Source organism: Pseudomonas sp. SDO524_S393, from assembly GCF_054071875.1.
This window is the reverse complement of the sequence record NZ_JBSVVZ010000037.1, coordinates 1-56172: the sequence shown is the minus strand read 5'-3', so window position 1 is coordinate 56172 and position 56172 is coordinate 1. Positions and strand designations below refer to the sequence as shown.

The window sequence follows — 56172 nt, the reverse complement described above, 5'->3', positions numbered from 1 at the left end:
CTCGAGATTGATACTGCCGTCGGTGTTGATCGGCTGGTGTGCTCTCACCTGTACCATCTTGCTTACCTTCCCTACGACGCACCTTCGATGCGCCAGAAATCATCGCTGACCTGCTTTACCTATTAAAGCTTACGCACGCTCCCTGGCAGGTCACGGCCCTGGAGAATGCAGGCCAGTCGGATTGAACGGACGTCCTAGCCCGCTTCAAATAACGCCATGGCCTCGACATGCGCTGTCTGCGGGAACATGTCGAGGATCCCGGCACGTTTTAGCCGGTAGCCTTGCTTGACCAACTCAACCGTGTCCCGCGCCAGCGTTGCCGGGTTGCAGGACACATACACCAGACGCTTGGCCCCCAGGGTGGCGAGCTTGCGCACAACTTCCAGGGCACCATCGCGGGGTGGGTCCAAGAGTACCGCAGAAAAGCCCTGTTTGGCCCATTCCGCGTCAGTCAAAGGCTGGGACAAATCGGCCTGAAAAAACTGCGCATTATGCAAATGGTTGCTGGCGGCATTCAGCGCAGCCCGGTCCACCATGGTTTGCACGCCTTCCACAGCCACCACTTCATTCACTTGCCGGGCCAGCGGCAAGGCAAAATTACCCAGGCCGCAAAACAGGTCCAGCACCCGTTCATCGGGTTGCGGTGCCAGCCACTCCAGGGCCTGGGCAACCATCGCTTCGTTGACCCCGGCGTTGACTTGCACAAAGTCTCCCGGTTTGTAGGCCAACTCCAGATCCCAAGGTTCCAGCCGGAAGCCCAGAACAGCATCGGCATTCACCGGCTCCGGCTGCCCCTCGCCATGCAGCCACAATTGGGCGTCGTGGAAGGCACAGAATTCGTTCAACACCTGCAGGTCGGCACCGGACAACGGCGCCATATGCCGCAGCAACACGGCGATGGACGTGCCGCTGAACAACTCCACATGCCCGAGGGCCTGGGGTTTGCTCAAACGGCGCAGCATGTCAGGCAGGCGCTGCATGATCGGCTGCAAGGCCTGTACCAGCACCGGGCAATCGTCGATGGCGACGATGTCCTGGCTGGCCACGGCGCGAAAGCCCACTTCCAGCTGTCTCGCCTTGGCATCCCAACGCACGGCCACACGGGCGCGGCGTCGGTAGCCAAATTCCGGCCCGCTCAGCGGGGCCGCCCAGGTTTGCGGTTCGACACCCGCCACGCGGGACAGTTGCTCGGCAAGCATGCGCTGTTTGAGGGCAAGTTGTTCGGCATGGGGCAAATGCTGCACGCTGCAACCGCCGCAACGGCCCACATGGGCGCAGGGTGCCGGGCGACGCAACGCGCTGGCCTTGAACACACGCTCGGTGCGCGCCTCGACCACTTTGCCGTGGGCGCCCAATACACGAGCCTCCACCTCTTCGCCGGCCAATGCGCCATTGACGAACCAGGTACGCCCTTCAAAGAACACGATGCCCCGGCCATCATTGGCCAGGCGCTCGATGGTCAGACGCTGTTTCTTGCCCACAGGAATCTGCGGGGCCCGGCTGCCGCCCGTCGGTTGGAAGCGCAGGCCTCTCTCGTGCTTTGCCATCAGTTGGGTTCGTCGAAGATGCCGGTCGACAGGTAGCGGTCGCCGCGGTCACAGATGATCGCGACGATCACCGCGTTCTCGACTTCCCTGGACAAACGCAACATGCCCGCCACCGCACCGCCCGAGGACACGCCGCAGAAGATGCCTTCTTCACGCGCCAGACGGCGGGTGGTGTCTTCGGCCTCACGCTGGGCCATGTCGATGATGCGGTCCACGCGGGCCGCGTTGTAGATCTTCGGCAGGTACTCTTCGGGCCAGCGGCGGATACCGGGGATGGCCGCCCCTTCCATCGGCTGCAGGCCGACGATCTGGATGTCCGGGTTCTGCTCCTTGAGGTAGCGCGAGTTACCCATGATGGTGCCGGTGGTACCCATCGAGCTGACGAAGTGCGTGATGGTTCCGCCGGTCTGGCGCCAGATTTCCGGACCGGTGCTGGCGTAATGCGCTTCGGGGTTGTCGCCGTTGGCGAACTGATCCAGCACCAGACCGCGGCCTTCGGCGGCCATGCGTTCGGCCAGGTCGCGGGCGCCTTCCATGCCTTCTTCCTGGGTGACCAGAATCAACTGGGCGCCATAGGCCGTCATTGCGGCCTTGCGCTCGGCGGTGCCGTTGTCGGGCATGATCAGCACCATCTTGTAACCCTTGATCGCCGCCGCCATGGCCAGCGCGATCCCGGTATTACCCGAAGTGGCTTCGATCAGGGTGTCGCCGGGTTTGATCTGGCCGCGCAGCTCGGCGCGGGTGATCATCGACAGCGCGGGGCGGTCTTTGACCGAACCGGCGGGGTTGTTCCCCTCGAGCTTGAGCAACAGGGTGTTGCTGGTTTCGCCCGCCATGCGTTGCAAGCGGACCAGGGGCGTGTTGCCGACGCAATCGGCGATTGTGGGGTACTGCAAGGTCATGGCGTATTCGCAATCCAGACTGCGGGGGCGAACATCATACCGGGAAAGGTCGGCGGGCCATATCACGCAAAGTGCGGTGCTTATGGCTTAAAGGAATAAGACACCCAAGACTCATCGATCACCATGGTTACGCTGGAACACTGTTTCACCCATCGCCGCAATCTGCCCCTCGATCAAGGCTTCGAAAGGTTTGAGCAGCGCCTCGAACGAGGCTGGCGCTTCCAGCACCTGCAAGGCCTGCGTGATCGCTTCTACCGTCGACAACGCTCCCGGGCCCGGTGCCTTGCGCAACCGGTAGCGCGAAACGCCACCGTCGGCCAGCGTCACGCGGGGCAAGGTTGCCAGTAATGGATTGAGGTGCAGCAATTTGCGCGCCTTGCGCCAGGTGCCATCGGGCACCACCAGCAGCAGCGCGTCATCGGACGGTCCATAGGCCTGCAAGGGTTGAGCGTCGTCCGCTGGAAACAACAGCCGCGCCCGATAGCCCGGCACGTTCAACAACGCCGGCAGATCATCGAACACCTCCCCCACCACCAACTGCGCATTGTTCAGGCCCAGCGCCGCCAGCCGTGCGGTGTTGAGCGCATGGTTGACCTCGCTCGGATGCTGCAACAGCAACACCCGGGTGCGGCTGTCGAGGCTGGGGATCAGCGGGCACAGACAATGGGTGACAGGCCTGAAGCAGCGGGGACATTGGGGTCTGGACATGGTTTCAGGCCTGATTGAGCTGGGCTTTGAGCAAATCGCGGAAGGTCTGGATCAACGGCTCGCGGCTGCGGCCCCGGCGCATGATCATGGAAAACGGCGCCTGGTAGCCGAAGGTCGCCGGCAGCAGTACGCGCAAGTCGCCCCTGTCGGCCCAGGCCTGGGCATAGTGTTCGGGCAAATAACCGATGTAAGCGCCGGACAGCACCAGGATCAATTGGGCCTCCATACTTTCCACCGTGGCCGCGCTGTGCTTGAAGCCGTGACGCGCCAGTTCGGCCTGGCTCCAGTAACCGCGACCGACCATGCGTTGCTGGGTGATCACGGGCTCTGGAATGCGCCGCTCGTTGAACAGCGGGTGCCGCGTGCTGCAATACAGCCAGTGTTGTTCACGGTAGAGCGGCATATAGATCAAGCCGCTCATGCGATTGGAAAACGCGCCGATGGCCAGGTCCAGGCGGTTGTCCTGCACCCCCAACTGCAATTCGTAGGGGCTCATCACCGACAAATGCAGGTGCACCGCCGGGTGCTCCAGGCTGTAGGCGCCGATCACTTCGGCAAACGGCAGCGCCTTGTCACTCACGGTGGAGTCCAGCACGCCCAGCTTGAGGGTGCCGCGCAATTCGCCTTTCAACGCGGCGGCGTATTGCTCGAAGCCTTCCAGTTCGCCCAGCAGGCGCAGGGTTTCCTGGTGGAACAACTCACCTTTGCTGGTCAGGCTGAAACCGCCGCGCCCACGATGGCACAGCACCAGGCCCAACGCCGACTCCAGCTGGCTCATATAGGTACTGATCGCCGATGTGGACAGGTTGAGTTCGTGCTGAGCATTGGCGAACCCCTGGTGACGCACGACGCTGACGAAGATGCGCAGGAGTTTCAGGTCGGGCAAGGCGTTGGCCATGGGGTCTCCGAAGGCACACACATAATCCTGTGGGAGCGGGCTTGCCCGCGATGGCGGTGTATCAGCAATACAGGTGCAAGATGACCCACCGCCATCGCAGGCAAGCCAGCTCCCACATTTGAACGGAGTTTACCTCAGGCATTAGTTTAGAAAAATCTGAACTAAGTATTTGCCCCTGCCGATTCTTTCGTTTCGACGTATTTCGCAGAATCGACCCCTAATAAACAAAACAACGATGAGGCACTCCCGTGGACAAGATTTTCCACCAACCACTGGGCGGCAACGAAATGCCGCGCTTCGCCGGCATCGCCACCATGATGCGTCTTCCCCACCTTCAGACCGCAGCCGGTCTGGATGCCGCCTTTATCGGCGTGCCCCTGGACATCGGCACTTCCTTGCGCGCCGGCACCCGCTTCGGGCCGCGTGAAATCCGCGCCGAATCGGTGATGATCCGTCCGTACAACATGGCCACCGGCGCGGCGCCGTTCGATTCGCTGTCGGTTGCCGATATCGGCGACGTGGCGATCAATACCTTCAACCTGCTCGACGCCGTACGCATCATCGAAGAAGCCTACGACGGGATCCTCGAACACAACGTGATCCCCCTGACCCTGGGCGGCGACCACACCATCACCCTGCCGATCCTGCGGGCGATCCACAAGAAACACGGCAAGGTCGGGCTGGTGCACATCGATGCCCATGCCGACGTGAACGACCATATGTTCGGCGAGAAGATCGCCCACGGCACCACCTTCCGCCGCGCGGTAGAAGAAGGCTTGCTGGATTGCGACCGCGTGGTACAGATCGGCCTGCGCGCCCAGGGCTATACCGCCGAAGACTTCAACTGGAGTCGCAAGCAGGGCTTCCGCGTGGTCCAGGCTGAAGAATGCTGGCACCAGTCGCTGGCGCCGCTGATGGCCGAAGTGCGTGAGAAAGTCGGCGGCGGCCCGGTGTACCTGAGTTTCGATATCGACGGCATCGACCCGGCCTGGGCACCCGGCACCGGCACCCCGGAAATCGGCGGACTGACCACCATCCAGGCTATCGAGATCATCCGTGGCTGCCAGGGCCTCGACCTGATTGGTTGTGATCTGGTAGAAGTTTCGCCGCCTTACGACACCACCGGCAACACCTCGCTGCTAGGCGCCAACCTGCTGTACGAGATGCTCTGCGTACTGCCCGGCGTGGCACACCGCTGATGAGCGCCCAAGCCGTGCTGAAAGCCGCGGCCGACCTGGTGTCGGCCTTCGCCCGCAATGACCGTGCTGCGTATTTTGGCGCGTTCACGGCCGATGCCAGTTTCGTGTTCTACACCCTCCCCCAGCCACTGCTCAGTCGCGATGCCTACCAGGCCTTGTGGGACAGCTGGCGCGCGGACGAGGGGTTCGAGGTGCTGTCGTGCACCTCGAGCAATGCCTTCGTCAGCCTGCAGGGCGACGTGGCGATTTTTATTCATGACGTGGCCACCGAGTTGCGCATGAACGGGGAGCAATTCATTAGCCAGGAGCGCGAGACCATCGTCTTCAAACGACAAGGGTCTGGCACACAACAACAAGAAGGCCTGTGGCTGGCCTGTCACGAACATTTGTCCGCAATGCCGGAAGGGCTGCCGCCCCCTTAGCCAATGTGATCGGAGCTGATCATGAATAATAAAAACAACGAAAACAGTATTCGCAAAATAGAAACCAACGGGGTCGAACAGATCCCGGACCACGAACGTACCGCCGGCCCCAAGGATCTGTTTCGACTGATCTTCGGCGGTGCCAATACCTTTGCCACCGCCGTGCTGGGCTCGTTCCCGGTGCTGTTCGGCTTGTCGTTCCAGGCCGGGGTCTGGGCGATTGTGCTGGGCGTGCTGGTGGGCGCGCTGATCCTGGCGCCCATGGGCCTGTTCGGGCCGATCAACGGGACCAACAACGCCGTGTCTTCCGGTGCGCATTTTGGCGTGCACGGGCGGATCGTTGGCTCGTTTCTGTCATTGCTGACGGCGATTGCCTTCTTCTCACTCTCGGTGTGGAGTTCGGGCGATGCGCTGGTTGGAGGTGCGAAACGTCTGATTGGCTTGCCGGAAACCGACCTGACCCTGGGCCTGGCCTACGGTGTATTCGCCATTCTCGTGCTGACCGTATGCATCTACGGCTTCCGCTTCATGCTGTGGGTCAACCGCATTGCGGTGTGGGCGGCGAGCCTGCTGTTCCTGCTGGGCATCTTCGCCTTTGCACCGGCGTTCGACAGCCACTTCGCCGGTACCGTCGCCCTCGGCCAGGCCGGCTTCTGGGCCGCGTTCATCGGTGCCGCACTGGTGGCCATGAGCAACCCAATCTCCTTCGGGGCGTTCCTCGGCGACTGGTCGCGCTACATCCCGCGTGAAACGCCGAAAGTGCGCATTATGCTGGCGGTGGTGCTGGCGCAGGTCGCCACCCTCATCCCGTTCCTGTTCGGCCTGGCCACCGCAACCATCGTAGCGATCAAGGCGCCGGACTATATTGCGGCCAACAACTATGTCGGCGGTTTGCTGGCGGTGGCGCCGAGCTGGTTCTTCCTGCCGGTGTGCCTGATTGCGGTGATTGGCGGTATGTCTACCGGTACTACTTCGCTGTATGGCACCGGGTTGGACATGTCCAGCGTATTCCCGCGCGTGCTGTCGCGGGTCAAGGCCACGCTGCTGATCGGGGTGATGTCGATTGCCTTCATCTTCATCGGACGTTTCGCCGCCAACCTGGTGCAGAGCGTGTCGACTTTCGCCGTGCTGATCATCACCTGCACCACGCCGTGGATGGTGATGATGATCATCGGCCTGATCGTGCGCCGAGGCTTCTACTGCCCGGATGACCTGCAGGTGTTCACCCGCGGTGAAACCGGCGGCCGCTATTGGTTCAGCCACGGCTGGAACTGGCGCGGGCTGGGGGCCTGGATTCCAAGCGCGCTGGTGGGCCTGTGCTTTGTCAACCTGCCGGGGCAGTTCGTCGGACCGCTGGGCAACCTGGCCGACGGCATCGATATCAGCCTGCCCGTGACGCTGGGGTTGGCGTCGCTGGTGTACCTCACGCTGCTTCGTCTGTTTCCGGAGCCGGCGGCCGTTTATGGCCCGACGGATCCGCGCAGCAAGAGCAAGGATTCGCTCGCTAAACCGGCGATGCAACACGCCGCCTGATCGCCCATAAAAACGATAATCGGAGACCCGCCGTCATGGCTTTGGATTTATTCGTCGTACTCATCTACGCCGCCGGCATGCTCGTGCTCGGCTATTACGGCATGCGCCGCGCCAAGACCCACGAAGACTACCTGGTGGCCGGGCGCAACCTGGGCCCATCGCTGTACATGGGCACCATGGCCGCCACGGTATTGGGCGGTGCGTCCACCGTCGGCACCGTGCGCCTGGGTTATGTGCACGGTATCTCCGGTTTCTGGCTATGTGCCGCGCTGGGCATGGGGATCATTGCGCTGAACCTGTTCCTGGCCAAGCCGCTGCTGAAACTGAAGATTTTCACCGTGACCCAGGTCCTGGAAAAACGCTATAACCCCATGGCCCGCCAGGCCAGTGCGGTGATCATGCTGGCCTATGCGCTGATGATCGGCGTGACCTCGATCCTGGCCATCGGCACCGTGCTGCAAGTGCTGTTCGGCCTGCCGTTCTGGCTCTCGGTACTGCTGGGCGGTGGCGTAGTGGTGGTGTATTCCACGGTCGGCGGCATGTGGTCGCTGACCCTGACCGACATCGTGCAGTTCATCATCAAGACCGTGGGCCTGATGTTTATCCTGCTGCCGATCTGCCTGTACCGCGTCGGCGGCTGGGACGAACTGGTGGCCAAGCTGCCGACGTCGAGCTTCAGCTTCACCGCCATCGGCTGGGACACGATCGTCACCTACTTCATGATCTACTTCTTCGGCATCCTGATCGGCCAGGACATCTGGCAGCGGGTATTCACCGCCCGTGACGAAAAAGTCGCCAAGTACGCAGGCACGTTCGCCGGTTTCTACTGCATCCTCTACGGCCTGGCCTGTGCCTTGATCGGCATGGCCGCCCACGTGCTCATCCCGAACCTGGACAACGTCAACAACGCCTTTGCCGCCATCGTCAAACTGTCGCTGCCGGACGGCATTCGTGGCCTGGTGATCGCCGCCGCGCTCGCGGCGATGATGTCCACCGCCAGTGCCGGCCTGCTGGCCGCCTCCACCGTACTGACCGAAGACCTGCTGCCGCGCCTGCGTGGCGGCAAACAGTCGAGCCTGGCGGTCAACCGCCTGTTCACGCTGCTCACCGGTATCGCCGTGCTGGGTATCGCCCTTGTGGTGAACGACGTGATCAGCGCCCTGACGCTGGCGTACAACCTGTTGGTGGGCGGCATGCTTATCCCGCTGATCGGCGCGATCTTCTGGAAACGCGCCACCACCTCGGGGGCCATCAGCTCCATGACCCTGGGCTTCGTGACCGCGCTGGTGTTCATGTTCAAGGATGGTTTGGATGCAAACACGCCGATCTACTACAGCCTGGGGGTCGGGCTGGTGAGTTTCGTGCTGGTAAGCCTGCTGTCACGCAAACCGGAAGCGATGACGGCTCGGGCGGTTTGATGCGTAACAGGATTTAAAATGGTTTCTTCAGCGGGCACGACGTCGGATGTCGTGCCCGTTTTTTTGCCCCGTCGACACGTTTCAATTCGCCTGGATGATTTCCTGGACCAACAAGGCCCAAACCAATCCCAGGGTTGTGCCTGCGGCGTAGGTTCCGCCAGCTGCGATGCGATGGTAGGCAGAGCAATAGACTATCGATAACCCAGCCCCTACATCCCCAAGCACCATTACGAAGTGCTGCCTGCTCAGTTCATCAATTTGAGCCGAACTCAGATGTGCAGGCTTGAACTGAACGCCAGAATCCTGCAAAAGCACCTCTATCTCACTCTTTAGATGGATAGGCTCTGCATCAGTGTCCGCCAGAAGCTTTTCAAACAACTCGATGCCCGCACGATTGCACTCAATGGCCAAACACTGATTACCAGGCAATAAATAGTCGTTTTCCAGGGGTTTTGCGGTGGTCTCCGTGGCTGACATATGGCGCATGTTTATACGCTTGTGACTGGCTCCATCGCCCTGCTGATGCCCGCCATACACCGTGACCTGATAATTCGCGATGCGCAGCATGACCGCTTGGAGCAACCCGTTGATGCCTCTACCGATGATGGCCACGTGCGGCGCATCGGTATCGGCGGGCTGTGAGGGGATCGTCAGTGATTGTGCGAGCTTGCGCCTGACCAAGCCGCGCAGGGCCATCAAACTCAGTTGAACGGAGACAGCATAGTCGAGGTCGCAATGACAGCCTTCGGTGGTTGCCGCCTGAATCGTAAGTGTCGCAGGCGTGCACCATGTGCAGAGACTGCAGCCCAGTGCTTGTGTGCGAATCCGAAATGCCTCCAATGTTGCAGGCCCATAGTCCAGCACCAGTTGGATACCTTGGGCCACTACAGAAATGCACTTAAGCGTTTCCAGGCCTTTAAATGGAGTCAGGGCGGACCTTTCCTGGCAGAGTTCAACCTATGCGCATCGGTGGGATTAAATAAGCGCCCTGCTTCTGACAATGAGGTAGTCCGTTTCTGACGCTAAAACGTCAAGTCCGAGCGGGCCCGCGCTAAGGCATGGGCCCTCCAAACAGGTCGTAGCAGGTCTTGCAGCCAAAGTACTGCTGTACCCCCGGGCATTCGATTTCGCCTGTATGTCCCGCGCGCACGTGCCAGGTACAGGCCTTTCCCTGATACGTCAGGGTGCCCTCAAGGTGACACGGTGCCCATTCGTAGTCGTCATGCAGTGTGCGCCCATCAATGCGCTCGGCACGCTTGAAGAAAGAGGTGATTTGCCGCTCATCGAGTGCAACGTCCGATGCTCGGCACGACTCAGGCTCCTGGGATTCAAAACCTGTAATCGACACGTCGCTGACAGGCGAACAGCCCACGAGTAACACCGCAAACGTCCCTGGCCAAAACCTCATTGCCACACCGCACTGCCGGCTTCACCCAGATGTTTATACGAAATTTGCGGGTGGGTGTAGACATCCTTGGAAGTCAGACTGAAATGACCGTATAACTCAGCGACCAACCATTGCAGCGATTGATTTTGCAACGCCGTCACCGTCTCATATTGCTTTTTATCCAAGTGTTTTCCGACAAGCTCGATACCTAATGAATCGGCATTCAAGGGGTAGCGCTCAGGGTAGTTCTTGGTGCGTTCATACCGATCCAACGCGCGGAGCTGCAACGTCCAGGTGAGTGATTCAATGGCCTTGATCTGAGCGGCGTCACATGTTGACTTGTCCACCGCCTGGCACTTGGAACGCAGCAATCTCCCGACGTGATAACAGCGCTTTTTCAGGCTGGCCGTCTGGTAGATCACACCGTCCTTTTCGATGAGAAAGTGCGCGCCGTTGCCTTTATTCCGGTAACCATTGAAGGTGTGCTGCGCCGTCGGGGCGTCAGTCTGGTGGATCACCAGAGCACGCACGCTGAGCAAATCCCCATGCTCTATCGAGGGAAACCGGCGGAGTTCGACCCTGCTGGAAATCAACATGCCTTCATTATCAATGCTCGTCATCCCAATGCCTTCTCATCCTTGTGAAGGCAAAAATATAGAGGCTGAAAGCGGGATTAGGCGTGGATGACGAAATAAGCAGAAGAGTCTGACGACGGCGGCTGCCTCGTCAGACGATAAGAGGGAGATGGACAGGCATCGCTCAAGCACAGGGAGTTGGGAATGCCCTGAAAAGTGACCTGCCACGTAAGCGCCCGCACGATCAACATCCGATCACTTGAGCGCCTCACGCTTACCGGCGACGTGGCCGACGCTGCTCGTCATCCGTACGGATCGGCACCGGTTGCAGCGGAGGCTCGATCAAGCCCAGTGCAACACCGAGGTCATGGAGCCAGTTTTGAATTTTCTCTTTCATGGTTGCCCCCTTTGAGGGTAATGCCGGTAGGCGTCAGTTCTGTCGCCTTTTCCTACAGTGATAGTAGCCCCAAGTCCTACAAAATGCTTGAACGAAACCACAACGAACTATTACTGAATTCATCAAAATCCTGACGGATCGTTCAAGCAATGGCCCGGGTGTCTTGCACCCACTCCACCATGCCCTCTCGTTGCAGGTCGATCCATGCGTTGAGGTTAGCGCCGAGCATACCCTTTCGCCACATCAGCCAGGTGGTCGCAGTGGCAAAAGGCCCGGTCAATGGATGAACGGACACGCTGTCCTTGCCCGGCAGGCTGGCCAGCATGGACTCGGACATCAACGCCACTCCGGAACCGGCGATGACACAGGCGAGCATGCCTTGATAGGACTCGATCTCGATGGCCCGCCCCATGGCCACTCGTTCATGGGAAAACCAGGTTTCCAGCCGCGTGCGATAGGCGCAACTGCGACGAAAGGTGAACACTGAACGCCCCGCGACATCCTGCGGGCCAAGCACCGGCGGGTGATCGGCTTCGCAGATCAGCACCAGGCGTTCTTCGCACAGGGCAACACCATCCAGCGTGGCAATGGTGACGGGGCCGTCGACGAAAGCGGCGTCCAGGCGGCCGGTAATCAAGCCTTCGAGCAGTTCGCCGCTGGGCGCCGATTGCACCTGAAGGTTCACCATCGGATAAGCCTTGTGATAACGCGCCAGCAGCTTGGGCAAATGCACCGCCGCCGTGCTGTACATGCTGCCCAGCACAAAATCGCCCGCCGGTTGCCCGCCTTGCACCGCACCATGGGCTTCGTCATGCAACGCCAGCAGGCGGGTGCTGTAATCCAGCAGCACCTTGCCTGCCGGAGAAAGCTGCAAACGCTGGCGTTCCCGCACGAACAGCTCCACGCCCAGTTGCTCTTCCATCTGCTTGAGTCGGGTCGACAGGTTCGATGGCACACGGTGCAGGCGGTCCGCCGCTCGGGTGATGGAGCCCTCTTCCGCCACGGCCTGGAAGATGCGCAATTGACTGAACTCCATACCTTTCTCCAAAACTGAACAAGTTACTCACTATTATTCATTTTTACAGAAAGTCAATCCGCTTTAGCCTGAGGGTCATTCGCTGACTTGCAGGAACCTTGACCATGTCACCCCTGACCCGCTTACTCGCCAGCTTTATCGCCCTGATGATGGCCATGGGCATTGGCCGTTTCGCCCTCACCCCGCAAATGCCGCACCTGCTCAATGAGGGCCAGATTGACCTGACCGGCGCCGGCCTGATCGCCGCCGCCAACTACCTGGGTTACTTCGTGGGTGCCGTGGACTCGATCTTCGCCCGCAGCCATCACCATGTGCGCGGGCGCCTGTATGGCGGCTTGTGGTTATGCGTGCTGCTGACCCTGGCGTCGTACTGGGCCCATGGGTTCTGGCCGCACCTGCTACTGCGCTTCGGCACAGGGGTAGCCAGCGCCTGGGCCCTGGTAATGATCACCAGCCTGAGCCAGCCGCTGGCGATCGCCGCCGGGCGCCCGCGGTTGGGGGCCTTGGTTTTCGCGGGTCCAGGGCTGGGCATCCTGTTGACCGGTTTGCTCGCGCTGGGCTCCAACCTGCTGGGGCAAAGCTCCGCCACGTTATGGCTGGTGTATGGCGTGGTGGCCCTGGTGATGCTGCTGGCGATCCTGCCGTTTCTGCCACGGCCCTCCACCGCCGGCGCACCGGTGGCAAACTCGCCCGAGGCCGGCAATAACGGCAGCATCGCGCATTTGTGCTGGATTTATGTGCTTTACGGCCTCGGTTACATCATTCCCGCGACCTTTCTATCGCAGATGGCCAGCGCACAGTTCAAGGGCGCCTGGCAGGCCGATTTGTTCTGGCCGTGCTTTGGCCTGGCCGCCGCGATCGGGGTGGTGGTCGCCAGCCTGCGCCGCAAGGACCCGGACACCACCCGTCGCTGGTTGATGACCACCCTGTGGCTGCAAGCCGCCGGCGTGTTCGCTTGCCTGCTGGGCAACGGCTGGGGGCTGGCGCTGGGTGTGTTGCTGTGCGGTGCGCCATTCCTGGCGTGCATGCAATTGGTGATGGCGCGCCTGCGGGACGTCGCACCCCACGGCTACCAGCGCAGCACCGGACTGCTGACCGCCAGTTTTGCCATCGGTCAATTGAGCGGCCCGTTGCTGGCGTCGATCAGCAGCCACCTCAGCGGTGGCCTGCAACCAGCATTGGTGATTGCAGGCTGCGGGCTGTTGCTGGCGGGCACGCTGTTGCTGCGTCCCGCCACACTGCCGGGGTTGTCAGCCGGCAACCAGAGGGGTTGAAACACGCACTTGTTCACGGAGCGCCAACACCAGGAAAAACACGCCACCCAGGAAGCAACCGGTAAACCAGGCAAAGTTGGCCATGCCTTGCAACGCCGGGGTGAAAGTGATCGCGATGCCCACCAGCGTCGCGGGCACCAGGGCCTTGACCGCCGTCCAGTTCACACCGCCGTCGAAATAGTAACGCCCGCTCGGGCTGTCATCGAACAGCGCATCCACGTCGATCCGCTGTTTTTTGATCAGGTAGAAATCCACCAGCAGGATGCCGAACAGTGGGCCGATGAACGCGGCAAGGATATCCAGGGTGTAGTGAATCATCAGCGGGTTGTTGAACAGATTCCACGGCGTGATGAAAATCGACGCCACAGCGGCAATCATCCCACCGGCGCGCCAGCTGATTTTGCTGGGCGCCACGTTGGCGAAGTCAAACGCCGGCGAGACGAAATTGGCGACGATGTTGATGCCGATGGTGGCCGTCACAAAGGCAAAGGCGCCCAGCAGCACGGCCATGCTGTTGTCGATGCGCGAGACGGTGGCGATAGGGTCATGCAGCATTTCGCCGAACACCGGCAAGGTGCCCGACACAATCACCACGGTCACCAGGGAAAACGCCAGAAAATTCACCGGCAGCCCCCAGAAGTTGCCCCGCCGGACATCCTGCATGCTGCGGCAGTAACGGCTGAAGTCGCCGAAATTCAGGGTCGGACCGGAAAAATACGACACCACCAGCGCCGTCGCCACGATGACCTGGCCAAACGCCTGCCAACCCGACAGGGACTTTTCCGCAAGGGTGAAGCTGATATTCGACCAACCGGCCTTCCACACAATCCAGCCGGCCAGGGCAAACATCACGGCATAGACCACCGGCCCCGCCCAATCGATGAAACGGCGAATGGACTCCATGCCAGCCCAGAACACCGCTGCCTGCACTACCCACAAGCCGAGGAAGCCCATCCACCCCAAGTAGGACAGACCGGCGAAATGCGGCTCTGCATACGCCGCCATCTGTGGGAAAAAGCGCAATACCACAATGATCAAGGCGCTCGATGCCAGGTAGGTCTGAATCCCGTACCACGCCACCGCGATCAGCCCGCGAATCACTGCCGGTATGTTCGCGCCGAACACACCGAACGCCAGTCGACAGATCACCGGGTAAGGCACAGCGGCCTGTTGGCTGGGTTTGGCCACCAGGTTGGCGATCAGTTGCACAATGCAAATGCCCGCGAGCAGGGCAATCAGCACCTGCCAACTGGCCAGCCCAAGGGCGAACAGGCTGGCAGCGAACACATAGCCGCCAACGCTGTGCACGTCGCTCATCCAGAAGGCAAAGATGTTGTACCAGTTCCATTTCTGCGGCAGCGGCCCCAGGTCCTGGTTATACAGGCGTGGGCTGTAGCCTTTGGGCAATTGCTCGGTCATCGCTGGGCTCCTCGAAATACCCGCCTGCGCTTCCGATACAGGGTGCATACGGGAGGCGGCGAAGTTTGTATACGAGATAGTCAGCAGAATGCATGCCAATGGCACACAATCCCTCTACAACAGGGGTTCCAAAGGCATTTCAGGAAGACTCGAAGCAAGGCCTGCGCTCAGCAACGGTGCACAATAATCCTGTACACAATCACGGTTGCACCCGATGTGCACACAGATAGCCCACCGTGCAGCAAATGGCCGTGAGGCAGGCGCCCCAAGCCATGTCCATCGCGGCCAGGCCGGGAGTCCAACCTTTCAGCGTGGCCCAATTGCTCAGGTCATAGGTGCCGTAGGCCACCAGCCCCAGCAAGGCGCCCATGCCCGCAGCGTGCTGCCAGCTGTTGCTGGGCAGAACCACGAAGACCACACAGCCGAGGACATATAGAAGGTAGAACAACGCGGCGGGCCAAAGGCGCGGCTGATCGAGCAGCAATGGGCCCAGCAGGGATTTGTAGGTGGGGCCCATGAAGACCCCGAGCCAGAGGCCGTCCAGGATCAGAAAGGTGACCAAGGTACCAAGATAGGCGTAGATAACGCTTTTAGACATGACCGCAACCTCTGTAGGAGCCCCGCTCCTACAGGAGAGCGATGCACGATCAGCTTAGTTCAATACGGTCCGCGTGAATCACGATCTGACCTTGCTTGTAGAGCGCGCCAATGGCCTTCTTGAAGTTGCCCTTGCTCACACCGAACAAGTTGCTGATCACCGCCGGATCGCTTTTATCGCTGACCGGCAAGGTACCGTTGTTCTCGCGCAACTTGGCCAGGATCTTCGAGTTCAGACTGGACGCCGCTTCCTGACCGACCGGTTGCAGGCTCAGGCTGATGTTGCCGTCAGCGCGGATCTCTTTGATAAAGCCTTTCTCCTCCTTGCCCGGGCGCAGGAACTTGAACACTTCATTCTTGTGGATCAGGCCCCAATGCTTGTTGTTGATGATCGCCTTGAAGCCCATGTCGGTGGCTTCGGCTACCAGCAGGTCGACTTCCTGGCCCACCTTGTAGTTGGCGGGGGTCTTGTCCAGGTAGCGGTCCAGCCGCGCAGTGGCGGTGATGCGCTTGGTGTGCTTGTCGAGGTAGACATGCACCACGCAGTATTCACCCGCGCTCAACTGGCGTTTTTCTTCCGAATACGGCAGCAACAGATCCTTGGGCAGCCCCCAATCGAGAAACACGCCAATACTATTGACTTCCACGACTTTCAAACTGGCAAATTCGCCCACTTGAACTTTGGGCTTTTCAGTCGTGGCGATAAGTTTGTCATCGCTGTCCAGATAAATGAAAACGTTAAGCCAGTCTTCATCCTCACTGGGAATATCTTTGGGGATATACCGATTGGGCAAGAGGATTTCACCGTCTTGCGCACCGTCCAGGTACAAACCAAAGTTAGTATGTTTAACCACTTGCAAACTGTTGTAGCGCCCGACTAAAGCCATTTCCAATACCCTCGTAACGTGGGCGGCATTCTACCCGAGTTGCGCTCGCCACGCGCGCGTACCTGAAAAATCACGGGGTTGCGTGGCTTTTCACTGGCACCGCCCCGCTCGTCTGATCGCTCGGCTGAATCCAGACCGGGTACAAACCGCCCGATGCCCCTAGGGTTTCGAGTTAAAACAGTAAGTTAGGGGATTATTTCAAAGATGAACTTGTGTTATTTCAAGGCCCGCCACTTATTCCCGCGGGATATTTGCCAAGCAATTGTCAAGTATTTCCTGTACGATGCCTGGCCAAGTTAATTTTTACAGGTTAGTGGCCGCCATGCGCGTAAAAGCATCCAACAGCAAAGCAAAGCCAGCTCCCGCCGTTGAAACCAGCGAATCGATCAACAGCCAGATTGCCGCATTCCTCAAGTCCGGTGGCGAAATCCAGCAGATCGCCAAGGGCGTAAGCGGCCAGACTTTCGGCCCGTCCAAGCAGATCAGCTTGGGCAAGAAGTAATCCCCCGCAATACACCATGTCCCCAAGCGTCTTGCCTTCCAGGGCGCTAGGACTGGATCCCGCCCCCCTTCCCACACGAATCATCGCGTCAATCGACGAACGGGGCTCAACGCCTGACATTCGCCGGTATGCTTGCACGCGTCTAGCACGGGCTTCTGCCCGATTTCCTCGTTACTGCTCCTCGCTTTTTCATGGAGTGAAGCATGCTCAAAGCCAGCATTTTCCTGATCGGCGCCCTGATGGCGAGCCCCCTGGCCGAAGCGCAGATTTTCCAGCGTGAATTGGGCGACTTCGATCTCAAGCTGGGCACCACACCCAGTCGCAGCATGGCCCAGGGCCTGGTCAAACCCACCGCGCCCGGTAGCGATTCGTTTCACGGCGGGCTCGACCTGAGCCATGACAGTGGCCTGTATTTCGGCCAGTTCTCGCCGAACATGGGCCTGTCTTCGACCAGCAACCTCGAAGTCGACTCTTACATGGGGTTCAAGCGCCCGTTCGACCAGACACTGGGCTACGAAGTGGGCCTGATCCACTACAGCTACCCCAAGCTCAGCCCGCTCGACAGCCAGGAGTTCTACGGCGGCCTGAACCTGCTGGGCAACCGGTTCGGCGTGTCCTTCAGCAATGATCCGGACCGCCAGGACAGCACGCTCTTCGCCGACCTCGGCGGCACACAACCATTCGGCATTGGTGTGAGCGTGAAGTACACCACCCATCAGTTGGGCACACCGGTGTCGGTAGACGGCGGCTCGATTCGCAGCTTCAGCGACTGGTCGCTGCAGTTCTCCCGCGCCTGGATGGGGATTGACCTGAACCTGATCTATAGCGACTCCAGCCTCAGCGGCAGCGACTGCTCCGCCTACTCCGGACACAATTCGCAATGTGACGGGCTGTTGACCTTGAAGGCCGCACGGTCGTTTTATTGATGGGCTGAACTGTCGCGCCCCGCGCGGGTTCCCATGCATTAATCCCTCTGCGCAAGGAATCGCCCATGTTGCGTCGGCTGAAACTCCTGGTGGTCGTGTTGAGCCTGAGCCTGGTATTCGCCGGCTGCAGTCGAGTGGGCCTGGCGTACCGCAACCTGGACGTGATCATTCCCTGGACCCTCAACGATTACCTGGACATGAACGCCGGGCAGAAGAGCTGGTTCAACGATACCCTCAAGGAACACCTGGCCTGGCACTGCACCACCCAGTTACCCGGTTATCTGGATTGGCTCGACCGCCTGCAACAGATGGTCGACAGCGGCCAGATTACCGACGCGGCCCTGCAAGCCCGTACGGCAGAAGCCAAACAGGCGATTGCCGAAATCGCACGGGAAATCACGCCCTCGGCCATTCAGTTGCTGCAAGGGTTGGACGAGCGTCAGGTCAAGGAGATGAACGAGGCGCTGGCCAAGGACCTGCGCAAGCGCCAGGATGAATACCTCAAACCGCCGCTTGCCCAGCAGATCAAAGAGCGCGCCGAACGCATGAGCAAGCGCCTGGACGCCTGGATCGGCCCGCTCGGCGCCAGTCAGCAAGCGCGGGTGACGGCCTGGTCCACCGCGCTGGGCGAGCAGAATCAGGAATGGATCGGTAACCGGGCAAGGTGGCAGGCGCAGTTCAGCGCCGCCGTTGCCCAGCGGCAGAGCGCGGATTTTGCGCAGAAAATGCGGCAATTACTGGTGGAGCGGGAAAGCCTGTGGACAACGGAATACAAGGTCGCCTATGCACGCACCGAAGCCGAGGCACGCAGTTTGATCGTCGACCTGATGGCCCAGAGCACACCCCAGCAGCGCATGAAACTGACGCAAAAGATCGATAGCGTGCGTAACGACTTCAAGGCGCTCAAGTGCCTGAAGGCTGCCGGGGTCTAAACGGGTAGGCTGTCAAGCAATCTGAGCTTTGGAGGCCACCTCGGCAAAAGTCGCCGGGTCCAGCGCATCGGCCTGTTCATCCAGCACCTGGCGCGGATGGTCATTGCCCGGGATCGAACTGTCGATCAACGCCAGCAATTGAGCGCCCAGCGGAGTGAGGATGAAATTCTCGCCATTGCCGCCCTGCTCTTCGGGGCGCGACTCGATGAAACCGCGCTTGAACAGCAGCGCTTCGTAATCCGCCGCCGTCTTCTTCAGCGCATCCAGATTGCCAGTGGGCTCGCCCGCCGTAGCCTTCTCGGCGGCTTCCTGCTCGGCATATTTGCGCGGCGCAAAGCTGCCTTCGCCGTTCTGCACCTCGTGCAGCAACCGTTCGACCAGATCCCAGTTGTAAGTCGTCATCCTGATTCTCCTGCAGGCCGTGGAAAGTAGCCTGTCAAAGGTGGGACACGCCCCATGCGTAGCCGTTCAGCCGACCGGACCAGCGTCACACGGGTGAACTTTCGCCAGTCAGGCGACCTCAACTGAACACGACTGCCAAGGAGGTCCGATCATGAAAACCGCGATAAATCTGGTCATGGCTGCCACGCTGTTGAGCGCCCTGCCCGCATGGGCCTGTACGCCCGATGAAGCCACCGCCAAGCGCGAGCAACTGGCCCAGGCAGTATCGAAGCTGACTGAACAGAATCCCGCCAAGGCCAAGGAGATGAATGACGAACTGCAAAAGATGGATCTGGACACCGAGAGTGCGGATTTCCCCGATAAGTGCCAGTTGATCGATGCGCGTCTGAAGGAACTGAAGGAAGCAGCGGCCAAGGCTCAAAACTGACGGCATAAAAAAACCGGACAATCGTCCGGTTTTTTTACATGCCCCGCCGACCTTACTCGGTAGCAGGCGCCGCAGGCTTGCGACGCTTGAGCGGCGCCATGCCGTCCTTGCTGACCAGCGACGGCGTGTCGGTCTTTGGACGGTTGGCGATCTTGCGCTTGGTCGGCGACTTGGCGCCGGTTTTCTTCTTGTCACCCTTGGCGTCGGTCTTGCGTTTCTTCACGCCAGCCGCCTTGCCCGAAGCCTTGACCTTCTTCGGCCCGCTGTAGGTGCCTTTGACTTCCTTGATGGTGCGGCGCTCGAACGACTGCTTGAGATAGCGTTCGATGCTCGACATCAGGTTCCAGTCGCCATGGCAGATCAGCGAGATGGCCAGTCCATCATTGCCGGCCCGCCCGGTACGACCGATACGGTGCACATACTCGTCGCCGCTGCGCGGCATATCGTAGTTGATCACCAGGTCGAGGCCTTCCACATCCAGGCCGCGGGCGGCGACGTCGGTGGCGACCAGGATCTTCACACCACCGGCCTTGAGGCGATCGATGGCCAGCTTGCGGTCTTTCTGGTCCTTCTCGCCGTGCAGCACGAACGCCTTGTATTCCTGGGCCACCAGGCGACCGTAGATACGGTCCGCCGCCGCGCGGGTGTTGGTGAACACAATGGCTTTCTGATAGGTCTCGTTGGCCAGCAGCCAGTTGAGAATCTGCTCTTTGTGCACGTTGTGGTCGGCGGTGACGATCTGCTGGCGCGTGGTGGCGTTCAAGTCGCTGACGTTGTTGACTTGCAGGTGCTCAGGGTTGTTCAGCACCTTGGCGACCATATCGCGCAGGGTCGAACCGCCGGTGGTGGCGGAGAACAGCATGGTCTGCTGACGGTTGGCGCACTCGCCCACCAGGCGCTGCACATCGTCGGCAAAGCCCATGTCGAGCATGCGGTCGGCTTCGTCCAGCACCAGCACTTCGACTTCCTTGAGGTCGAGGTTGCCGGCGTTTAGCTGCTCGATCATGCGGCCCGGAGTGCCGATCAGGATGTCCGGTACCTTGCGCAGCATCGCGGCCTGGACCTTGAAGTCTTCACCGCCGGTGATCATGCCGGACTTGATGAAGGTGAACTGCGAGAAACGCTCCACTTCCTTCAGGGTCTGCTGGGCCAGCTCGCGGGTCGGCAGCAGGATCAGGGTCTTGATGCTCACGCGGATCTTGGCCGGGCCGATCAGACGATTAAGAATCGGCAAAACGAAGGCAGCGGTCTTGCCACTCCCGGTTTGAGCCGTCACCCGCAGGTCACGCCCTTCGAGCGCGAGCGGGATGGCCGCTGCCTGCACAGGCGTAGGCTCGACAAATTTAAGCTCGGCCACGGCTTTGAGCAGGCGTTCGTGCAGGGCGAATTGGGAAAACACGGGTGCTACCTCGAAGAAATGCAAAAAATCAGCTGCATAGGTTACCGGTTTCGGGCGTCCAAACCGAGCGTCTTTATGCGAACGAGGCCAATCAGCTGCTTTTTTGTCAGGGTATTTGTCCGCAACGATAACTTTGTTGCACTTAAATGCTCTAATCGCCCCGTCTCGTTCCTATAGAAGAATCGGTTTCACCCATGGATATCAAACAGCTCTGGCTCAACGTCCAAGACCTTTGGGGCGCCCTCGATCAACACCCCCTGCTGCACGCCAGCCTGGGTTTGGTGGTGTTGCTGGTGGTGGCACTGCTGCTCGGACGAGCGGCACGTTATCTGATCCTCCACACCGTCAAGCTGCTGGGTCGGCAGCCGGCACTGCACTGGCTCAATGACCTGCGCCAGAACAAGGTCTTTCACCGCCTGGCGCAAATGACGCCATCGGTGGTCATTCAATTCGGCCTGTACCTGGTGCCGGACCTGAGCAAAACCGCCACCCTGTTCATCGGCAACGTGGCCCTGGCCTTTACCATCCTGTTCATGACCCTGGCCGTGAGTGCACTGCTCAATGCCTTGCTGGACATTTATGCACGCACCGAACACGCACGCACCCGTTCGATCAAGGGTTACGTGCAACTGGCCAAGATGGTGCTGTTCGTGTTTGCCGCAATCATCATCGTCGCCACCCTGATCGACCGCTCGCCGCTGTTGCTGCTGTCGGGTCTTGGCGCCATGTCGGCGGTGATTCTGTTGGTGTACAAGGACACCCTGCTGTCGTTCGTCGCCAGCGTGCAACTGACCAGCAACGACATGCTGCGCGTCGGCGACTGGATCGAGATGCCCCAGGTCGGCGCCGACGGCGACGTGGTGGACATAACCCTGCACACGGTCAAGGTACAGAACTTCGACAAGACCATCGTCTCGATCCCCACCTGGCGCCTGATGTCCGAGTCGTTCAAGAACTGGCGCGGCATGCAGGCGTCGGGTGGGCGGCGGATCAAGCGCAGCTTGTTCATCGACGCCAGCGGCGTGCGTTTTTTGCGTGACGACGAAGAAATGCGCATGACCCAAGTGCACTTGCTCACCGACTATATCGGACGCAAGCAGGCCGAACTCAAGGCCTGGAACGAAGCCCAGGGCCACAGCGCGCAACTGTCGGCCAACCGCCGCCGCATGACCAACCTCGGCACCTTCCGCGCCTACGCCCTGGCCTACCTCAAAAGCCATCCGGACATTCAGCCGAACATGACCTGCATGGTGCGCCAGATGCAAACCACCGCCCAGGGCGTGCCGCTGGAAATCTACTGCTTCACCCGCACCACGGCGTGGGCGGATTACGAGCGGATCCAGGGCGATATTTTCGACTACTTGCTGGCGGTGCTGCCGGAATTCGGGCTGAGCCTGTATCAACAGCCGAGTGGCAATGATTTGCGGGCGGGGGTGTTGCCGGCGGTGTTGGGCGCCAGTCATTTGCCGACGCTGGAAAACAAATCTGCCTGACGCCTCCAAGCCCACTGTGGAAGCGAGCTTGTGTGGGAGCGGCCTGCTCGCGAAGGCGGTTTGTCTCAGAAGGATGTGCTGACTGATACACCGCATTCGCGAGCAAGCCCGCTCCCACAGGGGGGGTCAGTGTGGGGCTGGCTGTTTACGCACACCCAACCGACTGATCCACACCGCCCCCAGAATCACCAGACCGCCCAGCGCCAATCGACCCAACGGCTCGTGCTGGTTCCAGATCAGCAGGTTCAGCAACAGGCCCACCGGCACATGCAGGTTGTTCATCACCGCCAGGGTACCGCCGTTGACCAGGCAGGCGCCCTTGTTCCACCAGTACATGCCCAGCGCCGTGCTGACCAGGCCGAGGAATACCAGCACGCCCCATTGCAGGGGGGCTTCGGGCAGGAAGTTGGCCTTGCCGAACAACAGAAATGCCGGCAGCACCACGATCAGGGCGCCGAGGTAGAAGTAGCCGAAACGACGGTAGTGCGGCAGGTCGCTGGGGTAGCGCGCCACCAGGTGCTTGTACATCACCTGCCCGGCGGCGTAGGTGAAATTGGCCAGTTGCAGCAACAGGAAGCCCATGAGGAAGTTCGGGGTGATCTGGTCGAAACGGATCACCGCCGCGCCGCCCACCGCCACCAGCGCTGCAACCAGTGCCCAGGGATTGAAGCGCCGGTTGAGGGCATCTTCGATCAGGGTCACGTGCAACGGCGTAAGAATGGTGAACAGCAATACCTCGGGCACCGTGAGTACGCGAAAGCTCAGGTACAGGCACACGTAGGTCACGCCGAACTGCAACGCACCGATCATCAGCATGCCGCGCATGAAGGCCGGCTCCACCGCACGCCAGCGTGTCAGCGGGATAAACACCAGCCCGGCCAGCACCACACGCACCAGCACCGCGAAATAACTGTCGACGTGACCGGCGAGGTATTCGCCGATCAAGCTGAAGGAAAATGCCTGAATCAGGGTGACAACCAGTAGATAGCCCATGCGCGCCTCGTTTCGAATGGGCGGGACATTAAAGCTTTTCGGCGTTTGACGAAACTCGGGGCAAAAAAAACCCGACCTCGCTAAAGCGTCAGTCGGGCAGGAGCACTCAGGAGCTACAAGTGCAAAGGGAGGTTCGTACGCGTACTTGAAGGGTTGGCGTGGGGTTAGATAAACACCGCGCGATTATCTGACGATTAACGGTTCAGGCGACCTGTGCCAACAGCGCCTTGGCATGGTTGATGCCCTTCTCCTGGAAGTCTCCGCTCAGGTTCACCCCTTCGGCGTGAATGAAGGTGACGTCGTGGATGCCGATAAAGGCCATTACCTGGCGCAGGTAGGGTTCCTGATGGTCAGAGCTGGCGCCGGTATGAATGCCACCACGGGCGGTGAGCACGATGGCACGCTTGCCGGTCAACAAGCCCTGAGGGCCGGTCGCGGTGTATTTGAAGGTCACGCCGGCACGCAGTACATGGTCCAGCCAAGCCTTGAGGGTGCTGGGAATTGCAAAGTTGTACATCGGCGCGGCCAGTACCAGCACGTCGGCGGCGAGCAATTCGTCGGTCAATTCATTGGAGCGGTCCAGGGACACTTGTTCACTGTCGTTGCGCTCTTCGGCGGGTTTCATCCAACCGCCCAGCAGGTCGGCGTCCAGATGCGGGACCGGGTTGCTGGCCACGTCACGCACGGTGATCTGATCCGCCGGGTGGGCGGCTTGCCATTGGCTGATGAACTGCTGAGTCAGCTGGCGGGAAATCGAACCCTGCTGGCGGGCGCTGCTTTCGATGATCAGAACATTGGACATGGCGTTGTAGGCTCCATCTGTAATTGCTGTAAGTCGATGGAGTGAAGATTAAACAGAGCCAATTCGATTAAAAAGCGCAAAAAACTGCTATAACCCATCTAGAAATTTGCTTATAAGCGGAGTATTCCTGAGGGCATGCTTCGCTTGCGCTTTATTTGGGCGAGCAGGCCAAGGCGATACGCATCTTGATGATGGCGCGGTTGAACTTGACCGTGGTGTTGGTGCTTTTGCCCGCCGGCACCGTGACCGTACGGCGCCGCGGTGATTCCGGGCCATTGGTGAAGGTTACCGAGCACAGCGCATCGTTGGTGCCGTAGTTATTCAGTTGGATCGAGCTGATATCGCCGTCCACGTCGGAAGCGGTGTAGTCCACGCTGACGCCGTCGATTTTTTTCGTGACATCGATGGGGTAGGCAAACGCACTCATTGGCAGCAGCACCAGCAGCAAATAACAGAATTTTCTCATTCGGCAGTCTCCAATAAAGGCTGTCAGCTTAGGACAAGAGGAGCTCATCTTGAAAGCGCCCCGCGTTACCCTCGATCAATGGCGCACATTGCAAGCCGTGGTCGACCATGGCGGCTTCGCCCAGGCGGCCGAAGCGCTGCACCGTTCGCAATCCTCGGTGAGCTACACCGTGGCCCGCATGCAGGATCAGCTCGGCGTGCCGCTGCTGCGTATCGACGGGCGCAAGGCCGTGCTCACCGAAGCAGGCGAAGTGCTGCTGCGCCGCTCCCGCCAGTTGGTGAAAAACGCCAGCCAGCTCGAAGACCTCGCCCACCATATGGAACAGGGCTGGGAAGCCGAGGTACGCCTGGTGGTGGACGCCGCCTACCCTAACGCACGCCTGGTGCGCGCCCTCACCGCGTTCATGCCGCAGAGCCGTGGCTGCCGCGTGCGGCTGCGTGAAGAGGTGCTCTCCGGCGTTGAAGAATTGTTGATGGAAGGTGTGGCGGACCTGGCGATCTCCGGCTTCAGCATCCCGGGTTACCTGGGTACGGAAATGAGCGACGTGGAGTTCGTCGCCGTGGCCCATCCCGACCACGCCCTGCACCGCATGAATCGCGAGCTGAGTTTCCAGGACCTGGAAAGCCAGATGCAGGTGGTGATCCGCGACTCCGGTCGCCAGCAACCCCGCGACGTGGGCTGGCTTGGCGCCGAACAGCGCTGGACCGTCGGCAGCCTGGCCACCGCCGCCACCTTCGTCGGCAGCGGCCTGGGCTTTGCCTGGCTACCCCGGCACATGATCGAACGCGAACTCGCCGAAGGCGTACTCAAGCAGCTACCCTTGGAACAGGGCGGCAGCCGCCATCCCACGTTCTATCTGTATTCGAACAAGGACAAACCCCTGGGGCCGGCGACGCAGATCCTCGTCGAACTGCTGCGCACCTTTGATACCGCTCCCCTGGACGCACCTTTCGCCGCCCCACAGCAAGCCTGAAACGGAGTTCATGCATGGCCTGGTTCGACCATGAAGGCTGCACCCTGCACTACGAGGAATATGGCCACGGCAACCCGTTGATCCTGATCCACGGCCTGGGCTCCAGCAGTCAGGACTGGGAATTGCAGATCCCGGTGCTGGCCCGGCATTACCGCCTGATCGTGGTGGATGTGCGCGGCCATGGTCGCTCCGACAAACCCCGCGAGCGCTACAGCATCCAGGGGTTCACTTTCGACTTGATTGCGCTGATCGAACACCTGAACCTGCCGCCCGCCCACGTGGTGGGTTTGTCCATGGGTGGCATGATCGCCTTTCAACTGGCCGTGGACGAACCCGCCCGGGTGCGCAGCCTGTGCATCGTCAACAGCACGCCCGAGGTCAAGGTGCGCAGCCCGGGCGATTACTGGCAATGGACCAAGCGCTGGAGCCTGGCGCGCCTGCTCAGCCTGGCCACCATTGGCAAGGCCTTGGGTGATCGATTGTTCCCCAAGCCGGAACAGGCCGACCTGCGCCGCAAGATGGCCGAGCGCTGGGCAAAGAACGACAAACGTGCTTATCTCGCCAGCTTCGACGCGATTGTGGGCTGGGGCGTACAGGAACGACTCTCCAGAATCGCCTGTCCAACACTGGTCATCAGCGCCGACCACGACTACACCCCCGTGGCGCACAAAGAAAACTATGTAAAACTGCTGCCCGATGCGCGGCTGGTGGTCATCGAGGATTCCCGCCACGCCACGCCCTTGGATCAACCCGAAGTCTTTAACGCTACCCTGCTCGATTTTCTAAAGACAGTCGAAACCACTACCCAGGATCACTGACCCATGTTGAAAAAAATCGCCTTCTTCGCCGGCTCCGTACTGTTCGCAGCCAACCTGATGGCGGCCGAGCCCGTCAAGGCTCAGCACGTACTCCTGACCACCACCAACGGCGACATCGAAATCGAACTGGACCCGGTCAAGGCGCCGATCAGTACCAAGAACTTCCTGGCCTATGTGGACAAGGGCTTCTACAGCAACACGATCTTCCACCGTGTGATCCCGGGCTTCATGGTTCAGGGCGGCGGGTTCAACGCGCAGATGTCGCAAAAACCGACCGACGCGCCGATCAAGAACGAAGCCAGCAATGGCCTGCACAACGTACGTGGCACCCTGTCGATGGCGCGCACCAATGACCCGAACTCGGCCACCAGCCAGTTCTTCATCAACGTGGCCGACAACGCCTTTCTCGACCCGGGCCGCGATGCCGGCTACGCCGTGTTCGGCAAGGTCGTGAAGGGCATGGATGTGGTCGACATCATCGTCAACTCCCAGACCACGACCAAACAGGGCATGCAGAACGTGCCAATCGATCCTGTGTACATCAAGTCGGCCAAGCGCATCGACTGAGGTAGCAGGTAGCTCCGCGCGCCGCCCACAAGGCCGCGCGCGCACTTGAAAGGAGAGCCCGCCCGGCGGGCGTCAACCCTAATGCTCTATCGTCGTTTCGAACAACTGATCGATATCTTCCGCGCGCCCCCCAGCGCGGCTCCTCCCGATACCGTCCTGCCCTTCTACCTCTACTACCTGCGCCAGGTATGGCCGCACTTCGCCACTTTGCTGGTGGTGGGCCTGATCGGCGCGCTGATCGAGGTGGCGCTGTTCAGCTACCTCAGCCGCATCATCGACCTGGCCCAGGGCACGCCGCCCGCCGATTTTTTCCAGCTGCACAGTGCCGAGCTGATCTGGATGGCCGTGGTCGCCCTGCTGCTGCGCCCGATCTTCGGCGCCCTGCATGACCTGCTGGTGCACCAGACCATCAGCCCCGGCATGACCAGCCTGATCCGCTGGCAGAACCACAGCTACGTGCTCAAGCAGAGCCTGAATTTCTTCCAGAACGACTTCGCCGGGCGCATTGCCCAGCGCATCATGCAGACCGGCAACTCCCTGCGCGACTCCGCCGTGGCAGCGGTGGATGCGATCTGGCACGTGGCGATCTATGCGATCAGTTCCCTGGTGCTGTTCGCCGAGGCCGACTGGCGCCTGATGATCCCGCTGATCACCTGGATCATCTGCTACAGCCTGGCACTGCGCTACTTCGTACCCCGGGTGAAAGAGCGTTCGGTGACGTCCTCCGAGGCACGTTCCAAACTGATGGGCCGCATCGTCGACGGCTACACCAACATCACCACCTTGAAGCTGTTCGCTCACACCCACTACGAGCAGGAATACGCCAAGGAAGCGATCATCGAGCAGACCGAGAAAACCCAGCTGGCCAGCCGCGTGGTCACCAGCATGGACATCGTGATCACCAGCATGAACGGCCTGCTGATCGTCACCACCACCGGCCTTGCGCTGTGGTTGTGGACCCAATCGCTGATTTCCACGGGTGCGATTGCCCTGGCGACCGGCCTGGTGATCCGCATCGTCAACATGTCCGGCTGGATCATGTGGGTGGTCAACGGCATTTTCGAAAACATCGGCCAAGTGCAGGACGGTCTCAAGACCATCGCCCAACCGCTGGCCGTGATCGACCGCGACAACGCGCCGCGCCTGAGCGTGCCCCACGGCGAAGTGCGCTTCGAACAGGTGGATTTCCACTACGGCAAGCAAAGCGGGATCATTGGCGGCCTCAACCTGGAAATCAAGGCCGGTGAAAAGATCGGCCTGATCGGTCCCTCCGGCGCGGGCAAGTCGACCCTGGTCAACCTGTTGCTGCGTCTGTACGACCTGCAAGGCGGGCGCATCCTGATCGACGGCCAGAACATTGCCGAAGTTGCCCAGGAAACCCTGCGCGAACAGATCGGCATGATCACCCAGGACACCTCGTTGCTACACCGCTCGATCCGCGACAACCTGCTGTACGGCAAGCCTGGCGCTACCGACGAAGAGCTCATGGCTGCCGTGCACAAGGCCCGCGCCGATGAATTCATCCCGTTGCTGTCGGACGCTGAAGGCCGCACCGGGCTGGATGCCCACGTGGGTGAACGTGGCGTGAAACTCTCCGGCGGGCAGCGCCAGCGCATCGCCATTGCCCGGGTGCTGCTCAAGGACGCACCGATCCTGATCATGGACGAAGCCACCTCGGCCCTGGACTCGGAGGTGGAAGCCGCGATCCAGGAAAGCCTGGAAACGCTGATGCAGGGCAAGACCGTCATCGCCATCGCCCACCGCTTGTCGACCATCGCACGGATGGACCGCCTGGTGGTGCTGGAAAAGGGCCAGATCGCCGAGAGCGGCAGCCATGCCGAGTTGCTGGCGCACAAGGGGCTTTACGCACGGCTGTGGCAACACCAAACGGGAGGGTTTGTCGGAATCGACTGATCGTCGCCTGCTCCAAATAAGCGCCAGCCCCCTGAAACAAAGGGGCCTGGCGCTTTTTCATGAGCTGGATTTGTGTCAAAAGCGTGCTGTAATTGTGTGCAGTGCCCAGAGGGGCGCTGAAGTAAATCTGCAGGGAGCATCACCGATTTACTGATTCGATAGGGATCTATCAAGGACGTGTTGCATGTCTTTGTTCAAACGTTCAGTCACAGAGGGGTTGGGTACGTTTTGGCTGGTGTTGGGCGGTTGCGGGAGTGCGGTGTTGGCCGCGGCATTCCCCGCAGTCGGGATCGGATTGTTAGGCGTGTCCCTGGCGTTCGGGCTCACGGTGCTGACCATGGCGTTCGCCATCGGGCATATCAGCGGTTGTCACCTCAATCCGGCCGTGTCGGTGGGGCTGGTCGTGGGCGGAAGGTTTCCGGCCAGGGAGTTACCGGCCTATATCGTCGCCCAAGTCATCGGCGGTGTTGTGGCCGCCGCGTTGTTGTACTTCATTGCCAGCGGCAAGCCCGGGTTTGAACTGGCAGGCGGCCTGGCGTCCAACGGCTATGGCGAGCATTCGCCGGGCGGTTATTCGATGGTGGCGGGGTTTGTCTGTGAGTGGGTGATGACGGCGATGTTCGTGCTGATCATCCTCGGCGCCACTGACCGTCGCGCCCCGGCGGGCCTGGCGCCCATCGCCATCGGCCTGGCCCTGACACTCATCCACCTGATCTCCATTCCCGTCACCAACACCTCGGTCAACCCGGCCCGCAGTACCGGCCCGGCGTTGATCGTGGGCGGGTGGGCGATCCAGCAGTTGTGGTTGTTCTGGCTCGCGCCGATCCTCGGCGCGGTGGTCGGCGGTGTGACCTACCGATGGCTCGGCAAGGAGGAGTCGGCCTGACGTAAAACGGGTTCAGCCCTGCCGATAAGGCAGGGCTGCCCTCGCCTCTTCGGCATACGCCAGCACGCCCACACGTTCACGCTCCAGAAAATCCTCCACGGCATTCTTCAACCCCGGGTGACGCAGGTAGTGCCACGAGCGCGTGATCACCGGTTCAAACCCACGGATCAATTTGTGCTCACCCTGCGCGCCCGCATCGAAACGGTGAAGGCCGTGGGCGATGGCGTAGTCCATGCCCTGATAGAAACAGGTTTCGAAATGCAGGCGGTCGAATTCCGCCAGGCAGCCCCAGTAGCGGCCATAGAAACTGTCGCCACCGATCAGACTGAAGGCCATGGCCACCGGGCGATTGCCCTGTTTGGACAGCACCACGCGGATCGCCTCGGGCATACGCTCGGCCAGCAGACTGAAAAATGCGCGGGTCAGGTAGGGCGCTTGGCGGCGTACTGCATAGGTATTGGCGTAACAGGCGTAGACAAAATCCCACTGGGCCTCGCTCAACTCATGGCCTTGCAGCCATTCGAACTCGATGCCCTGCCCCGCCACCTGCTCACGTTCCTTGCGCATCTGTTTGCGCTTGCGTGAACTCAGGGCGTCGAGGAAGTCCTGGAAGTCACGGTAATCACGGTTTTGCCAGTGATACTGACACCCCACGCGCTGCAACCAACCCGATTGCGCGGCCATTGCCTCATCGGCCAATGCGTCGGTGAAGTTGATGTGGGCGCTGGAGAGCCCTTCGATTTCCAGGTAGCCCGGCAGGCTCTTCAGCAGCTCGAAGCCGTCCTGGGCATTGGCCGCCAACAGGCGCGACCCGCTCACGGGGCTGAACGGTACCGCGACCAGCAGCTTGGGGTAATAGTCGATACCGGCGCGCTCGCAGGCATCCGCCCATGCGTGATCGAACACATATTCGCCATAGGAATGCCATTTGCGATAACCAGGCAAGGCCGCCACCAGCCGATCGCCTTCGCGGTGCAGCAAATGCTCGGGGCGCCAACCCGATTGCGGGCCCAGGCTGGCGCTGTCTTCCAGCGCACTGAGGAAGGCGTGCCGCACAAAAGGCTGACTATCCGGAACCAGGGCGTCCCACTCCTGCGGGGCGATTTCGGACAGGCTGTCCAGGCGTTGCAGCGGCATCGGCATCCTCACTACGTCATGGCGTGAAAGCTTGGCGAGTATCGCTTATCACGGCCCTTCACACACCCTCGAATCGCACGACAGGGCCACAGCCCAATAGTTCCAAACCTAAAGAATTTGTCATCTAGATGACATCAGATAGCCACTGCTGCGTCATAAACGATCGTGATACTGACGCCTGTTTTTAGAGCGCCTGGTTCTACCAGGCGGCTATTTTTCCGTCCGTCATCGGTCGGTTGTGTCCTGGATGGTTTGCCATCCCTCCTCACTTTCGGAGATTGATATGCGTCTTGCTTCCACCAAAACTGCGGCGGCCCTGTGCGGCGGCCTGTTACTGGCCCTGAGCGTTCCGGCCAGCGCCGCAGTCGACGCCAAGTTGCTCGACATGCTCAAGGCCAACGGCCAGATCACTTCGGCGCAGTACACCGAGCTGCAAGCGGAACTGGCCAAGGATCAGAAAGAAAAGCAGATCGCACAACAAGCTCAACAAGAGACCAACGAGCAGATCGCGGCCACCGCGAAGAAAACCAACGAGTTGAGCAGCTTCGACCAGAAGCTGGCCTGGGCCGCCAAGACCCAGTTCAAGGGTGACGTACGTTTCCGTCAGGAAACCGTGAAGATCCAGGGCGAATCCAATAACGGCGGCCGCGACAAGGATCGTCAGCGCATCCGTGCACGCCTGGGCGCCTACACCGAGATCAACTCCCAGGTCGACACCGGTATCCGTATCGCCACCGGCAGCAGCGACGACGCCCGCTCCACCAACCAGGACCAGGACAACTACTTCGACAAGAAGTCGATCTGGCTGGACCTCGGCTACATCGACTACCACCCCGACCAAATCAAGAACCTGCACGTGATTGGCGGCAAGATGCTGCAACCGTGGGTCAACATGGGCGACGTGATCTGGGATAGCGACATCAACCCGGAAGGTCTGGCACTGACCTACAAATACCCGCTGGGTAGCAGCGCCGAGCTGTTCGGCAGCATCGGTAACTACAACCTCAAGGACAACGTCGACGGCGACGGCGTGCAGTTCCGCCACGACCTGCGCCTGACATCCGGCCAGTTGGGTACCCGTTTCTCGGTGACCGACAACCTGAAACTGACCCTGGGCGGCAGCGTCTATGCCTACCAGAACGACAAGGACAGCCGCTGCACCACGACCACCACGCCATGCGCACTGGCCGTCAACGGCAACTCGGCCGACAACCAGTTCCGCCTGTACGAAGGTTTTGCCCAGGCCGACATCGGTGGCCTGGCAGTGCCTCTGGCGTTCTACGGCCAGTACGTGAAGAACAACGATGCCGTAACCGACCAAGACACCGCCTGGTTGCTGGGTGCCAAGTCCAAAGTGTTCGGCTTCAACCTGGACTACAACTACCGCGACATTCAGCGTAACGCTGTAGTGGGTGCCTTCACCGACTCGGACTTCGCCAACGGCACCACCGGTTCCCGTGGCCACAAGTTCAAGGTCAGCTACGACATCGACAAGAACTTCGCCCTGGGCGCCACGTACTTCCTGACCAAGGCTGACTTCTCCAGCCGTACTCAGCGTGATGCCAACACCAACACCCTGCAGTTGGATGCCGAAGCCAAGTTCTAAGAACGATAACGGTAAGTTTCAAGCTACAAGCTTCAAGGACGAGCGTGTCACTGGCAGCTTCAAGCTAACCGCTTGAGGCTGCTTCTTAAACAGTCTTGCGTGGGTGGAGCGGTCCCCATCATCCGTCCGGTCCACCTACGCGAGCCTGCTTATTCCCCACCTTTGTGATCCTTGAGCCGCTCTTGCGCCAACTGCTGCGCCAAGGCCTCCACACCCTCTACCGGCTCATCCGGCATGATCTTCAGCGTCGCCTGCATCAGGCGCATCTGACGGATAAACCGTCGGCAGTTGGGGCAGAACATCAAGTGATGACGCACCAGCAGACGCTCGCGAAAGGTCAGTTGCCCGTCGAGATAGTCACTGGAACGCGCCACTTGTTCTTTACAGGTCAACATTCGCCCGTTTCCTCAAAATGCTCCACCGTGGCAAAGACTTTAAGCCGTGCTCGATGCAACAGCACACGGACATTGGAGAGCGAGAGCGTCAGAAGATTACAAATCTCCTCCAACTCCAGCCCCTGGCGCTCACGCAACAACAGCACGCTGCTTTGCAGTTCCGACAGACTCAACAACGTATGCTCAAGGCATTTGCGCAGCTCATCCTCGGTCAGCAGGGCTTCCGGGGTGTCCTGGTGCCAGGCGTACGGGGCGACGGCCCAGTGGCCGTCATCGGGGGAAAAGCGCTCGTCGCCGATGGTACCGTGGGGCGAAGGCAAATCGTCGAGCAGCACCTCGCGCCGGTTCTGCTTGTAACGCCCCTTGGCGGCGTTGGCGGTAATGGTCAGCAGCCAGGTCTTGAGGCTGGAGCGCCCTTCGAACCTGGCCAGGTTGCGCACCACCGACAGCCAGGCGTCCTGCACGACTTCATCGGCGTGGCGTTGGCCGACGATGGCATAGGCCACCGCGCGCATGGCGCTCTGGTAAGTACTGACCAATTCCTTGTAGGCCCGCTGCTCACCCTTGAGCAGGCGTTCAAGCAGGTGCGCGTCGTCCGCTGCTGCCATCGTTTACCTCGATCCCACAGTGAAAACCCGATACCTGTGGGAGCTGGCTTGCCTGCGATAGCGGCTGTGAATTCACCCTCGTCATCGCAGGCAAGCCAGCTCCCACCTTGGACCTTGGCCGACCGGTAGATCAGCGTTTGCGCAGGATCACGCTGCCGATCGAATAACCCGCGCCAAACGAGCTGAGTACCGCCACCGACCCTTTGGGCAGATCGTCCTGGTAGGTGTGGAACGCAATGACCGAGCCCGCCGAGCTGGTGTTGGCGTAAGTATCGAGGATCACCGGCGCTTCTTCCACCGAGGCTTCGCGTCCCAGCAGTTTCTTCACGATCAAGTGGTTCATGCTCAGGTTGGCCTGGTGCAGCCAGAAGCGCTTCACATCGGCGACGTCCAGCTGGTTTTCCGCCAGGTGCGCGCCGATCAGCTCGGCCACCATCGGGCAAACGTCGCGGAACACCTTGCGGCCTTCCTGTACGAACAGCTTGTCCGGTGCACCCACACCCTCTTCCGCCGTGCGGTTGAGGAAGCCGAAGTTGTTGCGAATATTGTTGGAGAACTGCGTCAGCAGCTTGGTGCTCACCACGTCGAACTGATGGCTGGACGTCGCCAGATCAGCGCGCTCGAGCACCACGGCGGTGGCCGCATCACCAAAGATGAAATGGCTGTCACGGTCGCGGAAGTTCAGGTGACCGGTGCAGACTTCCGGGTTGACCATCAGGATCGCCCGCGCTTGCCCCAGCTGGATGCTGTTGGCGGCGTTCTGAATGCCGAAAGTGGCCGAAGAACAGGCTACGTTCATGTCGAAACCGAAGCCTTGGATGCCCAAGGCTGCCTGGACTTCAATTGCAATGGCCGGGTAGGCGCGTTGCAGGTTGGAGCAGGCGACGATCACGCCATCGATGTCAGCGGCGGTCTTGCCGGCGCGCTGCAAAGCCTGTTCGGCGGCGCCGACGGCCATTTGGCAGAGTACCGACCATTCGTCGTTGCTGCGTTCGGGCAGGCGTGGCGCCATGCGCTGCGGGTCGAGAATGCCGTCCTTGTCCATGACAAAGCGGCTCTTGATGCCTGACGCTTTCTCGATAAAGGCCGCGCTGGACTCCGTCAGCGCCTGCACTTCACCGCGCTCGATGGCACTCGCGTTATCACTGTTGAACTGCTGCACGTAGGCATTGAAAGACTGCACCAGCTCTTCGTTCGAGATGCTGTTGGCGGGGGTATACAGGCCAGTGCCGCTGATGACGACGTTATGCACGGTCGTTCCTCTAAATCTGTCAGGCAGAAGATATTGGTACTGTCGTACCAAACTTTAAGTAGTCCGATTCCGCACTGCGGGCACCAAACTGGCAACGCTTTATTCCATCGCGTCGTGGCTTTTCACGACGATCCCGGCATTTATAGCGGCGAAGTTTGCCACAAACCTCGGGATTTCGCGCCATACCCTCAATAAACACACCCTTGCCGGGATACATTATCGTTCCCACGCTCTGCGTGGAAACGCATCCTGTGACGCTCCGCGTCACGACTTCAACAGCGGACGCAGAGCGTCCAGGGCGGCATTCCCACGCGGAGCGTGGGAACAATCAAAACACCACATTCGCGAGCAAGCCCGCTCCCACAGGGGATTGGTGTTGTATTTCAGGCTTCGACCAGGCCCCACTGCTTACTCAAGCGTTTGTCGGAAATCGGCACCTTGGTCCCCAGCTGTTGGGCAAACAACGACACCCGGTATTCCTCCAGCCACCAGCGGTAAAGCGCCAGCTGGGGGTCGCGCTTGCCTTCCTGCGCATGCTTTTTCAGGCGGTTTTCATACTGCGTCCACAGGCCGGACAACTCGCCGCTCCACACCCGGTCCTTCTGCACCTGGCTCGGCAGTTTTTCCAGGCGCAGCTCAATGGCCTTGAGGAAACGTGGCAATTCCTTGAGCCAGTACGCGGGGGTTTCCCGCACGAACCCCGGGTACACCAGGTGGCCCAACTGCTGCTTGATATCGTTCAACGCCACCGCCTGGGCCAGGTCGATCTTGCCTTTGAAGCGCTTTTGCAAACCGTGCCAGAGCTTCAACACCTCCAGGGTCAGGCGTGCCAGGCGCTCGGCGTGCTCGGTCCAACTGCCACGCTTGCGCTCGGCCAGGGCCGCCAGCCCGGCGCCGTCCCGTGGCAGGCTCGGCTCGCCGTCCAGGATGCAACCGTCAAGGCTGGCCAGCAGAATGTCTTCCACCAGCGCATCGACACGCCCCAGTTCGCGGTACATCAACCCCAGCTCGGTCAGGCCAGGCAGCTTGCCCCGCAGGAACTTGGCCGGTTCGGCCAGTTGCTGCATCAGCAAGCGTTGCAAGGCGCGACGGTGCTGGAACTCGGCCTCGGCAGCGGTAGAGAAACGTCCTTCCTTGACCGTGCCGTTTTCTTCCACCAACGCCGGGTACACCGTCATCGACAAGCCGGCGATCTTCTGCTGGGTGGTTTCGGCCACTGCCGCGAATACCTTGGCCTCAACCGGCTGCTGGCTTTTCGCAGTCTGCGGCACCGCCAGCGCCGCCTGGCTGGCTTCGGCGAAGCGTGCGGTCAGCTCGGCCAGATCGCGACCTTCGCCGAGGAACTTGCCCTGGCCATCGACCACTTCCAGATTCATCTTCAGATGGTTTTCCACCTGCTGCGCGGCCTCGGTCCAAGCGTCGTCGCCCACGCGCGCCCCCGTCATGCGCAGCAGTTCACGGCCCAGCGCCTGGGGCAGCGAACCCTGGCCGAACTCAATGCGTTGCAGCGCCGCCTTGACGAAATCGGGCACCGGCACGAAATTCTTGCGCAGCGCTTTGGGCAAGTTGCGCACCAGGGCGATGCACTTGGCTTCGATCACCCCCGGTACCAGCCACTCCAGACGCTCCGGCGGCAACGCCGGCAGCAGCGGCGCCGGCACGCGCAGGGTCACGCCGTCGCGGGGGTGGTTGGGCTCGAAGTGGTAACTCAGGGCCAGCTCCAGGTCGCCCAGGCGCAGGGTGTCCGGGTAGTGCAGCGCCGTGACTTCACTGGCTTCACGGGCCAGCACATCTTCCTCGCGCATGATCAGCAGTTGCGGGTTCTTCTGGCTGTTGACCCGGTACCAACTGTCGAACGTGGCCGTCTGGTGGATCTCGGCGGGCAGGCGCGCATCGTAGAACGCGTACAGGGTTTCCTCGTCGGCCAGGATGTCCCGTCGGCGCGCCTTGGCTTCCAGTTCGTCAAGCTGCTCCAAGAGTTTCTGATTGGCCGCCAGGCACTTGGCGCGCGACTGAATCTCGCCGCGCACCAACCCTTCGCGGATAAACAGCTCGCGGGACACCACCGGATCGATCGGACCGAAATGCACCGGCCGGCGCCCTACCACGATCAACCCGAACAAGGTGATCTGCTCATAGGCCACCACTTGTCCGCGCTTCTTCTCCCAGTGCGGCTCGAAATGGTTTTTCTTGATCAGATGCCCGGCCAGGGGTTCGATCCAGTCGGCGTCGATCTTGGCGACCATGCGCGCATACAGTTTGGTGGTCTCCACCAGCTCGGCGGTCATCAGCCATTGCGGGCGCTTCTTGCCGATGCCCGACGACGGGTGAATCCAGAAGCGCCGCTGCCGCGCGCCCAGGTAATCACCGTCTTCGGTTTTCTGACCGATCTGGCTCAGCAGGCCGGACAGCACCGCCTTGTGCAATTTCGGGTAATCGGCCGGTTCTTTGTTGATCGCCAGCTGCATATCGCGGCAGATCAGGCTCAACTGGCGATGGGAATCGCGCCACTCGCGCAAGCGCAGGTAATTGAGGAAGTTCTTGCGGCACCAATTGCGCAACGGGCTCGCCGTCAACGCTTGGCGCTGTTCTTCAAAGCCACGCCACAAGTTGACCAGCCCGGCGAAATCCGAGTCGGTGTCCTTCCATTGCGCATGCGCCTGGTCGGCGGCCTGCTGGCGCTCGGGTGGGCGCTCGCGCGGGTCCTGGATCGACATGGCGCTGGCCACGATCAACACCTCCTGCAAACTGCCCAGCTTGGCCGCTTCCAGCAGCATGCGCCCCATGCGCGGGTCCACCGGCAGGCGCGCCAGCTGACGGCCCAACGGCGTGAGCTGGCTATTGCGGTCCACCGCCGAGAGCTCTTGCAGCAGGTTGAAACCGTCACTGATAGCCTTGCCATCCGGCGGCTCGATAAACGGGAAGTCCGTGATTTCGCCAAGGCGCAGGTGCAGCATCTGCAAAATCACCGCCGCGAGGTTGGTGCGCAGGATTTCCGGGTCGGTAAATTCCGGGCGTCCGATAAAATCCTCTTCGCTGTACAACCGCACGCAGATACCCGGCTCGACCCGCCCGCAGCGGCCTTTACGCTGGTTGGCGCTGGCCTGGGAAATCGCTTCGATGGGCAGGCGCTGTACCTTGGCGCGATAGCTGTAGCGGCTGATGCGCGCGGTGCCGCTGTCGATTACGTAGCGAATGCCCGGCACGGTCAGCGAGGTTTCGGCGACGTTGGTCGCCAGCACCACGCGCCGGCCCGGGTGCGACTGGAAAATGCGCTGTTGTTCGGCCGGCGACAGGCGCGCGTACAGCGGCAAAATCTCGGTGTGCCTGAGCTGCGCCTTGCGCAGCATCTCGGCGGCATCGCGGATTTCGCGTTCGCCCGGCAGAAACACCAGCACATCGCCGGGGCTGCGCCGTTCGCTGCGTTCATAAGCGGCAATTTCATCCAGTGCGGCAAGGATCGCCTGGTCGACGGTCAGGTCGTCCTCGACGCGGTTGCCCTCTTCGTCCTGTTCCAGGGTCAGCGGGCGGTACCAGGTTTCCACCGGAAAAGTACGACCCGACACTTCCACGATGGGCGCGTCATTGAAGTGCTTGGAAAAACGCTCCAGGTCGATGGTCGCCGAGGTGATGATGACTTTCAGGTCCGGGCGACGTGGCAGCAGGGTCTTCAAATAGCCGAGCAGGAAGTCGATGTTCAGGCTGCGCTCGTGGGCTTCGTCGACGATGATCGTGTCGTAGCGCTCGAGGTAGCGATCGTTCTGGGTTTCCGCCAGCAGGATGCCGTCGGTCATCAGCTTGATCAGGGTATTGGAGTCGCTCTGATCCTCGAAACGCACCTGGTAGCCGACCAGCGCGCCCAATGGCGTGGCCAGTTCCTCGGCCACCCGGCTGGCCACGCTGCGCGCTGCGATACGGCGCGGTTGGGTATGGCCGATCAGGCCGAACTGGCCGCGACCGATTTCCAGGCAGATCTTGGGCAACTGCGTGGTCTTACCCGAGCCGGTTTCGCCGGCAATGATCAATACCTGATGCTTGAGCAGCGCGTCCTTGATTTCGTCACGCTTGGCGGCGATGGGCAGGCTGTCGTCATACCGAATCGCCGGCACACTGTCACGCCGCGCCGTGACCTGGGCACAAGACGCCTGCATGCGCGCGACCCACTGCGCGAGCTTTTCCTCATCGGGCTTCTTGCGCAGCTCGAGCAACTGACGCCGCAACCGGTGACGGTCGGCGAGCAGGGCATGGTCGAGGTTTTTCAGCAGTTGGTCGATAGCGGGCGCTTGGTCTGTCATCAGGTACGTAACGGTCGTCTATTTATGCAGGGGGCGGATTGTCGCAGAAAACCGCCCGCCCGCGCGCGCCTCATTCGTTATCGCGGTCCCTGCGCCGGTAAGGGAACACATCGATCACCTTGCCTGCCCGAATCGCCTCCTGCAGGCCCTTCCAGTAGTCGGCGTCGTACAGCTCGCCGTGCAATTCGTCGAACAGTCTGCGCTGGCTGGCATCGGCAAACAGGAATGGCGGGAACTCTTCGGGGAATACGTCCAGCGGGCCGATGGAGTACCAGGGCTCGGAGGCCATTTCGTCTTCCGGGGTGCGCGGCGGCGGAATATGGCGGAAGTTGGCCTCGGTCAGAAAGCAGATTTCGTCGTAGTCGTAGAACACCACACGCCCATGGCGGGTGACGCCGAAGTTTTTCAGGAGCATGTCGCCGGGGAAAATATTCGCCGCCGCCAGTTGCTTGATGGCCAGGCCGTAGTCCTCCAGGGCTTCGCGCACCTGGGCTGCGTTGGCGTTGTCCAGGTAGAGGTTGAGCGGGGTCATGCGCCGCTCGGTCCAGCAATGGCGGATGAGCACGGTGTCCCCTTCTACCTCGACGGTGCCGGCAGCGACTTCCAGCAACTCGGCCAGGCACTCGGGTTCGAACTTGCTCAGGGGAAAACGGAAGTCGGCGAACTCCTGGGTGTCGGCCATGCGCCCCACGCGATCGACACTTTTGACCAGGCGATACTTCTCGATCACGGTGGCGCGGTTGACGTTTTTCGACGGTGAAAAACGGTCCTTGATGATCTTGAACACCGTGTTGAAGCCCGGCAGGGTGAACACGCTCATGACCATGCCGCGCACGCCAGGGGCCATGATGAAGCGGTCATCGGTGGTGGCCAGATGATTGATCAATGCGCGGTAGAACTCTGACTTGCCGTGCTTGTAAAAACCGATGGAGGTATACAGCTCGGCAATGTGCTTGCCCGGCAGGATGCGTCGGAGAAAGCCGATAAATTCCGCCGGTACCGGTACGTCGACCATGAAGTAGGACCGGGTGAACGAAAAGATGATCGACACCTCTGCTTCGTCGGTAATCAGCGCATCGATCTGGATGCCCCGTCCTTCGCGGTGCAGCAGCGGAATCACCAGCGGCCATTGTTCATCGTGGGTATAGAGACGGCCAACGAGGTAGGCGCCCTTGTTGCGATACAGCACCGAGGAGAACAGCTCGACATTGAGTTCCGGGTCCTTGCACACCCAGTCCGGCAGGCTTTCGCGCAGTTGCGCTTCAAGGCGGCGCAGGTCGGTGGCCAGGTCCGCGTAGGGCTCGCTGAAGCGGTAGTCGGCAAAGATCTGCGCCAGCATCTGCGCGATGTTGCCGTCGGGCGTGTAGGTGCGGGTCTGCGCGGCCCGCGCCCGGCGCAGGCTAGGCCGGGTGGTGTGGATAAACATGCAACCATCGCTGATCAGGTCGTGGCTGAACAGGCCGCAGAAGATCGAGTTGTACCAGGTCTCCGAGAGTTCATCGTCAAAGCGCAGGTCGATCAGCCCGATGTAGGCGCTTTTCACCACGGGCCAGGCATCGATGTCGAGCAAGACCGCCTCTTCGAAGTGCGCGCGCAGCCGCGCAGTTACCTCTGCAACCTTCTCTTCATAAAGGTTGATGCGCGCCGCCGAAGCCGCCTGCCCCAGTTGCCATTGGGCTTTTTCGAAACGCTCACGGGCACCGTCGGTGATCCGGCGGAAATGCTCACGGTAATCGTCAAAGCCATCGAGGATCATCCGGGCGACGGCGAGGGCGGACTGCGACATGCGGGAAACCTCTGCGGGTATCTGGAGCCTTGAGCTTAGTCAGTGAATGCAGGCGCGAGAAGAGTCACTTCTTGCACAAACCGGAACAAATCCGCGTATTTCGTACATTTGTTTTCAATTTTTTTATTCGACCAATCGGTCAACAAACAAACCTCCAAGTCACCTTTCGTTTTACCCGTACGCCTGCAACGGCGGGGCTTGGCAGGCAGGCGCCGGAAAACGCTGCACAACCTCGGTCGTCTCCACCTCGCGATGCGCGGAATTCCACTAAGGGAAACCCTGATTACGACATTGATGGCACTTTGATATATAGCGCGCCCTCTCCCACCCTAACAAGGTCTGAAGACCGATCCGGGAACAGGTTCTAATCGCCCAAGGAGCATTGAGATGTCATTGAGGAACATGAGGATCGGTCTGCGCGCCAGCCTGAGTTTTGGGGTACTGGCCAGTCTGCTGGTGGTGGTGGGCCTGTTTGGCCTGGGGCAGATGGCCAAGCTGCGGGAGAGCGCGCTGGTTATCGAAGAGTCGTGGATGCCCAGCATCGAGAACATCCATGACAGCGCCGCCTATGTGGCCAGCATCCGTCTGGAAGCCCTGCGCCTGGCCACCACCGACGAATCGCGTATCCGCGACAACAGCAAGGTCCTGATCACCCGCCAGCGCAGCGAACTGCAAGCCTTGCTGGACCGCCATGAAACCCTGCTGAGCAGCGACGCCGAACGCGACCTGCTCAAGGTGTTGAAAGGCAACGCGGCCACCTACCTCAGCATCGTCAATCAAATGGTCGCCCTGGTAGACAAAGACCAGCAGCAGGAGGCCATTGACCTGCTCAACAGCCGCCTGGCGCCCCAGGGCACGGTCCTCAATCAAAGCCTGGAAGACCTGATCACCTTCAACCAGAAAGGTGTGGAAGCCGCGGCGGATTCAGCCGCGCAGATGTATTCGAGCGCGCAGTGGGTTGTCGGCCTGATCATCGTCATCGCGCTGATTGCCACCCTCCTGCTGGCGTGGTTGCTGACCCGCAGTATCACCGCACCGCTTGGCCAGGCATTGAATGTGGCGCGCACCATCGCCGGCGGTGATCTGAGCCAACCGATCGTGGTGCAGGGCCAGGATGAGCCGGCCCAGTTGCTGACCGCCCTGGCCACCATGCAGACGCAGTTGCAGAGCACCATTCGTGGCATCAGCGAGTCGGCCCAGCAACTGGCCTCGGCCGCCGAAGAGATGAGCTCGGTGATGGAACAGAGCACCCGTGGCTTGCAGGCGCAGAACGATGAGATCGAACAGGCCGCCACCGCCGTCACCGAAATGAGCGCTGCCGTGGATGAAGTGGCGGGCAATGCGGTGTCGAGTGCCGAAGCGTCCCAGGCCTCCGACGAGGACAGCAAACACGGCCACTACCAGATCAGCGAAACCATCAGCTCGATCCAGAACCTGGTGGACGAAGTGCTCGGCGCCTCCAACAAGGCCGAAGGCCTGGCCGTGCAGGCCCAGGACATCAGCAAGGTGCTGGAAGTGATCCGCGGCATCGCCGGGCAAACCAACCTGCTGGCCTTGAACGCAGCCATCGAAGCGGCGCGGGCCGGTGAGGCCGGACGTGGTTTTGCGGTGGTCGCCGATGAGGTGCGCTCCCTGGCGCAACGCACCCAGGACTCCACCGAAGAAATCGAACAGATGATTACCGGCATCCAGCGCGGGACCCAGGACACCGTCGACGCCCTGACCAGCAGCGCCGAACACGCCGGCCAGACCCTGCAACGGGCCAACAGCGCCGGCAGCGCCCTGGAAAAGATCACCGCCGCCATCTCGCAGATCAGCCAGCGCAACCTGGTGATCGCCAGCGCCGCCGAGCAACAGGCGCTGGTGGCACGGGATGTGGACCGCAGCCTGGTGAACATTCGTGACTTGTCCACCCAGACCGCCGCCGGCGCCACGCAAACGTCAGCCGCCAGCCAGGAGCTGTCGCGCCTGGCCGTGGACCTCAACGGGCTGGTCACGCGGTTTGTCGTGTAATCAGTGATTGTGTTGGGCAGGTCTCTGGGCAACACTCGCCGCCTTACTGACGTAGGAGCGCTTCGTGAGACCTGTCGATATTGTGTACCTGCTGGGGCTGGCGGCCGTCTGGGGCGCGAGCTTTCTGTTCATGCGCATCATCGCGCCGGAGATCGGCAGCGTGCCGACGGCGTTTTTCCGCGTGTCGATTGCCGCTGCGGGCTTGCTGGCGATCCTCGCGGTGATGCGGGTGAAGTGGGATTTCCAGGGCAAGTTCAAGACGGTGCTGCTGCTCGGGATGATCAATTCCGGGATCCCGGCGACCCTGTATTCGGTGGCCGCCCAAGTGCTGCCGGCGGGTTATTCGGCGATCTTCAATGCCACCACGCCGCTGATGGGTGTGTTGATCGGCGGGCTGTTTTTCAGTGAACGCATGACGCTGTCGAAAGTCTCGGGGGTGTGCCTGGGCCTGCTGGGGGTGGGCGTGCTGACCCGTGCCGGGCCGGTAGCGTTTGACCTGCACCTGTTGATGGGCGCGCTGGCCTGCCTGCTGGCCACCACCTGCTATGGCTTTGCCGGCTTTCTCGCCCGACGCTGGCTGGACCAGCAAGGTGGGCTGGACAGCCGCCTTTCGGCCCTGGGCAGCATGCTCGGCGCCACACTGTTACTGCTGCCGTTGTTTGCCTACAACGCCATCAGCCATCCGCCTGCCAGTTGGGGCGGCTGGAATGTATGGCTGTCGTTGCTGGGGCTGGGCCTGGTGTGCACCGCGTTCGCCTACATTCTGTACTTCCGCCTGCTGTCCGCCATCGGCCCGGTGAAGTCGATGACCGTGACCTTCATGATTCCGCCGTTCGGCGTGCTGTGGGGCGCGTTACTGCTCGATGAACCCCTGTCGATGGCGCATCTGTATGGCGGTGTATTGATTGCGGGCGCGTTGTGGCTGGTGCTGCGGCCGGGCAAATTGGCCAAACCGCTGTAGGAACCGGCATGCCGGCTCCTGCAGCGGCATCCATCAGTGTTTGCGGAACACAAACACCAGGCCGATGATGATCAACCCCATCCCTAGCAGGCTCAGCAGCGCCAGCCGGTTGCCGAAGATCAGGTAGTCCATCACCGCCGTCACCGCCGGCACCAGGTAGAACAGACTGGTGACATTCACCAGATTGCCCCGGGCGATGAGGCGGTACAGCAACAGCGTCGCCAGCACGGACACCACCAGCCCCATCCACAGCACCGGCAGGTAAAAGCCGGTGCCGTGGTCAAAATGGAACGGCTGGAACGGTACAAACACCGCACACAGCAGCAGCCCCGCCAGGTACTGCACCGGCAGTGTGCCCAGCGGGTTGTCGGTAATGCGCTTCTGCATGATCGAGCCGAAAGTCATGCTGGCCAGGGCCAGCAGCCCGCACAGCATGCCCGCCAGGGACATGCCGGACACACCGATGCCCTGATAGACCACCATGACCAGCCCCGCCAACCCAAGCCCCAGGCCGAACACGCGGCTCAACGAACGCTGACGCTCCATCAGCACCACAGTGAGGATCGGCTGCACGCCCATGATGGTAGCCATCACCCCCGGCGTGACGTGAAGGTTCAAGGCCAGCAGATAGAAAATCTGATAGGCCCCGAGCAACACCAGCCCGGTCGATACCGCGTAGAGCAAGGGTTTGCCGGGACGCGGCAGCTTCAACCGCAGAACCGGAATCAGCACCACCAAGCCCACCAGGGCAATGGCAAAACGGATCAGCAGAAAGGCAAAGGGTGAAGCGTGGGCCAGGCCCCATTTGGAGAAAATCGCCCCACTGCTCCACAGCAGGACAAACAGGCTCGTCGAGGCCGCCGCGGCCACGGATTGTTTCGAAAGAACAGACATGAATACCACCTGTCATCAGACAAGAAGCCAATTCAGCAAGCGCTGAAACTCAGTAGGTTTTTTGAGGTGGGCAGACGGGAACAGCGATCAGCTGATCAGCCCGAAATGCCAACACCCGGCGGTGATACGACTGCGTACACCGGCGTGCTACTGACAGGAGGTGGGTAATGACTGATCTGCACAGGCTGCTGGTTCCCGCACGGCACGACCGCAGCGTTGACCGCTGAATCGACTACCACTGTGCGCTGGAGAGCTGGCATGGGCTGATCTTGTGTGAAGGGATGAAGACGCGGCGACTATAACCAGCCGCGGATACGTTTTGCAAACACTTCATGAACACCCGCGCGTGGCGGAGTTTTCATGCGGGTCGGCAAGCCCCGTCGCTATAATGCCGCCGAGTTTTTTCAAGGATGCTCCCCATGATCGCACTGCCCTGGCTGTACCTGGCGCTTCTTTCCATCGGCTACGTTTTGGCCCTCGCCTACGGGCAGCTGGGCGCACTGGCGGCACTGTCCGTCGCCCTGCTGTTACTGGCCGGCTACGCCGTGCGCCAGCAACGCACGCCCTGGGCACGCTACCTTGGCCACGGCTTGTTCATCGTGCTGGCATTGGGCCTGGCCATGCACTGGTTACCGGGCTTCTACAACGGTCGCGCCATCGCCCCTCAACGGTTTACCGCTGACGCAGTGCCCTTCTCGATGTACCTGAACCAGGACAAACCGCTGATTGGTTTCTGGCTGCTGCTGGCCTGCCCATGGATCGTGGCGCGGCGCACCTTGCGCCTGTCGATCTGCGTGACCGCACTGGCGTTGACGCTGACGGCCATTGTTGCGCTGGGCCTGGCGAACCTGCTGGGCGTGATCGACTGGGCGCCCAAGTGGCCGGACCAGTCTTGGCTGTGGGTACTCAACAACCTGCTGCTGGTGACTCTGGTGGAGGAAACACTGTTCCGCGGCTACATTCAGGGCGGGCTCAGCCAGCGCCTCAAACACCTGCCCTATGGCGAGAACCTGGCGCTGCTGCTGGCTTCGTTGCTGTTCGGCCTGGTGCATGTCGGGGCGGGCTGGTACTGGGTGCTCCTGGCGACGATCGCGGGCATCGGGTATGGCTTGGCCTATCGCTTCGGCGGACTGGGTGCTGCGGTGGCGACGCACTTCGGCTTGAACCTGCTTCACTTCGGTTTGTTTACGTACCCGATGCTGGCCGGCTGATTGTTGCAAAAAATAAGCTAAATAAATGCCTGCAACCGCCGATACCCCCTCAAAGCCTTGCGGATTGAACAATCATGCGTAATAACCAACCCGTTACCCAGCGCGAACGTACCTTCCCCGCTCAGCAACGGTTGATCTCCACCACCGATGCCAAGGGTGTGATCACTTACTGCAACGACGCGTTTGTCGAGATCAGTGGGTTCACCCGTGACGAACTGGTACGTGCGCCGCACAACCTGGTACGTCACCCAGACGTTCCGGCGGCGGTGTTCGCGCACATGTGGGCCACGCTCAAACAAGGCTTGCCATGGATGGGCATCGTCAAGAACCGCTGCAAGAGCGGTGATCACTATTGGGTCAACGCCTATGTGACGCCGGTCTTCGATGGCAACCAGGTGATCGGCTACGAATCGGTGCGTATCAAGCCCACCGCCGAGCAGATCCGCCGGGCCGAAGCGCTCTATCAACGCCTCAACCAGGGCAAGTCTGCCGTTCCACAGCGCGATAAATGGCTGCCGGTGTTGCAGGACTGGCTGCCCTTTATTCTGGTGAGCCAGTTGAGCTTCATGATCGGCGCGTCACTCAATTCCCACTGGGGCTTCGCCCTGGCGGCGGCGTTGTCGGTGCCGTTGGGCCTGCTGGGCCTGAGCTGGCAGCAACGTGGCCTCAAGCGCCTGCTGCGCCTGGCGGAACAGACCACCTCCGACCCGTTGATCGCGCAGATGTACACCGACAGCCGTGGCGCCCAGGCACGGCTGGAGATGTCGATCCTCAGCCAGGAGGCACGCCTGAAGACGTGCCTCACACGTTTGCAGGACACCGCCGAACACCTCAACGATCAGGCGGCGCAGTCCAATACCCTGGCGCACAACAGCTCCAGCGGCCTGGAACGCCAACGCGTCGAAACCGAACAAGTGGCCACCGCGGTCAACCAGATGGCGGCGACCACCCAGGAAGTCGCCAGCCATGTGCAGCGCACGGCCGATGCGACCCAGGAAGCCAACCGCCTGACCGGCCGTGGTCGCGACATCGCCGGGGAAACCCGCGAGGCGATTCAGCGCCTGTCCGTCGCAGTGGGTGAAACCGGCGTGACCGTGACCCAACTGGCCAAGGACAGCGATGAAATCGGCGGCGTGGTCGATGTGATCAAAGGCATCGCCGACCAGACCAACCTGCTGGCCTTGAATGCCGCCATCGAAGCGGCTCGTGCCGGTGAGATGGGCCGTGGTTTTGCGGTGGTCGCGGACGAAGTTCGACAGTTGGCTCAGCGCACTGCCGAGTCCACCGGTCAGATCCATACCCTGATCGCCAAGCTGCAGCAAACCGCCAGCGCCGCCGTGCAAACCATGGACGCCGGGCATCGCCAGGCCGAAGAAGGCGTAGCGCGAGTGATGGAGGCCGATGAGGCACTGGTGGGCATCAGCGAGGCAGTGGCGCATATCACCGATATGACCACCCAGATCGCCGCAGCGACCGAAGAGCAAAGCTCGGTCGCCGAAGAGATCAGCCGCAATATCAGCACCATTGCGTTGCTGGCGGACCAGACGTCGGAGCAGGCGTTGAACTCGGCGCAGTTGAGTGAAGAGCTGACCCATACCGCCAATACCCAGTATTCGCTGGTAGAGCGTTTCAACCGATAAACCGCTTTCGCAGCGGTGCGACGACTCGACAAGCCAGCTCCCACACTTGAATGCATTCACAAATCAAAATCTGTGAACCCCGTCCAATGTGAGAGCTGGCTTGCCTGCGAAGAGGCCCTAACAGCCACCAAGAAACTCAGCCACTTTCACCGCCGCCGCCTCCAGATGCTGCTCATGGCTGAACCCCGACGCCTTCAACGGCTTCAAGTCATGATCCCCCGCCACCAGCCACATCACCTCGATGCTCGGCGACAACGCATACCCTTCCACCGCCTCCCGATTGCCCAAGGCATCGCGTTCGCCTTGTACGATCAAGGTCGACGTCTTCAGCCCGGCCAGATGCTCGACCCGAGGTTTCCCAGGCTTGCCCACCGCATAGAACGGATAGCCCAGACACACCAGTCCGTCGGCACCCAACTCATCGGCGAGCAAACTGGCCATGCGCCCGCCCATGGACTTGCCGCCAACCGCCAGTTTCCCAGCGACATGACGTCGCACCTCGGTGTACACCTCACGCCAGGCCTCCAGCAGTTTGGGCGCCGGGTTCGGCGGACGCTTGCCACCGTCCACACGGCGTTGGGCCATGTAGGGAAACTCGAAGCGCAGCACGTTCACGCCGTGCGCGGCAAGGCGTGCAGCCATGTCGTTCATGAACGCTGAGTCCATCGGGGCGCCGGCGCCGTGGGCCAGGATCAAGGTCACCGGCGTATCCACGCCGGCGCCTGTCGCGACATCCCACAACCAACCCCGCTCCCGCACACACTGCGCCCATTGATCCCCGTCAATACTGGCCTTGTGCTCTTTGCCCATGCTTGCCTCGCTTTTTAGTCTGCCTATAACTCCAGCCCAAGTGCCGCACTGGCTTGGGTTGAACCGTGGATGGGGAACCATGAACACTACTTTAAGTACCGCCTATAACTACAAGGTGGTCCGCCAATTCGCCATTATGACGGTGGTGTGGGGCATCGTCGGCATGGGCCTCGGGGTTTTTCTCGCCGCCCAATTGGTCTGGCCTGCGCTCAACTTCGACCTGCCGTGGACCAGCTTCGGCAGGTTGCGCCCATTGCACACCAACGCGGTGATCTTCGCCTTTGGTGGTTGCGCACTGTTCGCCAGCTCGTTCTATTCGGTGCAGCGCACCTGCCAGACACAGCTGTTCGCGCCGAAAATCGCCGCGTTCTGCTTCTGGGGCTGGCAGCTTGTCATTCTTCTGGCCGCGATCACCTTGCCACTGGGCTACACCAGTTCCAAGGAGTACGCCGAACTGGAATGGCCGATCGACATCCTCATCACCATCGTCTGGGTGGCCTACGCCATCGTGTTCTTCGGCACGGTGATGAAGCGCACCACCAAGCACATCTACGTCGGCAACTGGTTCTTCGGTGCGTTCATCATCACCGTGGCCATCCTGCATATCGTCAACAACCTGGAAATCCCGGTCAGCCTGACCAAGTCCTACTCTCTCTACGGCGGTGCGACGGATGCCATGGTGCAGTGGTGGTACGGGCACAACGCCGTCGGCTTTTTCCTCACCGCCGGTTTCCTGGGGATGATGTATTACTTCGTGCCCAAGCAGGCCGAACGCCCGGTGTATTCCTATCGCCTGTCCATCGTGCACTTCTGGGCGCTGATCACCCTGTACATCTGGGCCGGCCCCCACCATTTGCACTACACCGCGCTGCCGGACTGGGCGCAATCGCTGGGCATGGTGATGTCGCTGGTCCTGCTGGCCCCGAGCTGGGGCGGCATGATCAACGGCATGATGACCCTCTCGGGCGCCTGGCATAAGCTGCGCAGCGACCCGATCCTGCGCTTCCTGGTCGTTTCCCTGGCCTTCTACGGCATGTCGACGTTCGAAGGCCCGATGATGGCGATCAAGACCGTCAACGCCCTCTCCCACTACACCGACTGGACCATCGGCCACGTCCACGCCGGCGCCCTCGGCTGGGTGGCGATGATCTCCATCGGCGCGCTGTACCACATGATCCCGAAAGTCTTCGGCCGCGAGCAGATGTACAGCCTCGGCCTGATCAACGCGCATTTCTGGCTGGCCACCATCGGCACCGTGCTCTACATCGCCTCGATGTGGGTCAACGGCATCGCCCAGGGCCTGATGTGGCGTGCGGTCAACGAAGACGGCACCTTGACCTACTCCTTCGTCGAAACCCTGGTGGCCAGCCATCCGGGCTTCATCGTGCGGCTGGTGGGCGGTGCGGTGTTCCTCGGCGGCATGCTGCTGATGGCCTACAACACCTGGCGCACCGTACGTTCGGCGCAACCTGTCGAAGCCGTCACCACCGCGCAGTTGGCCTGAGGAGTTCAAGATGAAACACGAAACGATTGAAAAGAACGTCGGCCTGCTGATGCTGCTCATGGTACTGGCCGTGAGCATCGGCGGCCTGACCCAGATCGTCCCGCTGTTCTTCCAGGATGTGACCAACACCCCGGTCGATGGCATGAAGCCTTATACCGCGCTGCAACTGGAAGGCCGTGACATCTACATTCGCGAAGGTTGCGTACAGTGCCACTCGCAGATGATCCGCCCGTTCCGTGCCGAGACCGAGCGCTATGGCCACTATTCGGTGGCCGGCGAAAGCGTGTGGGACCACCCGTTCCTGTGGGGCTCCAAGCGCACCGGGCCGGACCTGGCGCGCGTCGGCGCGCGCTACTCGGACGACTGGCACCGCGCGCACCTGTACAACCCGCGCAACGTGGTGCCCGAGTCGAAAATGCCGGCCTACCCGTGGCTGGTCACCGCCCAGGTCGACAGCAGTCACACCGAGACCAAGTTGAAAGTCATGCGCACCCTTGGCGTGCCCTACAGCGACGACGACATCAACGGTGCCGTGGCCAGCCTCAAGGGCAAGACCGAGATGGACGCGCTGGTTGCCTACCTGCAAGTGCTCGGCACTGCCATCAAGAGCAAGAGGTGAGCCATGGGATTTGAATTCGATGCCGGCACCGTCCGCGGCCTCGGCACGCTGGTGGTCGCCATCGCCTTCATCGGCCTGTCGCTGTGGGTGTTCAACCGCCAACGCAATGCGGAATTCGAGCAGGCGCGCCTGCTGCCGTTCGCCGATGAACCTTCTCCATCCGACGCTCATGACGAGCCTGCAACAAGGAGCCCACAGCCATGACCCTGTTCTGGAGTACATGGATCTGCGTATTGACCCTCGGCAGCCTGATCGGCCTGACCTGGCTGCTGATCGGCACCCGCAAGGGCGAAACCAAGGGCAGCCTGGACCAGACCATGGGCCACGCCTTCGATGGTATCGAGGAATACGACAACCCGCTGCCCCAGTGGTGGTTCATGCTGTTCGTCGGCACCCTGGTGTTTGCGGTCGGCTACCTGATCCTCTACCCGGGCCTGGGCAACTGGAAAGGTGTGTTGCCAGGCTATGAAGACGGTTGGACCCAGACCAGGGAATGGGACAGGGAAATGGCCAGGGCCGACGCCAAGTTCGGGCCGATCTTCGCCAAATTCGCGGCGATGCCGGTGGAAGAGGTCGCCAAGGATCCGCAGGCGCTGAAAATGGGGGCGCGCCTGTTCGCCTCCAACTGCGCGGTGTGCCATGGCTCGGATGCCAAGGGCGCGTACGGCTTCCCGAATCTGGCGGACACGCTCTGGCGCTGGGGCGGTTCGGCCGACGCGATCAAAACGACGATCATGAATGGGCGTCATGCGGCGATGCCGGCCTGGGGTGAAATACTGGGCGAAGACGGGGTGAAAAACGTCGCCGCTTATGTACGCCACGATCTGGCCAAGCTGCCGTTGCCCGTCGACAGCAACGCCGACCGGGTCGCCGGCCAGGCGGCCTTCAATACCACCTGCGTGGCGTGTCATGGCCCAGAGGGCCACGGCATGCAAGCCATGGGCGCACCTGACCTGACCCAACCCGCCGGCTTCATCTACGGCACCAGCTTGGCGCAGTTGCAGCAGACCATCCGTCATGGCCGCCAGGGCCAGATGCCGGCGCAGGACGTGTTGCAGGGCAATGACAAAGTGCACTTGCTGGCCGCGTATGTTTACAGCTTGTCCCATGGGGAGCAGAAGACGCAGGAGTAATCAGCCCTCGCCCACTACGAAGCCCCGCACAGTGAATACTGACGGGGCTTTTTGTCAGGTTGCAGTGGCTTCAATCAGACCGACAGCGTTGATTGTTGCACTTACGGAAGATTGGACTGAGCGATCACGAGAGATTGTTGGGTCACTCGGCTGCCCCGATCCTTCAATCCCAGCCGACTCATCAGCTCGGGGCGATCCAGCAACTCATGCGCAAACATCTTCGCCTCAAGAGGCGACTTCGGCCAAAGGGCTACATCCTCAAGTGACCAAATGGTCACCCCCAGATCGGGCCCGGACGCGCTAAAAGTTTCCGGGGACTCCTTGAACGTATCGAAATGATCAATCAAGTAGTCGGACATCTCCTTATCGCTCATGGTACTGAACCGCTGGTACTCAGGGGAGGCGACGGCAAGGGCACTTTCCCGTTTAATTTTTCCGTCGTGTCTGGACCTGCCATAGGTGTCCAGCTTGTCCATGAGGCCATGGTTTTCCAGCAGCGCCCGTGCAAACTGCGAATCTTCGGCGCTGATACCAGACTGCGTGGAGCTATACGCGATGCGCTCAAGGGATTGACGCGTGACAACGCCTGGCTGCTTAGGGTCGGTGAACCTGTCGAAATTAGCGTAGAGATGCCTGACCAATTGCGCCTCACTCATCCGCGTGAACGGATTGTCGGTGCCCGGTTTTGTCGAAAGTTGCGACGCCGGCTGCATAGCGTGCATGGCGTGATTGGACATTGCGTTAACACTCATCAAATTCTCCTTAACTGGAAGTCCTACTGCCTATTTGCTTTTCCTATGTGGGAAAAAGGCCTAGCCGGTTCCAATCCATGAAGAGTTTTCACGCATAAATAGATCTGGCCTGGTGTTCGCCAACGCTTTTTGCGCACTGTCTTGCTAGCCCGGCCAGCAAGACCGCGCGGATACACGGACTCACCGTGTTCACACGCAATCGCAGTGACTTCAAATCCAGTGGCGTGACGGCGATCAATCCCTGGGACGAATAACCGCCCTTTCCCCCGCCGAGACTTCGCGACCTTTTGTCACACCCCCTCCAACGCACAACTTTCCCCTCCCGCCATTCGGGTCTACGCTTCCCTGCACAGCGGACCGGTTCTGGCATACGCGACGACTCCCGTCACGAGCCGAAATTTTCCTGTCCACTCGATCAGCTTTCCATTTTGTATTTTGTCCCTACTCAAAACAGGGAAAGGGCGCAGAATCTGGCGTGGAACGCATTGATACAGGTCAGCCCTTGCGTTGCAATGGCCCCTCGCTTTCTACATACTTGCGGCCGATTTTACCTATAAAAAAACCTGAACCGTGGAACCTTAGAATGAGCACAGCAATCAGTCCGACTGCTTATAACTATAAGGTAGTCCGCCAGTTCACCATCATGACGGTGGTCTGGGGGATCCTTGGCATGGGGCTCGGGGTGTTCATCGCCTCGCAACTGGTTTGGCCGGAATTGAATTTCGGTTTGCCATGGACGACCTTCGGTCGCCTGCGCCCACTGCACACCAACCTGGTGATCTTCGCCTTCGGTGGTTGTGCATTGTTTGCCACCTCCTACTATGTCGTGCAGCGAACCTGCCAGACGCGACTGATCTCCGACAGCCTTGCGGCCTTCACCTTCTGGGGCTGGCAAGCGGTCATCCTGGGTGCCATCGTCACCCTGCCGCTGGGCTACACCACCACCAAGGAATACGCCGAGCTGGAATGGCCCATCGCCATTTTGCTGGCCATCGTCTGGGTGACCTACGCCGTGGTGTTCTTCGGCACCATCGTCAAGCGCAAGACCAAGCACATCTACGTGGGCAACTGGTTCTACGGCGCGTTCATCCTGGTGACGGCGATGCTGCATATCGTCAACCATGCCTCGCTGCCGGTCAGCCTGTTCAAGTCCTACTCGGCCTATTCCGGGGCGACGGACGCGATGATCCAGTGGTGGTACGGCCACAACGCCGTGGGGTTCTTCCTGACCACCGGCTTCCTGGGGATGATGTACTACTTCGTGCCCAAACAGGCCGAGCGTCCGATCTACTCCTATCGACTGTCCATCGTGCACTTCTGGGCGCTGATCACCCTGTACATCTGGGCCGGCCCGCACCACTTGCACTACACCGCATTGCCGGACTGGGCACAGTCCCTGGGCATGGCGATGTCGATCATCCTGCTGGCCCCCAGCTGGGGCGGCATGATCAACGGCATGATGACCCTCTCGGGCGCCTGGCATAAGCTGCGCACCGACCCGATCCTGCGCTTTTTGGTGGTGTCGCTCGCGTTCTACGGCATGTCGACCTTCGAAGGGCCGATGATGGCGATCAAGACCGTCAACTCGCTGTCCCACTACACCGACTGGACCATCGGCCACGTGCACGCCGGCGCCCTCGGCTGGGTGGCGATGATTTCCATCGGCGCGGTGTACCACATGGTTCCCAAACTGTTCGGTCGCGTGCAGATGCACAGCGTCGGGCTGATCAACGCGCACTTCTGGCTGGCCACCATCGGCACCGTGCTCTACATCGCCTCGATGTGGGTCAACGGCATCACCCAGGGCCTGATGTGGCGCGCGATCAACGATGACGGCACCCTCACCTACTCCTTTGTCGAAGCGCTGCAAGCCAGCCACCCGGGCTACATCGTCCGCGCCCTGGGCGGTGCGTTCTTCGCCGCCGGTATGCTGTTCATGGCCTACAACGTCTGGCGCACCGTACGTGCCTCCGACCCTGCCGAAGCCGAAGCCGCCGCCAAGATCGCCGTTGTGGGAGCGCACTGATGAAGCATGAAGTAGTCGAGAAGAATATCGGCCTGCTGGCCTTCTTCATGGTCATCGCCGTAAGCATCGGCGGCCTGACCCAGATCGTTCCGCTGTTTTTCCAGGACGTGACCAACAAGCCGGTGGAAGGCATGAAGCCGCGCACCGCCCTTGAACTGGAAGGCCGCGACGTCTACATCGCCAACGGTTGTGTCGGCTGCCACTCGCAGATGATCCGTCCGTTCCGCGCCGAAACCGAACGCTACGGCCATTACTCGGTGGCCGGCGAAAGCGTGTGGGACCACCCGTTCCTGTGGGGCTCCAAGCGCACCGGGCCGGACCTGGCCCGTGTCGGCGGGCGTTACTCCGATGACTGGCAGCGTGCGCACCTGTACAACCCGCGCAACGTGGTGCCGGAGTCGAAAATGCCGGCGTATCCGTTCCTCGTGGAAAACAAGCTCGACGGCAAGGACACCGCGAAGAAGATGGAAGTCTTGCGCACCCTGGGCGTGCCCTACACCGATGAAGACATCGCCGGTGCAGCCGCAGCCGTGAAGGGCAAGACCGAAATGGACGCCTTGGTGGCCTACCTGCAAGGCCTGGGCACCCTCATCAAAAGCAAACGGTGACCTTCATGGATATCGGGATGATTCGAGGCCTGGGCACCGTTGTCGTGATGGTGGCCTTTGTCGGCCTGGCGTTGTGGGTGTTCAGTCCCCGGCGCAAGTCGGAGTTTGACGACGCGACCATGCTGCCCTTTGCGGATGATCCCGAAGCCATCAAGCACGTCGAGCAAGCTTCTAGGAGTAACAAAGAATGACTACGTTCTGGAGTCTGTACGTCACAGTCCTCAGTCTGGGTACCATTTTCGCCCTGACCTGGCTGCTGCTGTCGACCCGCAGGGGGCAGCGCGCCGAGCAAACCGACGAAACCGTCGGCCATTCGTTCGACGGCATCGAGGAGTATGACAACCCGTTGCCCAAGTGGTGGTTCATGCTGTTCGTCGGCACCATCGTCTTCGCCCTGGGCTACCTGGCGCTGTACCCGGGCCTGGGCAACTGGAAGGGCCTGCTGCCGGGCTACAACTACCTCGACAACGACAAGCAAACCCCGTTCGCCAACGGCCAGACCGGCTGGACCGGCGTGCATGAATGGGAAAAGGAAATGGCACGGTCGGACGCCAAGTTCGGCCCGATCTTCGCCAAATTCGCCTCGATGCCGATTGAAGAAGTGGCCAAGGACCCGCAAGCCTTGAAGATGGGTGGTCGCCTGTTCGCATCCAACTGCTCGGTGTGCCATGGCTCCGACGCCAAGGGCGCTTACGGCTTTCCCAACCTGACCGATGCCGACTGGCGCTGGGGTGGCGAACCGGCCACCATCAAGGAAACCATCATGAAAGGCCGCCACGCGGTGATGCCGGCCTGGGCCGACGTCATCGGCGAACAAGGCGTGGCCGACGTGGCGGGCTTTGTGGTGACCAACCTCGATGGCCGCAAACTGCCGGAAGGCGCAAAGGCCGACGTCGCCAACGGTGCGAAACTCTTCGCCGCCAACTGCGTGGCCTGCCACGGCCCGCAAGGCAAGGGCACCCCCGCCATGGGCGCGCCAGACCTCACCCACCCCGGTGCGTTCATCTACGGTTCGAGCTTCGCCCAGTTGCAGCAGACCATTCGCTACGGTCGCCAGGGCCAGATGCCTGCGCAAGAACAATTGCAGGGTAACGATAAGGTGCACTTGCTGGCGGCGTATGTGTACAGCTTGTCCCATGGGGACAAGAAGGCCGAGGAGCAGTAAGTGCGGGAGCGGGCTTGCTCGCGAATGCGGTGTATCAGTCAACTTGATTTGCGACTGA

General features: G+C 60.9%; 53 protein-coding genes and 2 pseudogenes (1 of these 55 only partly in view). 29 read left to right on the top strand and 26 right to left on the bottom strand.

Annotated features, from left to right (window positions below):
- The 5 genes from relA to ACW9IB_RS17495 form a co-directional block, all read right to left on the bottom strand.
- Positions 1-57, bottom strand: partial view of a GTP diphosphokinase gene (gene relA, locus ACW9IB_RS17515; protein ID WP_457369209.1) — the 5' portion only. Its footprint begins 2187 nt before the window's first position; 57 of the gene's 2244 nt are visible here — the first part of the coding sequence; its start codon is at positions 55-57; its stop codon lies off the left edge, out of view.
- Between the two features lie 137 nt (positions 58-194).
- A complete protein-coding gene (rlmD, locus tag ACW9IB_RS17510) occupies positions 195-1547 on the bottom strand; it encodes a 23S rRNA (uracil(1939)-C(5))-methyltransferase RlmD (RefSeq protein ID WP_457414655.1) in 1353 nt (450 codons plus the stop codon).
- The gene (cysM, locus tag ACW9IB_RS17505; protein ID WP_457369207.1) at positions 1547-2449 is read right to left on the bottom strand and encodes a cysteine synthase CysM; all 903 of its coding nucleotides are present in this window, start codon (positions 2447-2449) and stop codon (positions 1547-1549) included. Before cysM ends, rlmD begins: the two co-directional genes overlap by 1 nt.
- 111 nt (positions 2450-2560) lie before the next feature.
- A complete protein-coding gene (locus ACW9IB_RS17500) occupies positions 2561-3157 on the bottom strand; it encodes a tRNA-uridine aminocarboxypropyltransferase (protein WP_457414654.1) in 597 nt (198 codons plus the stop codon).
- A 4-nt stretch (positions 3158-3161) separates the two neighbouring features.
- Complete coding sequence (locus ACW9IB_RS17495; protein ID WP_457367866.1) at positions 3162-4055, bottom strand: LysR family transcriptional regulator; 894 nt, start codon at positions 4053-4055, stop codon at positions 3162-3164.
- Positions 4056-4303: 248 nt separating this feature from the next.
- Between ACW9IB_RS17495 and speB the strand changes: the two genes are divergently transcribed.
- Genes speB through ACW9IB_RS17475 form a run of 4 tightly spaced genes read left to right on the top strand, consistent with a single transcriptional unit; the run spans position 4304 to position 8627 of the window.
- On the top strand, positions 4304-5254 hold the full coding sequence (speB, locus tag ACW9IB_RS17490; protein ID WP_457367867.1) for an agmatinase: 951 nt from the start codon (positions 4304-4306) through the stop codon (positions 5252-5254).
- Complete coding sequence (locus ACW9IB_RS17485) at positions 5254-5676, top strand: YybH family protein (protein WP_457367868.1); 423 nt, start codon at positions 5254-5256, stop codon at positions 5674-5676. Before speB ends, ACW9IB_RS17485 begins: the two co-directional genes overlap by 1 nt.
- A gap of 21 nt (positions 5677-5697) precedes the next feature.
- Positions 5698-7209 carry a purine-cytosine permease family protein gene (locus tag ACW9IB_RS17480; protein WP_457414652.1) on the top strand — a complete coding sequence of 504 codons (1512 nt, stop codon included), beginning with the start codon at positions 5698-5700 and terminating at the stop codon, positions 7207-7209.
- 35 nt (positions 7210-7244) lie between these two features.
- Positions 7245-8627 (top strand): sodium:solute symporter, encoded by a 1383-nt coding sequence (locus ACW9IB_RS17475; RefSeq protein ID WP_457414651.1) that lies wholly within the window; start codon positions 7245-7247, stop codon positions 8625-8627.
- Positions 8628-8708: 81 nt separating this feature from the next.
- Here the strand turns inward: ACW9IB_RS17475 and ACW9IB_RS17470 are convergent, their stop codons facing one another.
- The 4 genes from ACW9IB_RS17470 to ptrR form a co-directional block, all read right to left on the bottom strand.
- Positions 8709-9512: a hypothetical protein gene (locus ACW9IB_RS17470; protein WP_457414650.1), complete on the bottom strand. Its 804-nt coding sequence runs from the start codon at positions 9510-9512 to the stop codon at positions 8709-8711.
- A 519-nt stretch (positions 9513-10031) separates the two neighbouring features.
- Complete coding sequence (locus ACW9IB_RS17465; RefSeq protein ID WP_457414648.1) at positions 10032-10634, bottom strand: peptidoglycan recognition protein family protein; 603 nt, start codon at positions 10632-10634, stop codon at positions 10032-10034.
- A 229-nt stretch (positions 10635-10863) separates the two neighbouring features.
- The gene (locus ACW9IB_RS17460) at positions 10864-10986 is read right to left on the bottom strand and encodes a PA1414 family protein (RefSeq protein WP_003193089.1); all 123 of its coding nucleotides are present in this window, start codon (positions 10984-10986) and stop codon (positions 10864-10866) included.
- Between the two features lie 142 nt (positions 10987-11128).
- A complete protein-coding gene (ptrR, locus tag ACW9IB_RS17455; protein ID WP_457414647.1) occupies positions 11129-12022 on the bottom strand; it encodes a putrescine utilization regulator PtrR in 894 nt (297 codons plus the stop codon).
- A 104-nt stretch (positions 12023-12126) separates the two neighbouring features.
- Between ptrR and ACW9IB_RS17450 the strand changes: the two are divergent.
- A pseudogene (locus ACW9IB_RS17450) lies at positions 12127-13361 on the top strand (MFS transporter).
- On the opposite strand, the gene ACW9IB_RS17445 reads toward ACW9IB_RS17450, so the two are convergent.
- The 3 genes from ACW9IB_RS17445 to ACW9IB_RS17435 form a co-directional block, all read right to left on the bottom strand.
- Positions 13273-14715 carry an NCS1 family nucleobase:cation symporter-1 gene (locus ACW9IB_RS17445; RefSeq protein ID WP_457414645.1) on the bottom strand — a complete coding sequence of 481 codons (1443 nt, stop codon included), beginning with the start codon at positions 14713-14715 and terminating at the stop codon, positions 13273-13275. The pseudogene ACW9IB_RS17450 and the gene ACW9IB_RS17445 sit on opposite strands and share 89 nt — an antisense overlap.
- Before the next feature lie 199 nt (positions 14716-14914).
- Positions 14915-15313, bottom strand: coding sequence for a DUF2177 family protein (locus ACW9IB_RS17440; RefSeq protein ID WP_457367875.1), 399 nt, complete (start codon positions 15311-15313; stop codon positions 14915-14917).
- Between the two features lie 49 nt (positions 15314-15362).
- Positions 15363-16199, bottom strand: a complete 837-nt coding sequence (locus tag ACW9IB_RS17435) for a CvfB family protein (protein ID WP_457367876.1) — start codon at positions 16197-16199, stop codon at positions 15363-15365.
- 322 nt (positions 16200-16521) lie between these two features.
- Between ACW9IB_RS17435 and ACW9IB_RS17430 the strand changes: the two genes are divergently transcribed.
- From ACW9IB_RS17430 to ACW9IB_RS17420, 3 genes are all read left to right on the top strand, one after another.
- Positions 16522-16701 carry a hypothetical protein gene (locus tag ACW9IB_RS17430; protein WP_003193095.1) on the top strand — a complete coding sequence of 60 codons (180 nt, stop codon included), beginning with the start codon at positions 16522-16524 and terminating at the stop codon, positions 16699-16701.
- A gap of 203 nt (positions 16702-16904) precedes the next feature.
- A complete protein-coding gene (locus ACW9IB_RS17425) occupies positions 16905-17627 on the top strand; it encodes a TorF family putative porin (RefSeq protein WP_457367877.1) in 723 nt (240 codons plus the stop codon).
- A gap of 65 nt (positions 17628-17692) precedes the next feature.
- Entirely contained in the window at positions 17693-18559 is an 867-nt protein-coding gene (locus ACW9IB_RS17420) for a DUF6279 family lipoprotein (protein WP_457414644.1), read from the top strand.
- 12 nt (positions 18560-18571) lie between these two features.
- Here ACW9IB_RS17420 and ACW9IB_RS17415 read toward each other — a convergent pair whose 3' ends face one another.
- Positions 18572-18961, bottom strand: coding sequence for a transcriptional regulator (locus ACW9IB_RS17415; protein WP_457414643.1), 390 nt, complete (start codon positions 18959-18961; stop codon positions 18572-18574).
- A 151-nt stretch (positions 18962-19112) separates the two neighbouring features.
- On the opposite strand from ACW9IB_RS17415, the gene ACW9IB_RS17410 reads away from it, so the two are divergent.
- Positions 19113-19388 (top strand): hypothetical protein, encoded by a 276-nt coding sequence (locus tag ACW9IB_RS17410; RefSeq protein WP_457367880.1) that lies wholly within the window; start codon positions 19113-19115, stop codon positions 19386-19388.
- 52 nt (positions 19389-19440) lie between these two features.
- Here the strand turns inward: ACW9IB_RS17410 and ACW9IB_RS17405 are convergent, their stop codons facing one another.
- Entirely contained in the window at positions 19441-20787 is a 1347-nt protein-coding gene (locus ACW9IB_RS17405; RefSeq protein WP_457414642.1) for a DEAD/DEAH box helicase, read from the bottom strand.
- A 194-nt stretch (positions 20788-20981) separates the two neighbouring features.
- Here ACW9IB_RS17405 and ACW9IB_RS17400 point away from each other — a divergent pair, with 194 nt between their 5' ends.
- Positions 20982-22280, top strand: a complete 1299-nt coding sequence (locus ACW9IB_RS17400) for a mechanosensitive ion channel family protein (protein WP_457414641.1) — start codon at positions 20982-20984, stop codon at positions 22278-22280.
- A gap of 126 nt (positions 22281-22406) precedes the next feature.
- On the opposite strand, the gene ACW9IB_RS17395 is transcribed toward ACW9IB_RS17400, so the two are convergent.
- The 3 genes from ACW9IB_RS17395 to ACW9IB_RS17385 form a co-directional block, all read right to left on the bottom strand.
- Complete coding sequence (locus ACW9IB_RS17395) at positions 22407-23273, bottom strand: carboxylate/amino acid/amine transporter (RefSeq protein WP_457414639.1); 867 nt, start codon at positions 23271-23273, stop codon at positions 22407-22409.
- Positions 23274-23475: 202 nt separating this feature from the next.
- Positions 23476-24075, bottom strand: a complete 600-nt coding sequence (locus tag ACW9IB_RS17390; RefSeq protein WP_457367885.1) for an FMN-dependent NADH-azoreductase — start codon at positions 24073-24075, stop codon at positions 23476-23478.
- 151 nt (positions 24076-24226) lie between these two features.
- Positions 24227-24541, bottom strand: a complete 315-nt coding sequence (locus ACW9IB_RS17385; RefSeq protein ID WP_457367886.1) for a 3-phosphoglycerate kinase — start codon at positions 24539-24541, stop codon at positions 24227-24229.
- 49 nt (positions 24542-24590) lie between these two features.
- Here ACW9IB_RS17385 and ACW9IB_RS17380 point away from each other — a divergent pair, with 49 nt between their 5' ends.
- The 5 genes from ACW9IB_RS17380 (at position 24591) to aqpZ (ending at position 29699) form a co-directional block, all read left to right on the top strand.
- Positions 24591-25514, top strand: coding sequence for a LysR family transcriptional regulator (locus tag ACW9IB_RS17380; RefSeq protein ID WP_457367887.1), 924 nt, complete (start codon positions 24591-24593; stop codon positions 25512-25514).
- A gap of 14 nt (positions 25515-25528) precedes the next feature.
- Entirely contained in the window at positions 25529-26332 is an 804-nt protein-coding gene (locus tag ACW9IB_RS17375) for an alpha/beta fold hydrolase (RefSeq protein WP_457414638.1), read from the top strand.
- Positions 26333-26335: 3 nt separating this feature from the next.
- On the top strand, positions 26336-26899 hold the full coding sequence (locus ACW9IB_RS17370) for a peptidylprolyl isomerase (RefSeq protein WP_457367889.1): 564 nt from the start codon (positions 26336-26338) through the stop codon (positions 26897-26899).
- An 81-nt stretch (positions 26900-26980) separates the two neighbouring features.
- On the top strand, positions 26981-28813 hold the full coding sequence (locus tag ACW9IB_RS17365) for an ABC transporter ATP-binding protein (protein ID WP_457414636.1): 1833 nt from the start codon (positions 26981-26983) through the stop codon (positions 28811-28813).
- Positions 28814-28997: 184 nt separating this feature from the next.
- Positions 28998-29699, top strand: a complete 702-nt coding sequence (gene aqpZ / locus ACW9IB_RS17360; protein WP_457414635.1) for an aquaporin Z — start codon at positions 28998-29000, stop codon at positions 29697-29699.
- A gap of 12 nt (positions 29700-29711) precedes the next feature.
- Here the strand turns inward: aqpZ and ACW9IB_RS17355 are convergent, their stop codons facing one another.
- Positions 29712-30836, bottom strand: coding sequence for a GNAT family N-acetyltransferase (locus ACW9IB_RS17355; protein ID WP_457414634.1), 1125 nt, complete (start codon positions 30834-30836; stop codon positions 29712-29714).
- A gap of 283 nt (positions 30837-31119) precedes the next feature.
- Between ACW9IB_RS17355 and ACW9IB_RS17350 the strand changes: the two genes are divergently transcribed.
- Complete coding sequence (locus ACW9IB_RS17350; protein ID WP_457414632.1) at positions 31120-32442, top strand: putative porin; 1323 nt, start codon at positions 31120-31122, stop codon at positions 32440-32442.
- 149 nt (positions 32443-32591) lie between these two features.
- Here ACW9IB_RS17350 and ACW9IB_RS17345 read toward each other — a convergent pair whose 3' ends face one another.
- From ACW9IB_RS17345 to aceK, 5 genes are all read right to left on the bottom strand, one after another.
- Positions 32592-32837, bottom strand: coding sequence for an anti-sigma factor family protein (locus ACW9IB_RS17345; RefSeq protein WP_457367896.1), 246 nt, complete (start codon positions 32835-32837; stop codon positions 32592-32594).
- On the bottom strand, positions 32831-33445 hold the full coding sequence (locus tag ACW9IB_RS17340) for an RNA polymerase sigma factor (protein WP_457367897.1): 615 nt from the start codon (positions 33443-33445) through the stop codon (positions 32831-32833). The genes ACW9IB_RS17345 and ACW9IB_RS17340 overlap by 7 nt, the downstream gene beginning before the upstream one ends.
- A 130-nt stretch (positions 33446-33575) precedes the next feature.
- Entirely contained in the window at positions 33576-34697 is a 1122-nt protein-coding gene (locus tag ACW9IB_RS17335) for a beta-ketoacyl-ACP synthase III (RefSeq protein WP_457414630.1), read from the bottom strand.
- Between the two features lie 383 nt (positions 34698-35080).
- On the bottom strand, positions 35081-38992 hold the full coding sequence (gene hrpA, locus ACW9IB_RS17330; protein WP_457414628.1) for an ATP-dependent RNA helicase HrpA: 3912 nt from the start codon (positions 38990-38992) through the stop codon (positions 35081-35083).
- A gap of 70 nt (positions 38993-39062) precedes the next feature.
- The gene (aceK, locus tag ACW9IB_RS17325; protein ID WP_457414627.1) at positions 39063-40778 is read right to left on the bottom strand and encodes a bifunctional isocitrate dehydrogenase kinase/phosphatase; all 1716 of its coding nucleotides are present in this window, start codon (positions 40776-40778) and stop codon (positions 39063-39065) included.
- Positions 40779-41165: 387 nt separating this feature from the next.
- On the opposite strand from aceK, the gene ACW9IB_RS17320 reads away from it, so the two are divergent.
- A complete protein-coding gene (locus ACW9IB_RS17320) occupies positions 41166-42791 on the top strand; it encodes a methyl-accepting chemotaxis protein (protein ID WP_457414625.1) in 1626 nt (541 codons plus the stop codon).
- A gap of 64 nt (positions 42792-42855) precedes the next feature.
- Positions 42856-43752, top strand: a complete 897-nt coding sequence (locus ACW9IB_RS17315; RefSeq protein ID WP_457414624.1) for a DMT family transporter — start codon at positions 42856-42858, stop codon at positions 43750-43752.
- Positions 43753-43785: 33 nt separating this feature from the next.
- On the opposite strand, the gene ACW9IB_RS17310 is transcribed toward ACW9IB_RS17315, so the two are convergent.
- The gene (locus ACW9IB_RS17310) at positions 43786-44646 is read right to left on the bottom strand and encodes a DMT family transporter (RefSeq protein ID WP_457414623.1); all 861 of its coding nucleotides are present in this window, start codon (positions 44644-44646) and stop codon (positions 43786-43788) included.
- Between the two features lie 419 nt (positions 44647-45065).
- On the opposite strand from ACW9IB_RS17310, the gene ACW9IB_RS17305 reads away from it, so the two are divergent.
- Together ACW9IB_RS17305 and ACW9IB_RS17300 are read left to right on the top strand one after the other, a co-directional pair.
- Entirely contained in the window at positions 45066-45857 is a 792-nt protein-coding gene (locus ACW9IB_RS17305) for a CPBP family intramembrane glutamic endopeptidase (protein ID WP_457414621.1), read from the top strand.
- A gap of 74 nt (positions 45858-45931) precedes the next feature.
- The gene (locus ACW9IB_RS17300) at positions 45932-47497 is read left to right on the top strand and encodes a methyl-accepting chemotaxis protein (protein ID WP_457367904.1); all 1566 of its coding nucleotides are present in this window, start codon (positions 45932-45934) and stop codon (positions 47495-47497) included.
- Positions 47498-47614: 117 nt separating this feature from the next.
- Here ACW9IB_RS17300 and ACW9IB_RS17295 read toward each other — a convergent pair whose 3' ends face one another.
- Positions 47615-48307, bottom strand: coding sequence for an alpha/beta family hydrolase (locus ACW9IB_RS17295; RefSeq protein ID WP_457414619.1), 693 nt, complete (start codon positions 48305-48307; stop codon positions 47615-47617).
- A 79-nt stretch (positions 48308-48386) separates the two neighbouring features.
- Between ACW9IB_RS17295 and ccoN (ACW9IB_RS17290) the strand changes: the two genes are divergently transcribed.
- The 4 genes from ccoN (ACW9IB_RS17290) to ccoP (ACW9IB_RS17275) are packed head-to-tail and all read left to right on the top strand — an operon-like array spanning position 48387 to position 51563.
- On the top strand, positions 48387-49811 hold the full coding sequence (gene ccoN, locus ACW9IB_RS17290) for a cytochrome-c oxidase, cbb3-type subunit I (RefSeq protein WP_457414617.1): 1425 nt from the start codon (positions 48387-48389) through the stop codon (positions 49809-49811).
- Between the two features lie 10 nt (positions 49812-49821).
- On the top strand, positions 49822-50430 hold the full coding sequence (ccoO, locus tag ACW9IB_RS17285; protein WP_457414616.1) for a cytochrome-c oxidase, cbb3-type subunit II: 609 nt from the start codon (positions 49822-49824) through the stop codon (positions 50428-50430).
- 3 nt (positions 50431-50433) lie between these two features.
- On the top strand, positions 50434-50634 hold the full coding sequence (locus tag ACW9IB_RS17280) for a cbb3-type cytochrome oxidase subunit 3 (protein ID WP_457367908.1): 201 nt from the start codon (positions 50434-50436) through the stop codon (positions 50632-50634).
- The gene (gene ccoP, locus ACW9IB_RS17275) at positions 50631-51563 is read left to right on the top strand and encodes a cytochrome-c oxidase, cbb3-type subunit III (protein WP_457414613.1); all 933 of its coding nucleotides are present in this window, start codon (positions 50631-50633) and stop codon (positions 51561-51563) included. The genes ACW9IB_RS17280 and ccoP (ACW9IB_RS17275) overlap by 4 nt, the downstream gene beginning before the upstream one ends.
- Positions 51564-51664: 101 nt before the next feature.
- Here the strand turns inward: ccoP (ACW9IB_RS17275) and ACW9IB_RS17270 are convergent, their stop codons facing one another.
- Entirely contained in the window at positions 51665-52315 is a 651-nt protein-coding gene (locus ACW9IB_RS17270; protein WP_457414611.1) for a hypothetical protein, read from the bottom strand.
- A 161-nt stretch (positions 52316-52476) separates the two neighbouring features.
- Between ACW9IB_RS17270 and ACW9IB_RS17265 the strand changes: the two are divergent.
- From ACW9IB_RS17265 to ccoP (ACW9IB_RS17245), 5 genes and pseudogenes are all read left to right on the top strand, one after another.
- Positions 52477-52569 (top strand): annotated as a pseudogene (locus ACW9IB_RS17265) (VapC toxin family PIN domain ribonuclease); the annotation flags it as partial.
- A 329-nt stretch (positions 52570-52898) separates the two neighbouring features.
- Positions 52899-54341, top strand: coding sequence for a cytochrome-c oxidase, cbb3-type subunit I (gene ccoN / locus ACW9IB_RS17260; RefSeq protein ID WP_457414609.1), 1443 nt, complete (start codon positions 52899-52901; stop codon positions 54339-54341).
- A complete protein-coding gene (ccoO, locus tag ACW9IB_RS17255) occupies positions 54341-54949 on the top strand; it encodes a cytochrome-c oxidase, cbb3-type subunit II (protein WP_025854274.1) in 609 nt (202 codons plus the stop codon). Before ccoN (ACW9IB_RS17260) ends, ccoO (ACW9IB_RS17255) begins: the two co-directional genes overlap by 1 nt.
- 5 nt (positions 54950-54954) lie before the next feature.
- Complete coding sequence (locus ACW9IB_RS17250) at positions 54955-55140, top strand: CcoQ/FixQ family Cbb3-type cytochrome c oxidase assembly chaperone (RefSeq protein WP_005790274.1); 186 nt, start codon at positions 54955-54957, stop codon at positions 55138-55140.
- Positions 55137-56114: a cytochrome-c oxidase, cbb3-type subunit III gene (ccoP, locus tag ACW9IB_RS17245; protein ID WP_457414607.1), complete on the top strand. Its 978-nt coding sequence runs from the start codon at positions 55137-55139 to the stop codon at positions 56112-56114. Before ACW9IB_RS17250 ends, ccoP (ACW9IB_RS17245) begins: the two co-directional genes overlap by 4 nt.
- The last annotated feature ends 58 nt before the right edge of the window (positions 56115-56172 follow it).

Excerpts from the sequence above, each read along its gene's own strand:
- rlmD (WP_457414655.1), bottom strand. The coding sequence starts at position 1,547 with ATGGCAAAGCACGAGAGAGGCCTGCGCTTCCAACCGACGGGCGGCAGC.
- cysM (WP_457369207.1), bottom strand. The coding sequence starts at position 2,449 with ATGACCTTGCAGTACCCCACAATCGCCGATTGCGTCGGCAACACGCCC.
- ACW9IB_RS17500 (WP_457414654.1), bottom strand. The coding sequence starts at position 3,157 with ATGTCCAGACCCCAATGTCCCCGCTGCTTCAGGCCTGTCACCCATTGT.
- ACW9IB_RS17495 (WP_457367866.1), bottom strand. The coding sequence starts at position 4,055 with ATGGCCAACGCCTTGCCCGACCTGAAACTCCTGCGCATCTTCGTCAGC.
- ACW9IB_RS17485 (WP_457367868.1), top strand. The coding sequence starts at position 5,254 with ATGAGCGCCCAAGCCGTGCTGAAAGCCGCGGCCGACCTGGTGTCGGCC.
- ACW9IB_RS17480 (WP_457414652.1), top strand. The coding sequence starts at position 5,698 with ATGAATAATAAAAACAACGAAAACAGTATTCGCAAAATAGAAACCAAC.
- ACW9IB_RS17475 (WP_457414651.1), top strand. The coding sequence starts at position 7,245 with ATGGCTTTGGATTTATTCGTCGTACTCATCTACGCCGCCGGCATGCTC.
- ACW9IB_RS17465 (WP_457414648.1), bottom strand. The coding sequence starts at position 10,634 with ATGACGAGCATTGATAATGAAGGCATGTTGATTTCCAGCAGGGTCGAA.
- ACW9IB_RS17460 (WP_003193089.1), bottom strand. The coding sequence starts at position 10,986 with ATGAAAGAGAAAATTCAAAACTGGCTCCATGACCTCGGTGTTGCACTG.
- ptrR (WP_457414647.1), bottom strand. The coding sequence starts at position 12,022 with ATGGAGTTCAGTCAATTGCGCATCTTCCAGGCCGTGGCGGAAGAGGGC.
- ACW9IB_RS17445 (WP_457414645.1), bottom strand. The coding sequence starts at position 14,715 with ATGACCGAGCAATTGCCCAAAGGCTACAGCCCACGCCTGTATAACCAG.
- ACW9IB_RS17440 (WP_457367875.1), bottom strand. The coding sequence starts at position 15,313 with ATGTCTAAAAGCGTTATCTACGCCTATCTTGGTACCTTGGTCACCTTT.
- ACW9IB_RS17435 (WP_457367876.1), bottom strand. The coding sequence starts at position 16,199 with ATGGCTTTAGTCGGGCGCTACAACAGTTTGCAAGTGGTTAAACATACT.
- ACW9IB_RS17430 (WP_003193095.1), top strand. The coding sequence starts at position 16,522 with ATGCGCGTAAAAGCATCCAACAGCAAAGCAAAGCCAGCTCCCGCCGTT.
- ACW9IB_RS17425 (WP_457367877.1), top strand. The coding sequence starts at position 16,905 with ATGCTCAAAGCCAGCATTTTCCTGATCGGCGCCCTGATGGCGAGCCCC.
- ACW9IB_RS17420 (WP_457414644.1), top strand. The coding sequence starts at position 17,693 with ATGTTGCGTCGGCTGAAACTCCTGGTGGTCGTGTTGAGCCTGAGCCTG.
- ACW9IB_RS17415 (WP_457414643.1), bottom strand. The coding sequence starts at position 18,961 with ATGACGACTTACAACTGGGATCTGGTCGAACGGTTGCTGCACGAGGTG.
- ACW9IB_RS17410 (WP_457367880.1), top strand. The coding sequence starts at position 19,113 with ATGAAAACCGCGATAAATCTGGTCATGGCTGCCACGCTGTTGAGCGCC.
- ACW9IB_RS17400 (WP_457414641.1), top strand. The coding sequence starts at position 20,982 with ATGGATATCAAACAGCTCTGGCTCAACGTCCAAGACCTTTGGGGCGCC.
- ACW9IB_RS17395 (WP_457414639.1), bottom strand. The coding sequence starts at position 23,273 with ATGGGCTATCTACTGGTTGTCACCCTGATTCAGGCATTTTCCTTCAGC.
- ACW9IB_RS17390 (WP_457367885.1), bottom strand. The coding sequence starts at position 24,075 with ATGTCCAATGTTCTGATCATCGAAAGCAGCGCCCGCCAGCAGGGTTCG.
- ACW9IB_RS17385 (WP_457367886.1), bottom strand. The coding sequence starts at position 24,541 with ATGAGAAAATTCTGTTATTTGCTGCTGGTGCTGCTGCCAATGAGTGCG.
- ACW9IB_RS17375 (WP_457414638.1), top strand. The coding sequence starts at position 25,529 with ATGGCCTGGTTCGACCATGAAGGCTGCACCCTGCACTACGAGGAATAT.
- ACW9IB_RS17370 (WP_457367889.1), top strand. The coding sequence starts at position 26,336 with ATGTTGAAAAAAATCGCCTTCTTCGCCGGCTCCGTACTGTTCGCAGCC.
- ACW9IB_RS17365 (WP_457414636.1), top strand. The coding sequence starts at position 26,981 with ATGCTCTATCGTCGTTTCGAACAACTGATCGATATCTTCCGCGCGCCC.
- aqpZ (WP_457414635.1), top strand. The coding sequence starts at position 28,998 with ATGTCTTTGTTCAAACGTTCAGTCACAGAGGGGTTGGGTACGTTTTGG.
- ACW9IB_RS17355 (WP_457414634.1), bottom strand. The coding sequence starts at position 30,836 with ATGCCGCTGCAACGCCTGGACAGCCTGTCCGAAATCGCCCCGCAGGAG.
- ACW9IB_RS17350 (WP_457414632.1), top strand. The coding sequence starts at position 31,120 with ATGCGTCTTGCTTCCACCAAAACTGCGGCGGCCCTGTGCGGCGGCCTG.
- ACW9IB_RS17345 (WP_457367896.1), bottom strand. The coding sequence starts at position 32,837 with ATGTTGACCTGTAAAGAACAAGTGGCGCGTTCCAGTGACTATCTCGAC.
- ACW9IB_RS17340 (WP_457367897.1), bottom strand. The coding sequence starts at position 33,445 with ATGGCAGCAGCGGACGACGCGCACCTGCTTGAACGCCTGCTCAAGGGT.
- hrpA (WP_457414628.1), bottom strand. The coding sequence starts at position 38,992 with ATGACAGACCAAGCGCCCGCTATCGACCAACTGCTGAAAAACCTCGAC.
- aceK (WP_457414627.1), bottom strand. The coding sequence starts at position 40,778 with ATGTCGCAGTCCGCCCTCGCCGTCGCCCGGATGATCCTCGATGGCTTT.
- ACW9IB_RS17320 (WP_457414625.1), top strand. The coding sequence starts at position 41,166 with ATGTCATTGAGGAACATGAGGATCGGTCTGCGCGCCAGCCTGAGTTTT.
- ACW9IB_RS17310 (WP_457414623.1), bottom strand. The coding sequence starts at position 44,646 with ATGTCTGTTCTTTCGAAACAATCCGTGGCCGCGGCGGCCTCGACGAGC.
- ACW9IB_RS17305 (WP_457414621.1), top strand. The coding sequence starts at position 45,066 with ATGATCGCACTGCCCTGGCTGTACCTGGCGCTTCTTTCCATCGGCTAC.
- ACW9IB_RS17300 (WP_457367904.1), top strand. The coding sequence starts at position 45,932 with ATGCGTAATAACCAACCCGTTACCCAGCGCGAACGTACCTTCCCCGCT.
- ACW9IB_RS17295 (WP_457414619.1), bottom strand. The coding sequence starts at position 48,307 with ATGGGCAAAGAGCACAAGGCCAGTATTGACGGGGATCAATGGGCGCAG.
- ccoN (WP_457414617.1), top strand. The coding sequence starts at position 48,387 with ATGAACACTACTTTAAGTACCGCCTATAACTACAAGGTGGTCCGCCAA.
- ccoO (WP_457414616.1), top strand. The coding sequence starts at position 49,822 with ATGAAACACGAAACGATTGAAAAGAACGTCGGCCTGCTGATGCTGCTC.
- ACW9IB_RS17280 (WP_457367908.1), top strand. The coding sequence starts at position 50,434 with ATGGGATTTGAATTCGATGCCGGCACCGTCCGCGGCCTCGGCACGCTG.
- ccoP (WP_457414613.1), top strand. The coding sequence starts at position 50,631 with ATGACCCTGTTCTGGAGTACATGGATCTGCGTATTGACCCTCGGCAGC.
- ACW9IB_RS17270 (WP_457414611.1), bottom strand. The coding sequence starts at position 52,315 with ATGAGTGTTAACGCAATGTCCAATCACGCCATGCACGCTATGCAGCCG.
- ccoN (WP_457414609.1), top strand. The coding sequence starts at position 52,899 with ATGAGCACAGCAATCAGTCCGACTGCTTATAACTATAAGGTAGTCCGC.
- ccoO (WP_025854274.1), top strand. The coding sequence starts at position 54,341 with ATGAAGCATGAAGTAGTCGAGAAGAATATCGGCCTGCTGGCCTTCTTC.
- ACW9IB_RS17250 (WP_005790274.1), top strand. The coding sequence starts at position 54,955 with ATGGATATCGGGATGATTCGAGGCCTGGGCACCGTTGTCGTGATGGTG.
- ccoP (WP_457414607.1), top strand. The coding sequence starts at position 55,137 with ATGACTACGTTCTGGAGTCTGTACGTCACAGTCCTCAGTCTGGGTACC.